This window comes from Chryseobacterium sp. MP_3.2 (assembly GCF_035984805.1).
In the GTDB taxonomy this organism is placed as follows: Bacteria; Bacteroidota; Bacteroidia; order Flavobacteriales; family Weeksellaceae; genus Kaistella.
The window spans coordinates 1-53,937 of sequence record NZ_JAXCHW010000014.1; the positions used below are offsets into that span (position 1 = coordinate 1).

At 35.6% G+C, this 53,937-nt stretch carries 39 protein-coding genes; 26 read left to right on the forward strand and 13 right to left on the reverse strand.

Annotated elements, in window-relative coordinates; genetic code table 11:
• Positions 1 to 143 precede the first annotated feature (143 nt).
• Together RCH13_RS13180 and RCH13_RS13185 are read right to left on the reverse strand one after the other, a co-directional pair.
• Positions 144 to 1,004: a DUF4349 domain-containing protein gene (locus tag RCH13_RS13180; protein ID WP_326987715.1), complete on the reverse strand. Its 861-nt coding sequence runs from the start codon at positions 1,002 to 1,004 to the stop codon at positions 144 to 146.
• A 17-nt stretch (positions 1,005 to 1,021) separates the two neighbouring features.
• Positions 1,022 to 1,495, reverse strand: coding sequence for an Mpo1 family 2-hydroxy fatty acid dioxygenase (locus RCH13_RS13185; protein ID WP_326987716.1), 474 nt, complete (start codon positions 1,493 to 1,495; stop codon positions 1,022 to 1,024).
• Positions 1,496 to 1,620: 125 nt separating this feature from the next.
• Here RCH13_RS13185 and RCH13_RS13190 point away from each other — a divergent pair, with 125 nt between their 5' ends.
• Positions 1,621 to 2,334, forward strand: coding sequence for a class I SAM-dependent methyltransferase (locus RCH13_RS13190; RefSeq protein ID WP_326987717.1), 714 nt, complete (start codon positions 1,621 to 1,623; stop codon positions 2,332 to 2,334).
• Between the two features lie 26 nt (positions 2,335 to 2,360).
• On the opposite strand, the gene metG is transcribed toward RCH13_RS13190, so the two are convergent.
• Complete coding sequence (metG, locus tag RCH13_RS13195) at positions 2,361 to 4,394, reverse strand: methionine--tRNA ligase (protein WP_326987718.1); 2,034 nt, start codon at positions 4,392 to 4,394, stop codon at positions 2,361 to 2,363.
• 366 nt (positions 4,395 to 4,760) lie between these two features.
• On the opposite strand from metG, the gene RCH13_RS13200 reads away from it, so the two are divergent.
• The 4 genes from RCH13_RS13200 to RCH13_RS13215 are packed head-to-tail and all read left to right on the forward strand — an operon-like array spanning position 4,761 to position 10,385.
• Positions 4,761 to 7,496: an ATP-binding protein gene (locus tag RCH13_RS13200; protein WP_326987719.1), complete on the forward strand. Its 2,736-nt coding sequence runs from the start codon at positions 4,761 to 4,763 to the stop codon at positions 7,494 to 7,496.
• Between the two features lie 14 nt (positions 7,497 to 7,510).
• Positions 7,511 to 7,891 (forward strand): response regulator, encoded by a 381-nt coding sequence (locus RCH13_RS13205; protein ID WP_326987720.1) that lies wholly within the window; start codon positions 7,511 to 7,513, stop codon positions 7,889 to 7,891.
• Positions 7,884 to 8,915 (forward strand): adenylate/guanylate cyclase domain-containing protein, encoded by a 1,032-nt coding sequence (locus RCH13_RS13210; RefSeq protein WP_326987721.1) that lies wholly within the window; start codon positions 7,884 to 7,886, stop codon positions 8,913 to 8,915. The genes RCH13_RS13205 and RCH13_RS13210 overlap by 8 nt, the downstream gene beginning before the upstream one ends.
• 18 nt (positions 8,916 to 8,933) lie before the next feature.
• Positions 8,934 to 10,385 carry a YitT family protein gene (locus RCH13_RS13215; protein ID WP_326987722.1) on the forward strand — a complete coding sequence of 484 codons (1,452 nt, stop codon included), beginning with the start codon at positions 8,934 to 8,936 and terminating at the stop codon, positions 10,383 to 10,385.
• A gap of 204 nt (positions 10,386 to 10,589) precedes the next feature.
• Here the strand turns inward: RCH13_RS13215 and RCH13_RS13220 are convergent, their stop codons facing one another.
• Complete coding sequence (locus RCH13_RS13220; RefSeq protein WP_326987723.1) at positions 10,590 to 10,988, reverse strand: DUF6799 domain-containing protein; 399 nt, start codon at positions 10,986 to 10,988, stop codon at positions 10,590 to 10,592.
• Between the two features lie 510 nt (positions 10,989 to 11,498).
• Between RCH13_RS13220 and RCH13_RS13225 the strand changes: the two genes are divergently transcribed.
• From RCH13_RS13225 to RCH13_RS13270, 10 genes are all read left to right on the forward strand, one after another.
• Complete coding sequence (locus tag RCH13_RS13225; RefSeq protein ID WP_326987724.1) at positions 11,499 to 14,360, forward strand: SusC/RagA family TonB-linked outer membrane protein; 2,862 nt, start codon at positions 11,499 to 11,501, stop codon at positions 14,358 to 14,360.
• A 12-nt stretch (positions 14,361 to 14,372) separates the two neighbouring features.
• Entirely contained in the window at positions 14,373 to 15,935 is a 1,563-nt protein-coding gene (locus RCH13_RS13230; protein ID WP_326987725.1) for a RagB/SusD family nutrient uptake outer membrane protein, read from the forward strand.
• 26 nt (positions 15,936 to 15,961) lie between these two features.
• A complete protein-coding gene (locus RCH13_RS13235; RefSeq protein WP_326987726.1) occupies positions 15,962 to 17,053 on the forward strand; it encodes a SusF/SusE family outer membrane protein in 1,092 nt (363 codons plus the stop codon).
• 35 nt (positions 17,054 to 17,088) lie between these two features.
• The gene (locus RCH13_RS13240) at positions 17,089 to 18,522 is read left to right on the forward strand and encodes a SusE domain-containing protein (protein ID WP_326987727.1); all 1,434 of its coding nucleotides are present in this window, start codon (positions 17,089 to 17,091) and stop codon (positions 18,520 to 18,522) included.
• A gap of 81 nt (positions 18,523 to 18,603) precedes the next feature.
• Positions 18,604 to 20,751, forward strand: a complete 2,148-nt coding sequence (locus tag RCH13_RS13245) for a glycoside hydrolase family 97 protein (protein WP_326987728.1) — start codon at positions 18,604 to 18,606, stop codon at positions 20,749 to 20,751.
• Positions 20,752 to 20,796: 45 nt separating this feature from the next.
• Positions 20,797 to 21,780 (forward strand): bile acid:sodium symporter, encoded by a 984-nt coding sequence (locus RCH13_RS13250; RefSeq protein WP_326987729.1) that lies wholly within the window; start codon positions 20,797 to 20,799, stop codon positions 21,778 to 21,780.
• Positions 21,781 to 22,012: 232 nt separating this feature from the next.
• Positions 22,013 to 23,872, forward strand: a complete 1,860-nt coding sequence (locus tag RCH13_RS13255) for a glycoside hydrolase family 13 protein (RefSeq protein ID WP_326987730.1) — start codon at positions 22,013 to 22,015, stop codon at positions 23,870 to 23,872.
• A gap of 67 nt (positions 23,873 to 23,939) precedes the next feature.
• A complete protein-coding gene (locus RCH13_RS13260) occupies positions 23,940 to 24,464 on the forward strand; it encodes a nuclear transport factor 2 family protein (RefSeq protein ID WP_326987731.1) in 525 nt (174 codons plus the stop codon).
• 53 nt (positions 24,465 to 24,517) lie between these two features.
• On the forward strand, positions 24,518 to 25,903 hold the full coding sequence (locus tag RCH13_RS13265) for an MFS transporter (protein ID WP_326987732.1): 1,386 nt from the start codon (positions 24,518 to 24,520) through the stop codon (positions 25,901 to 25,903).
• Between the two features lie 142 nt (positions 25,904 to 26,045).
• Positions 26,046 to 26,762 carry a pirin family protein gene (locus RCH13_RS13270; RefSeq protein WP_326987733.1) on the forward strand — a complete coding sequence of 239 codons (717 nt, stop codon included), beginning with the start codon at positions 26,046 to 26,048 and terminating at the stop codon, positions 26,760 to 26,762.
• A gap of 174 nt (positions 26,763 to 26,936) precedes the next feature.
• Here the strand turns inward: RCH13_RS13270 and RCH13_RS13275 are convergent, their stop codons facing one another.
• Positions 26,937 to 27,845: a DUF808 family protein gene (locus RCH13_RS13275; protein ID WP_326987734.1), complete on the reverse strand. Its 909-nt coding sequence runs from the start codon at positions 27,843 to 27,845 to the stop codon at positions 26,937 to 26,939.
• Between the two features lie 314 nt (positions 27,846 to 28,159).
• On the opposite strand from RCH13_RS13275, the gene purM reads away from it, so the two are divergent.
• The 5 genes from purM (at position 28,160) to guaA (ending at position 34,546) form a co-directional block, all read left to right on the forward strand.
• On the forward strand, positions 28,160 to 29,149 hold the full coding sequence (purM, locus tag RCH13_RS13280) for a phosphoribosylformylglycinamidine cyclo-ligase (RefSeq protein ID WP_326987735.1): 990 nt from the start codon (positions 28,160 to 28,162) through the stop codon (positions 29,147 to 29,149).
• 72 nt (positions 29,150 to 29,221) lie between these two features.
• Positions 29,222 to 29,788, forward strand: a complete 567-nt coding sequence (gene purN / locus RCH13_RS13285) for a phosphoribosylglycinamide formyltransferase (protein ID WP_326987736.1) — start codon at positions 29,222 to 29,224, stop codon at positions 29,786 to 29,788.
• Positions 29,789 to 29,911: 123 nt separating this feature from the next.
• Positions 29,912 to 31,429, forward strand: a complete 1,518-nt coding sequence (gene purH, locus RCH13_RS13290) for a bifunctional phosphoribosylaminoimidazolecarboxamide formyltransferase/IMP cyclohydrolase (protein WP_326987737.1) — start codon at positions 29,912 to 29,914, stop codon at positions 31,427 to 31,429.
• Positions 31,430 to 31,545: 116 nt separating this feature from the next.
• A complete protein-coding gene (purD, locus tag RCH13_RS13295) occupies positions 31,546 to 32,784 on the forward strand; it encodes a phosphoribosylamine--glycine ligase (RefSeq protein WP_326987738.1) in 1,239 nt (412 codons plus the stop codon).
• 232 nt (positions 32,785 to 33,016) lie between these two features.
• Entirely contained in the window at positions 33,017 to 34,546 is a 1,530-nt protein-coding gene (gene guaA, locus RCH13_RS13300; RefSeq protein WP_326987739.1) for a glutamine-hydrolyzing GMP synthase, read from the forward strand.
• A gap of 34 nt (positions 34,547 to 34,580) precedes the next feature.
• On the opposite strand, the gene RCH13_RS13305 is transcribed toward guaA, so the two are convergent.
• Positions 34,581 to 35,222, reverse strand: coding sequence for a hypothetical protein (locus RCH13_RS13305; RefSeq protein WP_326987740.1), 642 nt, complete (start codon positions 35,220 to 35,222; stop codon positions 34,581 to 34,583).
• Between the two features lie 51 nt (positions 35,223 to 35,273).
• Between RCH13_RS13305 and RCH13_RS13310 the strand changes: the two genes are divergently transcribed.
• Complete coding sequence (locus RCH13_RS13310) at positions 35,274 to 36,626, forward strand: DEAD/DEAH box helicase (RefSeq protein WP_326987741.1); 1,353 nt, start codon at positions 35,274 to 35,276, stop codon at positions 36,624 to 36,626.
• Between the two features lie 18 nt (positions 36,627 to 36,644).
• On the opposite strand, the gene RCH13_RS13315 is transcribed toward RCH13_RS13310, so the two are convergent.
• The gene (locus RCH13_RS13315) at positions 36,645 to 37,100 is read right to left on the reverse strand and encodes a hemerythrin domain-containing protein (RefSeq protein WP_326987742.1); all 456 of its coding nucleotides are present in this window, start codon (positions 37,098 to 37,100) and stop codon (positions 36,645 to 36,647) included.
• Between the two features lie 502 nt (positions 37,101 to 37,602).
• Here RCH13_RS13315 and RCH13_RS13320 point away from each other — a divergent pair.
• Positions 37,603 to 39,333 carry a tetratricopeptide repeat protein gene (locus tag RCH13_RS13320; RefSeq protein ID WP_326987743.1) on the forward strand — a complete coding sequence of 577 codons (1,731 nt, stop codon included), beginning with the start codon at positions 37,603 to 37,605 and terminating at the stop codon, positions 39,331 to 39,333.
• 57 nt (positions 39,334 to 39,390) lie between these two features.
• Here RCH13_RS13320 and ahcY read toward each other — a convergent pair whose 3' ends face one another.
• Together ahcY and RCH13_RS13330 are read right to left on the reverse strand one after the other, a co-directional pair.
• Positions 39,391 to 40,704: an adenosylhomocysteinase gene (gene ahcY, locus RCH13_RS13325; protein WP_326987744.1), complete on the reverse strand. Its 1,314-nt coding sequence runs from the start codon at positions 40,702 to 40,704 to the stop codon at positions 39,391 to 39,393.
• Positions 40,705 to 40,795: 91 nt separating this feature from the next.
• Positions 40,796 to 41,605, reverse strand: coding sequence for a hypothetical protein (locus RCH13_RS13330; RefSeq protein WP_326987745.1), 810 nt, complete (start codon positions 41,603 to 41,605; stop codon positions 40,796 to 40,798).
• A gap of 132 nt (positions 41,606 to 41,737) precedes the next feature.
• On the opposite strand from RCH13_RS13330, the gene RCH13_RS13335 reads away from it, so the two are divergent.
• Entirely contained in the window at positions 41,738 to 42,349 is a 612-nt protein-coding gene (locus tag RCH13_RS13335) for a 4'-phosphopantetheinyl transferase family protein (protein WP_326987746.1), read from the forward strand.
• Here the strand turns inward: RCH13_RS13335 and RCH13_RS13340 are convergent.
• The 3 genes from RCH13_RS13340 to porU form a co-directional block, all read right to left on the reverse strand.
• A complete protein-coding gene (locus RCH13_RS13340; RefSeq protein WP_326987747.1) occupies positions 42,346 to 44,586 on the reverse strand; it encodes an FUSC family protein in 2,241 nt (746 codons plus the stop codon). The genes RCH13_RS13335 and RCH13_RS13340 overlap by 4 nt on opposite strands.
• A 73-nt stretch (positions 44,587 to 44,659) precedes the next feature.
• A complete protein-coding gene (gene porV, locus RCH13_RS13345; RefSeq protein ID WP_326987748.1) occupies positions 44,660 to 45,784 on the reverse strand; it encodes a type IX secretion system outer membrane channel protein PorV in 1,125 nt (374 codons plus the stop codon).
• A gap of 26 nt (positions 45,785 to 45,810) precedes the next feature.
• Complete coding sequence (gene porU / locus RCH13_RS13350) at positions 45,811 to 49,716, reverse strand: type IX secretion system sortase PorU (protein WP_326987749.1); 3,906 nt, start codon at positions 49,714 to 49,716, stop codon at positions 45,811 to 45,813.
• A gap of 159 nt (positions 49,717 to 49,875) precedes the next feature.
• On the opposite strand from porU, the gene gldJ reads away from it, so the two are divergent.
• Positions 49,876 to 51,480 carry a gliding motility lipoprotein GldJ gene (gene gldJ / locus RCH13_RS13355; RefSeq protein WP_326987750.1) on the forward strand — a complete coding sequence of 535 codons (1,605 nt, stop codon included), beginning with the start codon at positions 49,876 to 49,878 and terminating at the stop codon, positions 51,478 to 51,480.
• A gap of 62 nt (positions 51,481 to 51,542) precedes the next feature.
• The gene (locus tag RCH13_RS13360) at positions 51,543 to 52,817 is read left to right on the forward strand and encodes a UDP-N-acetylmuramoyl-tripeptide--D-alanyl-D-alanine ligase (protein ID WP_326987751.1); all 1,275 of its coding nucleotides are present in this window, start codon (positions 51,543 to 51,545) and stop codon (positions 52,815 to 52,817) included.
• Here the strand turns inward: RCH13_RS13360 and RCH13_RS13365 are convergent.
• Positions 52,814 to 53,419, reverse strand: a complete 606-nt coding sequence (locus RCH13_RS13365) for an NUDIX hydrolase (RefSeq protein ID WP_326987752.1) — start codon at positions 53,417 to 53,419, stop codon at positions 52,814 to 52,816. The two genes, RCH13_RS13360 and RCH13_RS13365, sit on opposite strands and share 4 nt — an antisense overlap.
• Positions 53,420 to 53,452: 33 nt before the next feature.
• Between RCH13_RS13365 and RCH13_RS13370 the strand changes: the two genes are divergently transcribed.
• Positions 53,453 to 53,839, forward strand: a complete 387-nt coding sequence (locus RCH13_RS13370) for an SRPBCC family protein (protein WP_326987753.1) — start codon at positions 53,453 to 53,455, stop codon at positions 53,837 to 53,839.
• The last annotated feature ends 98 nt before the right edge of the window (positions 53,840 to 53,937 follow it).

The following is a 53,937-nucleotide window of genomic DNA, read 5'->3' on the forward strand; positions in this document are numbered from 1 at the left end:
TCGAATAATCCTTTTGAGTGCGCTTTACATAACGCGTAACTTCCTGTTCTTTCATAATGATACTTTTTGTGTATCGCTATTTCAGGACTAGACATTCCTTCTACAAAAAATCCTTTCAAAATTTGAAAGGATTTTTTTTTGTGTTATTTTCTGCGGTTTCGAAATTTTTTAAATAAGATGTAAATGAACGGTGCTAAAATTAAGAAGGGCCAAAATGAAACCAGTCCTAAGAGAAAACTCACAAAAGAATTCCAACCTCCCGCGATAGAATCTCCAAATCTACTGCCGAAACCAATTTTGGAAGTGGAGGAACTTCTGGCTTTTTCTTTGTACAAATCTAAAGTTAAGGTGCTGTAATTCACACGATCATCAATAAAGCGTAATCGTCCTTCAGCGACGTCAATTTCATCTTCCAATGCTCTAATATTCTCTTGAATATCTAACATGTCTTTCGTGGTGGTCGCCTTTTTCAGCATATCACGGTACTTTTCCAGATAAATTTTTTTATTTTCAAGCTTGATAGAAACATCGGTGTATTCTTCAGTCACATCTTCCGCACGTATCGTTTTGCCAATCACTTCACCAATTCCGGTAGCAAATGAATTAATCAAAGCTTCGAAATTTTGATTTGGAACACGGATGACAAGGCTTAAACTTTCGGAAGTATCAGTGTTCCGGTAATTTTCACTGAGGAGATAGGCTTTATTCTTTGTCAGCAGTCTATTGATCTCATTTTTGGCCTTTTCAATATCAGAAACTGAAATGCCCATTTCTCCGTTCTTGATTATTTTTTTAGGGACGAATTTACTTTTAGAAGGATTAGAACTCTGCTTTTCATTTTCCACTTTCGCTTCTTCATTTGGTGGCGGTGGAGTTTGCATTTTCCCGGGAGGTTCTGGAAGCACTTCCATTAATGCTGCATTAACTTCGACAGCATCTTGGCCGTTTTGTCCACAAGAGTATATTATAAATAGGAATAGAACAAAAATTGATCTTATTGTCATGATTGAGGTGTTTTTAATTAATATTTAAGTCCAAATTTCTTCAGAACGAAAGAAAGTAACCAAATTGGACCTACTAAAAGAAATTGTAAATCCTTCAGAAAACTAGATTTTTTACCTTCTATTTTATGACCGTAAAATTGACCAATCCAAGATAAGATAAAAACTGATAAAAATACAATCCAGGATTTCTGTTCGAAAGTGACATTGACAAAATAAATGAAGTGTTCCAAAAGAAGCATAATGAAAAACATGATGATCGCAATTCTCCAGGAAAGTCTGAAATAAAAGACGGATACTGCAATAATCGTCAAAATGGAAACCACGCTTATCGCACCAAAATAAAGGATAAAAATATGGGGTGCGGGAATGAGGGAAATAAATCCGAGAATGCTCCAGAAGATGAGAGGAACACAAATCCAGTGAATCAATTTGTTTGTTTGATTTTGATGGCTTTCTGCATATTCTGAAAACATTTTGTCGATTTTTCTCATTATTTAGAAAATTTTCTGTGACTAATTTAGTCAACTTTTCCTAATGAGGACGCACCTCTGCGCAAAAAATTTTTTGATTCACCCTTTCTTCACTTTTGCGTATTTTTGAAAAAATTTTTGGAGAAATGAAAGATTTAATGGGACAGGCAATTTTGGATTATTTTCACAATAAAAAAACAGAAGATTTATTAACCGAGACGTCTATTTCTGAAATTGACGAATTACCGGTTGATTATTTATTTCGGGATTTCGACAATATGAATTTAATTGAACAAAAAGCTTTGGAATTATCAAAGGGAAAGATTCTGGATATAGGTTCTGGAGCCGGTTCGCATAGTTTATATCTTCAAAACGAGAAAAAATTAGAGGTTTTGGCTTTGGATATTTCTCCAAAATCTATTGAAGTCTGCCAATTGCGCGGTGTTGAAAATGCTATTTGTACTGATATTTTAAATTTTGCAGGCGAAAAATATGATACGATTCTCATGTTGATGAACGGAACTGGGATTTTCCAAAGTTTAGAAAAAATTGATTTGTATTTGGAAAAATTATATTCTTTGCTGAACGAAAACGGACAAATTCTAATTGACAGCACGGATATTTTGTACATGTACGATCGAGATGAAGAAGGCGGAGTTTTAGTTCCAGCTGATCATTATTATGGCGAAGTAGATTATTTTGTACACTACAAACTGGACACTGAAAAACCCATAAAATGGCTTTATTTGGATTTTGAAACCTTAAAAAGGGCGGTAGAAAATAATGGATTTGACATTAAAAAAATTATGCAACAAGATGATTCTTATTTGGCGAAATTGACTAAAAAAGACCTGAATTAATTTTCAGGTCTTCTGTTTTAAAATATTTATCCAATTTCAACACCATTTTCAACCTGTACATCAGGCGTGACAAAAACTAATTTTCCCTCTGCATCATTAGTTAAAAGCAACATTCCCTCAGATTCGATGCCGCGGATTTTTCTTGGCGCAAGATTTAATAAGATCATGACTTGTTTTCCGACACATTCTTCTGGCGTGAAACTTTCTGCAACTCCCGAGACTACGGTTCTTACATCAACTCCAGTATCCACAGAGAATTTCAGTAATTTATCGGCTTTTTCTACTTTTTCTGCAGTTAGGATCGTGGCTGTTCTTAAATCTATTTTCGTAAAATCATCAAACTGGATTTCTTCTTTCATTGGGTTGGCTTTTGGATTGGTTTTTTTGTTGGATTCTTTCGTGTTCTCTAATTTTTGAATTTGAAATTCAATCGTCTCATCTTCAATTTTCGAGAATAATAATTCTGCCGGATTAATTTGATGTCCGGTTTTGATTAAAACTTTTTCATTTTTAATTTCTTCCCAACTCAACTGAGAAACATTGAACATTTTCTGCAACTTTTCTGCGCTGAAAGGTAAGAACGGTTCGCAAATTTGGGCTAAACCAACTGCAATTTGTGCGGCCACGAAAAGAGATTGTGCCGCTTTTTCCGGATTGTCTTTAATGGTTTTCCAAGGTTCTTCAATCTGAAGATATTGATTTCCGAAACGCGCCAAATTCATCATGGCCGTTAAAGCATTTCTGAATTCATAATGCTCTAAGAAATTTTCAACTTCGGTGGCAGCTTTGGTCACTTCCTGAAGTTCCTCGGCATTTTCATTTCCGGCTGGAACAATTCCGTCGTAATATTTATGAATCAAAACGGCAACTCTGTTGATAAAGTTCCCGAAAATCCCCACCAATTCTGAATTGTTTTTGGTTTGAAAATCTTTCCAGGTAAAGTTGTTGTCTTTCGTTTCCGGAGCAGAAGAAAGTAAGGAATAACGCAAAACATCTTGTTGACCGGGAAATTCTTCTACATATTCATGTGCCCAAACTGCCCAGTTTCTGGAAGTTGAGATTTTATCATTTTCTAAATTTAAAAATTCAAAAGCGGGAACATTTGTGGGCATAATGTAATCTCCATGCGCTTTCATCATCGCCGGGAAAATAATACAGTGGAAAACAATATTGTCTTTCCCGATGAAATGAACCAGATCCGTATTTTCGTTTTGCCAATACTCTTTCCAGTCTTTTCCATTTTTCGCCGCCCATTCCTGCGTGAAAGAAATATAGCCGATTGGTGCATCAAACCAGACATAAAGGACTTTTCCGTCTGCATCTGGAAGTGGAACCGGAACGCCCCAGTTTAAATCGCGCGTCATTGCTCTGGGTTTCAATCCATCGGTCAACCAGGATTTCACTTGGCCGTAAACATTGGGTTTCCAATCATCTTTATGACCTTCGATGATCCATTTATTCAGAAAATCTTCATACTCATTTAAAGGAAGATACCAGTTTTTAGTCTCCTTTAAGATCGGAACATTTCCACTCAACATGGATTTTGGATTAATCAATTCTGAAGGAGAAAGGGTAGAACCACATTTTTCGCACTGATCGCCGTAGGCGTTTTCGTTGCCACAATTCGGGCAAGTTCCTACAATGTAGCGATCAGCCAAAAATTCTCCAGCCTGTTCATCAAAATACTGTTCGGAAACATCTTCCGTAAATTTTCCTTTGTTATAAAGTGTTGTAAAAAAATCCTGACTGACTTGTTTGTGTTTCGGGGAGGTTGTACGTGAATATTCATCAAAAGAAATCCCTAAATCTGCAAAAGACTTTTTGATGATTTCGTGGTATTTGTCCACGATATCTTGTGGAGCAACGCCTTCTTTTTTAGCACGAATGGTAATGGGAATCCCGTGTTCATCGGAGCCACAAATAAAAGCCACGTCTTTTCCTAATCTTCTGTTGAATCTTGCATACACATCTGCTGGAATATAAACTCCGGCTAAATGACCAATATGAACTGGACCATTTGCATAAGGCAAAGCTGCCGTAATCATCTTTCTTTCTGACATATTCTTCGGTCTAAATTTTTGCAAAGATAAGGGTTAATGGAGAAAATTAAAAATCAATATTTGGGAAGTGAGGCGTTGAATTTTATTGGTCGTTCACCAATTAGAATTTAATAACTCTCCGTTCAAAATTTCATTTCTTCATTCATTATCTATTATTGCGATTTTTTCGAAATTGATTAATTGTTTCTATATTTTTTGTAATTTTATTTTAAATTAGTTAAAAATAATCAGGTAAGATTGTTAAATATGTGAATATAATTAAACAGTGATTTAATGATTAAAAAAGAATTTTCAGATGTGAAAGTGTCGATTTCAAAATTGGGAGTCGCAATTATTAAAAATGGATCACGTTAAATACATTTCGAAATGAAAAAATATCTACTCCTGCTTGTTCTTTTTGCCTTGGTAAACTGCGGATTTGCGCAGAGTAGTGAAATTGATGGACTCAAAAAAGAATTATCAAACCATCCGCAACAAGATACCTTTAAAGTCAATAGGCTAAATGAACTTGCTTTCAATCTGGCATTGTCACCAGAAAATAGAGCGGATTTGGCGCAGGAAGCAATATCAATTTCAAATAAAATCAATTATCCTGCGGGAAAAGGCAAAGCTTTAGTTTCGCTGGCTTTAGTTAAAGGTAGAGAGGGAAATGCTGTGGAGTTTTCAGAATTAATAAAGGAAGCTCACTCAATTGCAGCAACCTCAAAAAATTTAGAATTGAAAGCGCGTATTTCCATAGTAGAAGGAATGGTTGCTGATAATTTGCAACAAAAATTAAAATTTTATTTAAAGGCGGATTCCATTGCCGCAGAATCATCTGATTACATTTTACAATCCCGCGCAAAGTATCTTTTGGCGAATACCTATGTTACTGCATTTAGTGATTATGGAAAGGGTATTGACTATACCTTTAAAGCCTTGCATCTTGCAGAAAAAGCCAATGATACAAAAAGTCTCATCACCTGCTGGACTGGTCTGGGAAATATTTACGCCCAAATTGGAGATCAAAAAAATGCACTTTTTTATTTAAACAAAGCAGAAACAGCAAATAAAACCTTTAAAGATTTAGGAATTGAATATTTGCTGCAGAATGCCATAGGAGAACGGTACCGACTCACGGGAAAATATCCTGAAGCCATAAAAGCGTACAGGAAAGGATTAAAAGTTGGAAAAATTTTGGATATTAATCCTTCTCTTAATGAAAGCAATTTGGCAGATGTTTACACCAGAATGGATAATTTACCACTTGCGTTTCAATATGCATTTAGTGCTTTAAAAGGAGCCAAAGAAATAAATGATGTTGGAGGCGAAGAGTGGATTTATGGAATTCTGTCTCGTGCATATTTGAAAGAAAATAATGTAGATCGTGCCATTTATTACGGTAATTTAGGATATTCTTCGGCCGAAAATTCTGGTGGCACAGAAAATTTGCGAGATAATGCGCTGGCTCTTTCGGAAGCGTACGCAGCGAACAAAGATTACAAAAATGCCTACACCAATAGGCTCTTATTTACCAAATACCGAGAAAGCATTTTCAATGATGAAGTGCGCAATAGAACGGCCGTAGAACAATACACCTATAATATTGACAAAAAAGAAGCACAGATTAATGTGTTAAATGAGCAAAAAAAGGGGCAGCGAAATTTGTTATTTGGCGCTCTAGGTTTGTTGCTTCTCATTTTCACTGTTGCAGCTTTACTCTTTAGAAATAATAAACAAAAACAAAAAGCAAATAATCTCTTAGCAGCCCAAAAGCTGGAAATTGATGAAAAAGCCAAAGCACTCTCTGGTCAAAAAGATAATGTAGAATTGCTCAATAGTATCGGTCGAAAAATCACTTCTTCGCTTTCTATTGAAAAAGTGATCGGCACTGTTTACAAAAGTGTAAATACTTTAATGGATGCTAGTGTTTTTGGGATTGGGATTTATAATCCGTCAGAAAAAACCATTGATTTTCCGCACACCTATGAAAATGGAAAGCCTCTTCCGTTTTATTCAAATTCCATCGATGATGAAAATCGCTTGGGCGCGAAATGTTTTAAAGAAGGCAAAGAAATTATTCTCAATAATTTGAGTGAAAACTATAGAGATTATCTGCAGGAAATTAAAATGCCTGACCAAGGTTTACAGGCTGTTTCCGTTATTTTTCTTCCTTTAATTGCGAAGGAAAAAAAATTAGGGGTCATTACCGTGCAAAGTTTTAAAGAAAACTCCTATTCTGAATATCAATTATTCATGCTTAGAAATATTGCAATTTATGCAGCCATCGCTTTAGATAATGCAGAATCTTACCAGCAATTAGACAACACATTGTCTACCTTGAAGGAAACTCAAAACCAGCTAATTCAATCCGAAAAAATGGCAAGTTTGGGTGAGCTTACGGCTGGAATTGCACATGAAATTCAAAACCCGTTAAATTTTGTGAATAATTTTTCAGAAGTCAGCGCAGAACTCATTGATGAAATGAATGTTGAAATAAACAAGGGAGACTTTGCGGAAGCGCAAGTGATTGCGAATGATGTAAAACAAAATTTGGAAAAAATAAATCATCACGGAAAACGCGCTGATGCCATTGTGAAGGGCATGCTGCAACATTCCAGAAGTTCAAAAGGTGTGAAAGAATTAACAGATTTAAACGCGCTTTGCGATGAATATTTAAGATTGTCTTATCACGGATTGCGCGCCAAAGATAAATCCTTTAATGCCACCATCCGAACAGATTTTGATGATTCTATCGGGAAAGTAAATTTGATTCCGCAAGATTTTGGTCGTGTGATTTTGAATTTATTGACCAATGCTTTTTATGCAGTGGATGAAAAGGCGAAAGCTGGAAGTACGGACTACGAACCAACGGTTTCCATAACTACCAAAAAGGAAAAAGGAAATATCATAATCCTTGTTTCCGATAATGGAAATGGAATTCCGCAAGAAATTAAAGAAAAAATATTTCAACCTTTTTTTACCACTAAACCCACGGGAAAGGGAACTGGTTTAGGATTGTCTATGAGTTTTGATATTATTAATAATGGTCATCAAGGAGAATTGAGCGTGGATTCCGTAGCAGATGAAGGAACTGCATTTAGAATTAGATTACCTGTATAAAAATGAAGAACAGCATGAAAATATTAGTAGTAGATGATGAACAAGATGTGAAAAGTCTCTTTGAGCAGCGGTTTAGAAAAGAAATTAAAGACAAAGAGATTCATTTAGTATTTGCCTTTTCTGGTGAAGAAGCACTTTTATTTATGAATAAACATGAGCACGAAGCGGTTCTCATTCTTTCAGACATCAATATGCCCGGAATGAGCGGCTTGGATTTATTAAAAAATATCAAAAAAAACTATGATAAACCTTCACCCATTGTGATGATGATTACCGCCTATGGTGATGATGAAAATTACAATGAAGCCATGAGTTTGGGGGCAGATGATTTTCTGACAAAACCTGTGGATTTTAATCAGTTGAAAGAGAAACTAAAAAACAAATACCATGACTAGAATATTAGTGGCAGATGATGAACCCGATTTAGAAGCGCTCATCCGTCAGAAATTTCGACAAAAAATTAGAGACCAAGTCTATGAATTTGTCTTCGCTGAAAATGGCAAAGATGCCCTGGAGAAAATAAATGCAAATGCAGATATTGATATTGTTTTAAGTGATATTAACATGCCCGTAATGGACGGATTAGCCTTGCTTTCAAAAATTGGAGAATTGCATCCGTTAAAGAGGACCGTGATGGTTTCTGCGTATGGAGACATGGAAAATATTCGTTCCGCCATGAATTCTGGAGCATTTGATTTTATTACAAAACCTGTTAATTTCGGTGATTTAGAAACCACGATTGAAAAAACCATCAAACAGGTTTCGCAGATAAAAAGCACTTTGAAAGCCATTAAAGAAAATAATATCCTGAAAATGTATGTGGATAAAAATGTGCTTAGTTTCATGGAAACACGCGAGTACGAATCATCTCTTACAGCCAATGAAACCATAGAGGCCACCGTGGTATTTATTGATATATGTGGTTTTACTTCTATCAGTGAAAAAGAATCTCCCGATGCGGTAGTTAAACTTTTGAATAGTTATTTTGATGTAATGGTCAAAGAAATTATTGCCCAAAATGGAGTGGTTGATAAATTTATTGGCGATTGTGTGATGGCTGTTTTCAAAGGCGATTATCAGATCGATCGGGCGATAGAAGCAAGCCTTGCAATTAGAGATCAAATTCAAAACTTACCGTCTCAAAAAGATTTCTCGCCCCATGTTTCCATTGGTATTAATAGTGGAGAAATGATTTCGGGAAATATTGGATCTGCTACCTTAAAGCGCTTGGATTTCACGGTAATTGGAGATACGGTAAATACCGCTCAGCGTCTTCAAAGTGTTGCTGAAGTTGGACAAATTTTAATTCCTGAATCGGCTTTTGAGCAAGTGCAATCTTCTTTCGTGTGCAAAAAAATTGGCAGCATCAGTTTAAAGAACAAGGAACAGAAAACCACAATCTACGAGGTGATTAGTTAAAAAAATAAGTCCATTTTTATGCAATACCATCAATTATATTCCGTCGTTATTTCAATTTTAGAGAAAGAAATTGCTCCAAAATTCACCTACCATAATGCAGATCATACTCAGATTGTTTTAGATAATGCAATAGCGATTGGGGAGAAAGAAAATATCTCTGAGGGTGAAATGATCTTACTAAAAACCGCTGCTTTATTGCATGATGTTGGATTTGTAGAGAACCATCTTAATCACGAAATGTTGAGTTGCAAATTTGCCAAAAAACATCTCCCAGAATTTGGGTATTCCTCGAAAGAAATTTCACAGATCTGCGAAATGATTATGGCGACAAAATTGCCACAAACGCCCAAGAATCATTTGAGTAATATTCTCTGCGATGCAGATTTGTACTATCTCGGCGGAGACCAGTATCAATTTTATGCAGATCAGTTGTATCATGAATTCAAATCGAGCGGCATTTTAAAAACGAAAGAAGAGTGGCACCAAAGACAACTGGATTACCTTAAAGAACATCGGTATTTTACAAAGTGGGTGCAAGAGCAAAGAAATGAGAAAAAAATTGAAAACAAATTAACCTTAGAAAAACACGGCGCGAGATTTTCAAAAAAAGGAAGAGGTTTGGAGAATTTTCAAGATTTAATTTCTGCCATTGGTGGAATTATAATTGCCGCATTTGCGCTCAATTCTTTTCTTGTTCCGAACCATTTTTTTGATGGGGGCATTACAGGTATTTCCCTATTGGTCCATGAAGTATATCATTTTAATTTGGCCGCTGTTATTGTTATATTCAATATTCCATTGGTTATTCTGAGCTATTTTACGGTCGGTAGAAACTTTGCTCTGAAAACATTTTTAAGCGTAGTTTTTTTGGGAATTTGTTTGTGGCAATTACCGGCTGTAGATATTACGAATGATAAGACAATTGTTGCCATTTTTGGCGGTGCTTTTTTGGGTATTGGTGTTGGTTTGGTGATGCGTGCAGGTGCAGCTTTAGATGGAATTGAAGTTTTAGCACTGTATACTTTAAAGAGAACGTCTTTTACGATTACTGAAATCATTTTGGGCATCAACATCATTATTTTTGGTATTGCAGCAATTAAATTTGGAATAGAAACTTCCCTCTATTCTGTATTGACTTATTTTGTGGCGACAAGATGTATCGATTACGTGGTAGAAGGAATTCAGGCTTATACGGGAGTAACAATTATCTCCACGAAAAGCGAAGAAATAAAGTTCGAGTTGGTAAATAGGTTGGGTCGTGGAATTACAATTTATAAAGGAGAACGCGGTTTTCTACCCGGGAAATATGATGTGAGTGCAGATTGTGATATCATCTATACCGTAATTACGCGGTTAGAAATGCGAAAAGTAAAAAATTTGGTCCACATAATTGATCCTAACGCATTTATCTATGCCAACACAATAAGAGAAGCAGCTGGTGGAATTATAAAAAGTAGAGTAAAGCATTAGAAAAATGAAAATATTATCTTGTGTTAGAAAACAAGACAAATCCTTGTTTTGGAATATTTTTATCGAAAAATATTGAGATGTAAATTTTGTAAGGAGGAAGATATCCTTTTTCAATAATGATAATAAAAATGCTAAAGTTTGCCTGCAATCTATTCTTATACGATTGCAGACAAAATTTAGCTGTTAATGAATGTATTTTTTGAATTACCTACTTGTAGCAACTACATTTCCATCTTTATCCCTAATTGTTCCATCTTTGTCAATGGTCATTCCTTCTTGTAACTTTGTGACAGAGCCATCTTTCCGAATGACTTCTCCATTCATCATTATCTTATCTCCATTTTCTAGAATTATCTCTTTATTTAAAGGGACTAGTTGACCGTCTTGCATGGTTACTACTGTTCCATTTTTCATGAGTACGCCACGATCTGCACTCGTCAATCCTACAGTCATCGTTTCTAGAACGGTGCTAGAAATTTGTTGTGATGCAATTGTTTCAGTAGGGGGAACAGGTGGCGGCGGCGGCGGCGGTGGAGCTACGGATGTTGTTTTGCAGGAACTTAACACAAAAATTGCCGAAAGTACAAAAATTGAATTTTTCATGATTAGTGTTTTTTTTAATGGAATTGTAAAATTAATTAGAAAAATCTAATAATAATCGATAATCAGTAAAAGATTTCAATCAAATTTGCAGATTGTACTAAATATCGTTTTTCTGCGATGTAAGAATTCCCCTACTTGTTTTCTAGAAAGTTGTGGGACTTACATCAATCGTAAAGAGATGGAAACCCTCACTTTTTTTATTTTATTGTTAAAAAGTTTGAAAAAGGTAGAATTTGAGTAGAAAATAGATTGTTTAATTACATTTTTGCTAAACAAGTGTTTAGCTTTTTGTTAATTTTATAAAACCCCATCCAATGCATGAAATTATATAAAACATTGACCTCTATGTAGTTAATAAATTTTTACACTTATAATGTATGATAATTATCAGAAATAATTAACAATTTTAATAAAATTTTAGTAATATTTAGTTTTTTGCTTAAATTGCGTTGCTTCTTAATAGGAAGAAGTTCAAAAAAAAACTAATATTAATCCTTAAATTATATTTTTGTGAGAAACTATACAACAGTTTTAAAAATTGCACCGGCTTTTTTATTTTTCGCTGGCACAATGTTACAGGCACAAACAACGGATTCGCTTAAAACTGCGGACATAGAACAAGTTGTTTTAATTGGATACGGTAAACAGAAAAAATCTGATCTTACGGGATCTATTACTTCTGTTACCGAGAAAGACTTTAACCAAGGGGCAATTGTTTCCGCTGATCAGTTGATCAATGGTAAAGCACCTGGAGTTAGAATTACGAGTGATGGTGGTTCTCCAGATTCTAATCCTAATATTAGAATTAGAGGTGGAGCTTCATTAAACGCATCTAATAATCCTTTAATTGTTATTGATGGTATTCCATTGGACTCTAATAACGCGGCAGGTTCTGGAAATCCATTGAATCTGATCAATCCAAATGATATTGAATCATTCGCAATTTTAAAGGATGCAACTGCTACCGCAATTTATGGAAACAGAGCTTCTAATGGAGTTATTATCATTAAAACAAAACGTGGCGGTGGAAAATTGAAAGTTAATTTCAATACCAATGTTCAGGTAGGTGAGGTCACAGATTACATTGACGTGATGAATGCGGAGCAATTTACCAATTTCATTACCGCAAATTACCCACAATTCAAAAGTAGATTAGGAGTTGGTGGAAATTTAAACACACCAACCGTTACAGGTCGACTTTATGATACTGATTGGCAAAAACAAATCTACAGAACTACCGTATCAAGTGATAATAATTTGAGTATTTCTGGAAGATTGTTTAAAAGTTTGCCCACAAGATTATCTTTAGGATATAACAGAACGGAGGGAGTTGTAAAAACTTCTGATTATGAGCGTTATTCTACCGGTTTAAATTTATCCCCAACATTTTTTGACAAGCATCTAAAAGTTGACGTCAGCTTAAAAGGACTATATTCCAAATTGAATGCGGTAGATGCAGGTGGAGCGATTGGTGGAGCATTAAATATGGATCCTACAAAACCAGTTTATCTTAATCAGACCAATTTAAGTGGTGATCCTTTCAATAGATTTGCAGGATACTACCAAGATGTAGTTTTAAATGGTGGTCAGTATAAAATCAATGGATCAAGCAATCCTTTAGCAATTCTTCAACAAAGAACAAGCCCTCAAGAAATCTATAAGTTCTTAGGAAATGCGGAATTTGATTATAAGTTGCACTTTTTTCCAGATTTAAGAGCAGTTTTAAATTTAGGTTTAGAAGCTTCTAAATCTGATTTAACTACAGTGTACGGTAATAATGCGATTGCAACCTACAGAAATCCGCAGAATACGGTAGCACCAAATGATTTTGTTTTCAATCCAGGTGTAGACTACGCAGAGCACCAAACCATTGTGAATCAAACAATGGATGCTTATTTGGTTTATGAAAAAAAATTCAGTGGATTTTTATCTAATTTCTTGTTACAAGGTGGTTATTCTTACCAGAACTTTAAGAACGATGGTTTCAAAGACAACTACCGTTATAATGATGATGGAATTAGAGTTCCAAATCCCGGAACTGCTTTAAATCCAAATAACAGATATTACAATGTTCTAAATCTTCAGTCTTATTACGGTAGATCAAACATTGACTTCTTAAATAAATATTTATTCACGTTTACTTTAAGGGTAGATGGATCCTCTTTGTTTAATGAAGATAATAGATATGGATATTTTCCAGCAGTTGGATTCGCTTGGAAAGTGAATGAAGATTTGTTTAAAGAAAATGCACAAGTCCGAGAATTGAAATTAAGATTAGGTTGGGGTAAAACAGGTCAGGCAAACATTGTAGGTATTGCAGGATTTTATCCATCTAGACCGTTATTCCAGATTGGTGGTTCTAACTCCCAATATTTCCCAGGAATTGGAACGTACAGTGCGATTCCTTTTAACCCAAATTTAACTTGGGAAACTACAGAAACGCTTAATGCAGGTTTAGATTTCTCTTTCTTCGGTAGAGATAGATTGACGGGTAGTGTAGATGTTTACCAAAGAAAAACAACGGATCTATTAGCATTCGTTCCTATTCCTCCAGGTCAGGCATTAACCAATCAATTTGTAGATAACGTAGGTTCACTAGAAAATACCGGTGTTGAAGCAAATATTACTGTAATGCCAGTGAAGACAGAAGATTTCACGTGGAGTGTAGGTGCTAATTTTGGGTACAATGATGCCAAAATTACAGATTTGAAAAACGTACCAAGCATTGTAGATGATGGTAGCACGTTACCAATTGGTACTGGAGTAAAATTAGCTTACAATGCAGTTGGACAAGCTCCTTATTCAGCTTGGGTGTTCCAGCAAGTTTATGATGCAGACGGACGGGTAATGCCAGAAGTGTATGTAGATAGAAACGGAGATGGATCTATTAATAATGATGATCGCTATTACAGAGCTTTAAGACCAAACTGGACTTACGGTTTTAATACTACGGCGAATTACAAAAACTGGGATTTGAATGCAGCATTCAGAGGGCAGATTGGTGGTTTAGTGTATAACACAAGAAATTTAGCACAAGGCTACATTGAATATACAGCGCCACAAAATGGACAAAATTTAAATAACGTTTTAGCATCTACTGCTAATACGCCATTTGTAAATTTAACAGACAATACGTATTTCTCAGATTACTTTTTAGAGAACGCTTCATTCTTGAAATTAGACAACGTATCTTTAGGATACTTAATCAATAATTTTATTGGTGATACTAATGTTCGAATCTATGCTTCTGTAAATAACGTATATACATGGACGAAGTACTCCGGTCAAGATCCCGAAAACTTCTCAGGCATTGATAATAATTTTTATCCAAGACCTAGAGTTTATACCCTTGGCTTTAATTTTAATTTTTAATATTACAAACAAATGAAAAATCTAAAATTTAAAAGTTTAGCATTTTTATTCCTCTTTGCAGTAGTGGGTAACTCCTGTACAAGAGATTTGGATACGAATCCAAAAGTGGATTTGACTTTAGAAAATTTATTGGCAAATGATCCTAATGCAGTTGAAGGTCTTTTATCCAGACTATATGCAAGTTTTGCACTATCCAGTGTAAATGGACCAGGAAGTTCAGACATCAGTGGTGCAGATGCGGGAGAATCTCCATTTATCAGAGGAATTGTAAATCTACAGGATTTTACTGCAGATGACATGAAAAACAGATGGGGAGACAATGGATTAGACCAATTAACTACCACTACCAACTGGACTAGTAATAACAAATTCTTTAAGTATGCTTATGACAGATTGTATTATACAATTCCACAGGCTACTAATTTAATTGCTATTATGAAAAGAGATGATGTGGTGTATGCAGAGAAGGAGCAAGTAATTAGCGAACTTCGTTTTTTACGTGCGATGTCTTACTATTACATTATTGATTTATTTGGTAAAGGAGTTTTGGTGAATGATGATAATTTCAATACACCATTACCTTTAGCGCAATCCTCAAGAACAGAATTATTTGCTTTTGTAGAGTCAGAATTACTTGATGTAGAAGGTAAGATTTCTGCACAAGCTTCTTATGGTAAAGCGAATAAATCTGCGGTAAGAATGTTATTGGCTAAATTGTATCTAAACTCAGAAGTTTATACAGGAGTAGCTAAATATTCAGAAGCAGGAACCTATGCGGCAAAAGTTATTAATGAAGGCGGTTACATTTTAGAACCCAACATTAGAAAAAACTTTTCTGCAGACAACAACAACTCAAGAGAAATTATTTTTCCGTTGATCGCGGATGCAGTTTCCAGCCAAAGTTTTGGTAACACTACCTATTTAGTAAACGGAAGTTTATCTACAGATACTATGACTCCTGCAAATTATGGAGCAACAGAAGGTTGGGCTGGTCACAGAGCAACAAAAGCTTGGTACGGTCTTTTCGGAAATTCTGCGGCAGCTATTGCAGCGAATCCAGATCAAAGAGGTCAGATTTTCTGGACTACAGGACATAGCTTTGAAATGACGGATTATAAAACTTGGACAGATGGTTTCCCCGCAAACAAGTTTTGGAATAAAAATTCTGATGGAACTGGTGCGGTAACTTCTTTCTCTTCTACAGATTTCCCCTTATTTAGATTGAGTGATGCACATTTGATGTATGCCGAAGCAGCTCTTAGAGGAGCTTCTACCGCTACAGTTGGTCAAGGTTTAACGTATGTGAATCTTGTTCGTGCAAGAGCAGGAGCAACTTCTTTTGCCACCATTAATCTTCAGAATATTTTGGATGAAAGAGCTAGAGAATTAAACTTCGAAGGTGTAAGAAGACAGGATTTAGTAAGATTCGGTAAATTTACTGGGAGCTCTTACATTTGGCCTTGGAAAGGTGGCGTGAAAGACGGAACTTCGATTCCTGCTCATTACAATGTTTTCCCAATTCCAAGCACTGCACTGCAATCTAATCCTAATTTAACTCAAAATACGGGTTACTAATTCAATCATTAAATATCTTTAATACAATGAAAAACAATCATATTTTTAAAGCAGTTTTTGCAGTTATGATCTTAGTGGGTTTAACATCTTGCGATGACCGAGAGATCATAAAAATAGAAAGCGGTGCTGCACCAATCGTGATGGACTTATCTGCAGAGAAACTTTTTTTAGATAAAAATTTTCCAGATACTCCAGCACTTAATGTAAACTGGAGCCAGGCAACCTTTAGTGTTCCTGTAGAAGTGGCTTACCAAATCGAAGCTTCGGCAACAACTGACTTCGCAAATAAAGTAGTATTAGGTACAGTAGAACAATCTACTAGAACTGCAACTTTTACCGTAAAGCAAATTAATGACGCTACTAAAATTTTGGGACTGCCGAAAGACGTAGAAAATCCGATGTACCTTAGAGTAATTTCTTCTATCGGTGTCAATCAAATGGCTGCAACTTCTAACGTAACAAATGTAAAGGTTACTCCGTATGCTACAAGTCCTACTTATGCATATCAAGATTTATTCTTGATCGGAGCTGCAACAGCAGGAGGTTGGGATAATTTGGCAACCAATTCTAATCTAATGCCATTGCTGAAAACCAATGACCCTACGAAATATAGTTTTACTGGTTATTTCAAGGCAGATGGTTTTAAAATAATCAAAGTAAAAGGATCTTGGGATGAACAATTTGGCTTAGGTGCAGGTCCTGGAACGCTTAGCACAGATGGTGGTTCTGGAAATCTTTCCGCTCCGGCAGATGGATATTATAAATTGACAGTAGATATTTTAGCGCTTACTTATACGTTTGAGCCTGCTACTGTTCCTGCTACTACATACAGTAACCTTTCTATCATTGGAACGGTAAACGGAAACTTTGATAATGACACTCAAATGACGAAATCTACTTTTGATCCACATGTTTGGAAAATCTTGGGAGTAAGTTTATCAGACGGGGAATTTAAGTTTAGAGCAAACAATGCATGGGATACCAATTGGGGAAGCAGCACCGAATATTTCGGAACTGCAACTCAAGGCGGGGCAAATATTCCATTGGCAGCAGCTTGGACTTATGATATTTATTTCAATGATGCTACGGGTAGTTATACCATAATTCCTGTACAATAGGCATTGCAGAAACTTTAATTACTAATTGAAATTACATGAAAAATATATTTAAAATTCTAATGGTAATGATTTTACCATTGTTCTTACTCAACTCTTGTAGAGATGAGACAGATAAAGATTGGACGACGCCAGAAGCGGGAATTAAATTGTATAACAGCACGCTTAGCAGTAATGTATTATATCCTTCAATGGCAGATAATGCGTTCCGTTTAACGTGGGATCCACTTGCAGGTGTAAGCGGAGAATATACGGTGCAAATATCTAAAACCGCAGATTTTGCTACTCCAGTAGTATTAGGAACAACAACTAAGACAGACTATACCACTAAAATCAGCACCTTGAACATGGCGCTTTTGCAAGCTGGTTTTTCACCTTACAGTTCAAATCCTGTATTTATAAGAGTGATGTCAGGAACGTACATGTCTAATATTATTTCTGTTGCAGTTACACCTTACCCAGTTGATAAACCAGTAATTACAGCTCCTACAGCAGGGCAGTCAATTGTTTTAAATGCTACCGCTCCTACCGCAGTTGCCACAACTGTAAAATGGAGTGATTATGTTTACGGAACAAATGTAAGTTACAATGTAGAAATTGCACCAGGTGGTTCTACTGCTTTTGCTTCTGCGGGAACTACAGAAAATGTAAAAGAATTATCATGGACCAACTTCCAGTTAAATGATGCCGTTTTAAAATTAGGGGGTGTAGTTGGAGTTGCAAAGGATATTCAAATTAAAGTAACTGCTACTACAGCTTCAGCCGGAGGTACAATTAACAAAACTTCAGATATTGTGACGTTCAAAGTTACGCCTTACCAACCGGCATTTGTAGATTTCTACTTAGTTGGTGGTGGTACTGCAGTGGGTTGGAATGCAACTTCTTCTCAGATATTGTACAGAAACAATGACGTAGCAGAAATCTACACCTACCTTCAAAATGAGGGTGAATTTAGATTTTTAGGTCAGCAAGATTGGAATCCAATCAACTATAGTTTGAATGATGCTGCTATTAAAGATAATTTTAAATTCTTTAATACTTGGTCTACAAGTTTACAGCCTGCAGGTGATGAAAATATCAAATTTACAGGGAATTCTGGAATGTATAAAATTACAATTGATCAAAATTCTCGTGGAATTACAGTAACTCCATCAGCAATTCCTACTTTACCAACCAACGTATATTTGGTAGGTTCTCTTACTGGTTGGAATGCTTCTACAGCTGTGGAAATGAACCAAGTTGGTGACGGAGTTTATGAACTTGAAATCGCGGTACCTGCGAATTCTGAATTTAAATTTATTGGCCAGCAAGCTTGGGGAGATCTAGAATGGGCAAACATTCATACTGATGGAAATTCAGGTTTCTTAGGTCCAAAAGGAGATAACAATAATATCAAATATAATGGAACGGGTGGAACTTATAAAATCACCGCGAACATTAAGTTAGGAACGTATTCAGTTTCTCCACTTTAATAAGAACTGATATCTTATATCTTAAAACTGTTGCTTTATAGCAACAGTTTTTTTATTTTTAAGGAATATATTTTTTAGACTATGAAAATACTTACAATAGCTGCATTAAGTTTCTTAGTGGGCAACCTTACTCTAAACGCACAATCACTGAAATCTCCCAATGGAAAATTCGAAATGAATTTCCAGTTAAAAGCCGGAGTGCCATATTATGACCTTAAATATCAAGGTAAAACGGTAGTTGATGATTCTAAATTAGGATTAAGATTGCTGAAAGATGGTGATATTAAATTTGCTTCAGAAATAGAAACTTTAGCGGGCAAAGGGAAAGATTTAGATAACGGCTTCACCAAAACAGCCGAAAAATACGATTCCAAAAATGAAACTTGGGATCCGATTATGGGTGAGAAGAAATCGTATTTGAATCACTACAATGAATTGGCAGTTACTTTAAATCAAGCAGCAAACGACCGACATATTATTGTCAAATTTCGTTTGTTCGATGATGGTTTAGGTTTCAGATACGAATTCCCTATGCAGAAAAATCTGAATTATTTCATCATTAAAGAAGAAGATACCGAAATTGATTTGCCTAGCGATATGAAAGCTTGGTGGCTTGCTGGCGATTACGATTCTCAGGAATATCAAACCCAAACTTCAAAATTATCAGAAGTTCCAGCAAAATGGCCAACTTCTTATGATGGTAACGCCTCTCAAACTTTAATAAAAAATGCGGTTCAAACGCCATTAATGCTAAAGAAAGAAGGAAAAGATCAATTGTACGTGAATATCGCTGAAGCAGCGGTGATTAATTATCCAGCTTCAAATTTAGAACTTGACGCCATTAATTTCAAATTTAAAACGCATTTAACTCCAGATGCACAAGGTGCGAAAGGATATATACAAACGCCCGCTGTTTCTCCGTGGCGAACCATTATCGCCTCTCCAAAAGCGGAAGAAGTAATGGCTTCCAAAATGCTTTTTAATCTAAATGAGCCGACTCAATATAAAGATACTTCTTACATCAAACCTACGAAATACATGGGTGTATGGTGGGAAATGATTATCGGAAAATCGCAGTGGGCTTATTCTACGGCGAACAATGTGCATATCGGAAAAACAGATTTTACCAAGTTAACGCCGAACGGAAAACATGCCGCAAACAATACCAAAGTCAAAGAATACATCGACTTTGCATCAGCAAATGGTTTCGACGCTTTACTCATCGAAGGTTGGAACACTGGTTGGGAAGATTGGTTCGGTCACAGCAAAGAATTCGTTTTCGATTTCATCACGCCATATCCTGATTTCGACATTAAAATGTTGAACGATTATGCGCATTCAAAAAACATGAAATTAATGATGCATCATGAAACTTCAGGATCCGCAACGAACTACGAAAGATGGGCAGATGAAGCTTTTAAGCTGATGAATAAATACAATTATCCCTCTGTGAAAACAGGTTATGTTGGAAATATTATTCCACGTGGGGAACATCATTATTCGCAATGGACCGTGAACCATTATTTAAGAATTGCAGAGAAAGCCAATGATTACAAAATCATGGTGAACTCTCACGAATCCGTTCGTCCCTCTGGGTTATCTCGAACATATCCAAACTGGGTTGCCGCAGAAGCAGCACGTGGAACCGAGTTCGAAGCTTTTGGAGGAAATAATCCAGATCACCAAACCATTTTGCCGTTTACCCGTTTTATGGGTGGACCAATGGATTACACGCCAGGAATTTTCCAAACGAAGCTCGATTATTATTTTCCAGGAGACACCAGATTTGTGAAAACCACTTTGGTCAAGCAAATGGCGTTGTATGTGGTGATGTATTCTCCGCTTCAAATGGCCGCAGATTTACCAGAAAATTATGCCAAACACATGGATGCTTTTCAGTTCATCAAAGATGTGGCAGTAGATTGGGATGATACCAAAATTTTATCTGCAGAGCCAGGAGATTATATTCATACTGCTAGAAAAGCAAAAGGAAAAGACGAATGGTACGTTGGTGGAATCACCGATGAAAACGCCCGAAACTTTACCGTTGATTTTTCTTTCCTTCCAAAAGGTAAAAAATACGAAGCGACCGTTTATGCAGATGGTGACGATGCCGATTACATCAACAATCCACAATCTTATAAAATTTACAAGAAAACGGTGACCAACAAATCTAAACTTCCAATGAAGATGGCAAGAAGTGGTGGTTACGCGATTTCTATCAAATAGTGCAGTTTGTGAACGAAAATGTAGAAGAGCGTATAAAAGACTTGAATGTATAATCAATTAAAGATCTTTAACCAGCAGAATATTTTTTTATTGCTGCTGGTTTTGATGGTTGTTTTGGGTAAAATAATTCCCTATCAAGAATCATATCAAAAGGTCTTTGATTTAAACGCCTTTATCAATTGGGGAATTGCAGGGATTTTTCTTTTGTATGGCTTAAAGCTGAATATTAAGGAAGTAAAAAAGGACATCACCAATTGGCGGTTGCATTTATTAGTACAAGCCGCAACTTTTATACTTTTTCCTCTTTTAGTTTTTCTTTTTTATGGAATTTCGAAGGATACAACGTATTACAGTCTCTGGCTTTCTATTTATTTTCTGGCGAGTTTACCTTCTACCGTTTCCTCTTCGGTGGTCATGGTGTCTATTGCGAAAGGAAATGTGACCTCCGCGATTTTTAATGCTTCAGTTTCAGGATTGATCGGTATTGCAATGACTCCTTTGCTCATGGGATTATTCCTTAATGCAAATGGAGCCGCAGAAGGGCAGTTGGGTGAAATTTTTTACCAACTACTGCTGAAAGTTTTGTTGCCTATTATTTTGGGTTTATTGCTTAATCCACTTTTAAAGCATTTTGTAGAAAAGTACCGAAATGCCATTGCGCAGTTTGATAAATTAATAATCCTGCTTATTGTTTATGAAAGTTTTTCCGAAGCTTTTTTGGAAAGAGTTTTCTCTTCCGTGGCAACTGAAGTATTTTTAATATTGATCATCAGTGTTTTGGTTTTGTTTTTTGTCATTTTTAATATCTTAGACTTCATTACCTCAAAGTTGAATTTTTCCAGAGAAGATAAAATTACAGCCCAGTTTTGTGGGTCGAAAAAATCGTTGGTTCATGGGAGTTTATTCGTCATGATTTTGGGAATTCCAGAAGAGCAGAAAGTCTTTTTTTTATTACCAGTGATGATTTATCATAGCTTTCAACTTTTTTACGTGAGTTGGTTAGCGAACAGATTGGCAAAGACCGCTTGAATAAATAATGATTAAAAATGAATTTTTTTTTGGAGCTTAATCCCGCTTTCCGCTGTATTTTTTGCTCTTCGTTCCTCATCACAAAAAGATGCCGCTGCAATCGGGGCTAAATGATTGAGATAAAGATTTGAAGGAGGTAAATGAAAGTTTCAATTTGTAAGTGTTTAAACAATAGTAAAAAAAAACAAGGAAATAACGCTCGCTTCGCTCGCGCCTTTTGAAAAATTTAATTATGAAAAATATAACCCTCATTTTCGTCCTGATTTCTGCCTTTTCTTTCGCGCAAATTCAAAAAGTAGAACCCGCTTTTTGGTGGAAAGGAATGAAAAATCCTAACCTTCAAATCTTGGTTTATGGAAAAGATATTTCAAAATACCAAGTTGAACTTTCCGACAATATCAAAATAAAGGATTTGACCAAAACTGAGAATCCCAATTACGTTTTCATTACCTTAAATACCGATGAGGTTGAGAAATCTTCCTTTAAAATCAATTTAAAAAACGGAAAGAAAACACTTGATTCTTACACTTACGACCTCAAAAATAGAAATCCAGGTTCTGCAGACAGAAATTCTTTTTCTTCGAAAGATGTGATGTATTTAATAATGCCGGATCGTTTTGCAAATGGCAATGTATCCAATGATTCTCAATCCAATCTTATTGAAAAATCAAACCGCAATTTACCCAGTGGAAGACATGGTGGCGATTTGCGCGGCATCATTAACAATTTAGATTATTTACAGGATTTAGGAGTTACTGCGCTTTGGTTAACGCCAGCAAATGAAGACAATGAACAGAAAACTTCTTACCATGGTTATGCCCAAACCGATTTATACAAAATCGATGGTCGTTACGGAACCAATGAAGAATATTTAGAACTTTCCCGCGATCTACAAAAACGGGGAATGATGCTGATTCAAGATTATGTGACCAATCACTGGGGAATTTCTCATTGGATGATTCAGGATTTACCGACCCAAGATTGGATTCATCAATTTAAAGAAGGTGATGGAAAATACGGCTTTAAAAGATCAAACTACAGAATTACTTCTCAATTTGATACCAATGTATCTGACATCGATAAAAAAGAAGCTTTAAATGGTTGGTTTGATACGACGATGCCCGATCTTAATCAAAGTAATCCTTTGGTTTTAAAATATTTGACGCAGAACGCAATTTGGTGGATCGAATATGCGGAACTCGGTGGGTTGCGCGTTGATACTTATCCGTACAATGATAAAGTTGCCATGGCAAAATGGGTAAGATCAATTACTGATGAATATCCAAAATTCAATATTGTGGGTGAAGCTTGGATTTATAATCCAGCACATGTTTCTTATTGGCAAAAAAATTCGAAGGTTGCAGAGATCGATAATTACAACTCTAATCTTCCGTCTGTCATGGATTTCACCTTGTTCACAGATTTACCCAATGCTTTGAAAGAGGAAGACAGTTGGGATCAGGGAATGATCAAGATTTACAATGCTTTTGGCAATGATTTTTTATATCCTGATATCAATAAAATTCTGGTTTTCTTTGAAAATCATGATACGCAAAGGTTCAACGAAATTTTTAATGGTGATATTCGCTATTACAAAATGGCAATGACTTTAATTGCAACCGTTCGTGGGATTCCGCAAATTTATTACGGTTCCGAAATCGGTATGAAAGGGAATAAAGATAAAAGCGGTGATGCCGATATTCGACGAGATTTTCCCGGCGGCTGGAAAGGTGATGCTCAAAATGCTTTCAATCCTAAAACACAAACTTTAGAACAAAAGGAATTTCATGATTATACTCAGAAACTATTGAATTGGAGAAAAGGAAAAGGGGTGATTCATACTGGAAAAACCAAACATTACATGCCGAAAGAAAAAGTTTATGTTTACTTTAGATTTAATGAAAAGGAGAATGTAATGGTCATCATCAACAACAATGAAAAAGACCAGGCTTTTGATTTGAATCGTTTCGCGGAATCTTTAAATGGTGTTACCACAGGAAAAGATATTATTTCTGGTAAAGAAATTTCTGTTTCATCGCAAAATAAAATGACTGTTTCAGGAAAATCTTCACTAATTTTAGAACTTCATTAATAATAGAGCAATTGTTTCTAGGTATGTCATGCTGAGCTTGTCGAAGCATTTTATTAAATTTAATAGTATGAAAATAAATATTGCATTTTCAGTAATCGCATTTCTCCTAATTTTTTCCAATTCTCTTTTCTCCCAGAAAAAAGGATTTTATGAGAATGCTCAGAAAAAAAATGTAAGCAAAGTTTTAAATGATTTAAACGCTTATGCCGCAGCTGCTGATTTTAAGAATTACTTTGATCTTTATGCGGCAGAATCGACCTTTATTGGAACTGATGCCAATGAAGTCTGGGATAAAAAAGAATTTATGGATTATTCTAAGCCGCACTTCGATAAGGGAAAAGCCTGGAGTTTCACTTCTCTGAAAAGAAATATTTCTTTCAGCACCAATGGAAAGTACGCCTGGTTTGATGAATTACTCGATACTCAAATGAAATTATGCCGCGGAAGTGGCGTTCTGGAAAAAATCGGAAATCAATGGAAAATTAAACAATACGTTCTTTCCATGACCATTCCAAACGACGTAAGTAACGAAGTTATTAAAATTAAAAGCCCTATTGAAGATTCGCAACTTTCTGAACTAAAAAGTAAATAAAATTTTATATTTAACATCCATCTTCCAACATCTAACAACCACCACTCAAAAATATGGCACAAAAAATAAAACCAAACCTTTCCATCGCTCAAATTATCAATATGAGTATGGGTTTCCTCGGAATTCAAATGGCCTTTGGACTACAGAATGGAAACGCAAGTAGAATCTTACAAAATTTAGGTGCAGATGTCCACGAATTATCTTGGTTTTGGTTGGTTGCCCCTATCACGGGATTAATTGTGCAGCCGATTATCGGACATATGGGCGATAATACCTGGAGTCCGCTTGGTCGTAGAAAACCGTACTTTTTAATTGGAGCAGTTCTTTGTGCAATTGGATTAGTTTTATTACCAAACGCGGCTTCCATCACGCACTTAATTGCTGCGAACGTTTTATTATTGGCCGTAATTTTCTTAGCGATGATGGATGCTTCCATCAATGTTGCCATGGAACCTTTCCGAGCTTTGGTCGGTGATATGTTGCCGAAAAAACAAGCCACAATTGGATTTTCTGTTCAAACGATTTTGATTGGTATTGGAGCAGTTATAGGCTCAAACATGCCGAGTTGGCTGACCAAATTAGGAGTGTCTAATGTTGCGCCAGAAGGTTATGTTGCAGACAATGTAATTTATGCTTTTTATGTTGGTGCCGCAGTTTTGGTGCTATCCATTGTTTATACCATTGTGACGACCAGAGAATATTCTCCAAAAGAATTTGCAGAGTTCGAAGTCGCTACAGATGTGGTACCAGAGCCTTCCAAGTTATCGGATATGTTCAAGGATTTTGCAAAGATTCCAGCACTGATGAAGAAACTAGGAATCGTGCAGTTTTTCTCCTGGTTTTCATTATTCACCATGTGGGTTTTTACAACAAGTGCTTTAGCAACGCATCATTTCGGACTTTCTCCGGAGGATACGAAATCTTTAAAATTTAATGAAGCTGGAGATTTAACAGGATATTTATTTGGACTGTATAATTTATTTGCTATTCCTTTTGCGTTTGCCTTAACTCCAATTGCGAAGGCGATTGGTAAAAAGCAGACTCACGCTTTGGCTTTATTTTCCGGAGGTTTAGGATTAATTTCTATGTTTTTTATTAAAGATATTGACATGCTTTGGATATCGATGGTCGGTTTAGGATTTGCCTGGGCAAGTATTTTGGCGATGCCTTATGCGATGCTCATCGACGCGATACCGCAAAGAAAAATGGGCGTTTACATGGGAATTTTCAATTTCTTTATTGTAATGCCACAAATTGTAAATGGTATTTTTGGTGGTCCAATTGTGAAAAACCTCTTCGGCAATATGGCCATTGATTATGTTGTCGTGGGCGGAATTTGCATGCTAATCGCTTCAGCGATTACGATGTTTTTAATAAAGAATGATAAAGGTGATTCTTCTGCGGAATTAGAGGCAGATATTAAACAAATACATTTCTAATAATTTTTTTTAGAAAATGGAATCCGTCTTTTTGGCGGATTTTTTATTATTGATTGATAAACCCATTTGAAATCTTATCTTAAGTCAATGTTCTTCCATGTTTTAGATGGTATTTTTGTTTATAAAAATAAATAAAAAAGATATGAAAACAGTTTATCACAAATCAGATTCCCGCGGTTTTGCAGACCACGGTTGGTTGAAATCTCATCACACATTCAGTTTCGCAAATTATCACAATTCTGAAAGAATGAATTTCGGGGTTTTAAGAGTTTTAAATGACGATCAGGTAGCTTCCGGAATGGGTTTTGGCAAACATCCACACCGCGATATGGAGATTATTTCTATTCCACTGGAAGGAGATTTGGAGCACAAAGACTCTTTGGGAACCACTGCAGTAATCAGAAAAGGGGAAATCCAAGTAATGAGTGCTGGAACAGGTGTTCAGCACAGCGAATACAATAGAAATAAAGACGAAGTTGTAAAATTTTTGCAGATTTGGGTCATTCCCAATAAGTTGAATGTTACACCGCGATACGATCAGATTAGCCTCAATGAGAATGAGAAATTTAATGATTTCCAGCAGATTTTATCTCCAAATAAAGATGACGATGGCGTTTGGATTCATCAAGATGCGTGGTTCAATTTGGCAAAATTTGAAAAAGGAAATGCAAAAGAATATCAATTCCACCAAAATGGAAACGGTGTTTACGTCTTTATATTAAAAGGTTCCGCTCAGATTGGAGATCAAGTTTTAAACACCAGAGATGGTTTTGGAATTTGGGAAACAAATTCATTTACCCTTGAAGCATTAGAAGATGCCGAAATTTTACTCCTTGAAGTTCCAATGGAACATCCGTAAAGCTCTTTATTTAAATCCAAGATGTGAAACTTCTAGTATTTTAGGAAGCACTCAAAATAATACTATTAGCGTTTTAAAATTGAGTCTAAATTCTGGAAATTATTCCTTTTCCGAAAATTTATTTTCACATATTTACCAAAAAAAGCGAGTGGATTCAATAATCTACTCGCTTTTTTATTTTTTGACAAGTGAAAATGCCTTAGTTCCCAACATAAAGACAGGAATGGCAATCAAACCTCCAATAATACCCGCTAAGGCTTCTCTTAAGGTTGAATTAAGGTTCGGAAGAAAATGATGATGAATCCATTCAATATTATGCACAAATATTCCACCAGCAACTAAAATTAAAGCGATAGTTCCTACTACTGCTAAACCTTTAATTACCCAAGGTAAGGCATTCACCAAGAAATTACCAACCGACACCAAAAAACCGCTTTCTGACTTTGATCTTTTTATCAGTTTATAACCTGCATCATCCATTCTCACAATTAAAGCAACAATTCCGTACACTCCAACGGTCGCAATAATTGCAACAATAGAAACAGTCACAATTTCCACAAGTAAAGGATCAAATTGTGATTTTAAAGCTTCGTAACCTGCTTTCGCAGAAGCTAACGCAATAATTACAATTTCTAGGGATAAGATAAAATCTGTAGTGACGGCCGACTTAATTTTTGATTTTTCAAGGTCTGCACCTTCCTCTGCTGTTTTAATTGATTCTTCTATAACTTCATACCCTTTTTTACGTCGGTGAAATAAAAATTCGATTATTTTTTCAACACCTTCGTAAGCCAGATAAAATCCTCCGAATATCAAAATGATATTAATTGCAGGCTCATAAAGCCACTGCAGTAGAAACACAACAGGTACGATGATGAGTTTATTGATGAAAGAGCCTTTCATGATCTTCATCAAAACAGGAATCTCCCGTGATTCCAGAAAACCGGTAGCCTTTTCCGCATTTACTGCGAGGTCATCTCCTAATATCCCCGCAGTTTTTTGAGTAGCTAATTTTGCAGTAACTGCTACATCATCCATCAAAGCTGCGATATCATCTAAAATTGCAAAAAATCCTGAGGCCATATTATTCAATTAAGTGGCAAAAATAAAGAATTATCGCAAATCATTTCTCATTTATTTTCAAAGAAAAAGATTGTGGAAGTTTTTTTCTAAATAAAAAATACGGCTGTAAGATTTCCAGATCAAATTAAAATTGCTATTTTCGCAGAACAAAATTTTTACAATTGAAGCTTCATCAATTACATTCACCATCCAAAGAATTCCAAGAATTGGGAAATGTAAACGACGCTAATAAATAAAGAAAAAAGCCGACGGTCAAAATGATTGTCGGCTTTTTGTTTTTTAAATAAAGTCCTAAGATCTGTTAAAAACTAAAAATGAGCAATACCTATAAATCCGCCGGTGTAGATAAAGAAGAAGGTTACAGAACTGTAGATAAAATTAAAACCGCTGTCGCAGAAACGCACAATAAAAACGTCTTGAATAATTTAGGAAGTTTCGGCGCCTTCTATGAAATCGCCGGTTATAAAAATCCCGTTCTGGTTAGTGGAACAGATGGAGTAGGAACCAAGCTGAAAGTAGCTTTGGATTCTAAAAGATACGATTCCATCGGAATTGATTGTTTCGCCATGTGTGCCAATGATATTTTATGTCACGGCGCGAAACCTTTATTTTTTCTAGACTATTTAGCATGTGGAAAACTGGATGCAGACATTGCCGCAGAAATTGTGATGGGAATGGTAAAAGCTTGCAAAGAAAATCAATGTGCTTTGATTGGGGGTGAGACGGCAGAAATGCCCGGAATGTACAAACCAGGAGATTATGATGTGGCGGGATTTTGCGTCGGGATTGTAGAAAAAGACGAAATTATAGATGGATCTAAAATAAAGAAAGGCTGTAAAATAATCGCCTTGCCAAGTTCTGGATTTCATTCCAATGGATTTTCTTTGGTGAGAAAGATTTTTCCAGATTTCAATGAAGAATTTGAAGGAAAACCTTTGTTTGAAACTTTACTCGTCCCTACTAAATTATATTACACGCCCATTCATAAAATTTTAGAAGAAGTGAAAGTTTGTGGAATTGCACATATTACAGGTGGCGGAATTATTGAAAATATTCCCCGCATCATTCCTGAAAATCTATGTGCAACCATTGATACGTCAAAAATTAAAATTCCATCAATCATGTTAGAATTAGAAAAACGTGGAAATATAGACCGTTTAGAAATGTATGGAACGTTTAATATGGGAGTAGGAATGGTAGTGATTGCAGATGATAAACATGCAGAAAAAGTCTTGGATCTTTTGGATGATGCCTATATCATTGGAGAAATCACAGAGGGATCTGAAAAAATTATTTTGAATTAGAAAAAATATTTTAGGTTTAGAAACATGATTTCAAATTGCTGAAATCATGAATCTTAAATTTTGAAACTCAAAATGAAAAATATTATTGTTTTAGTTTCCGGAGGCGGAACGAACTTGCAGAGAATTATAGATTGTATTGAAAATGGCGAAATTTCAAATGCTCAAGTTTCTCTGGTCGTGGCAGATCGGCAATGTTTTGGATTGGACCGCGCGAAAAACCATAATATTGAAAATCACTTAATTCCAAGAGGAAAAACTTTTTCTACAGCGTTAAAGCAACTTCTTCCAGAGAAGACAGATTTGATCGTACTAGCTGGATTTCTCTCGATATTATCTAAAGAATTCTGCGAAACTTTCAAAGGGAAAATCATCAATATTCATCCCGCATTATTGCCAAAATTTGGCGGAAAAGGAATGTGGGGACATCATGTTCATGAAGCAGTTTTAGCAGCTGAGGAAAAAGAAAGTGGCGCCACTGTTCATTATGTAACGCCTGGAATTGATGAAGGTGAAATTTTCCTTCAAAAATCTTTTTCAATTTCTGAAAATGAAACTGTAGAATCTTTAGCCCAAAAAATTCACGAAATTGAATTTGAAATTTTGCCAAAAGCAATTAACTTGATTTTAAAAAAAATCTAGCAATCAAGCCATGAAATGGCGATATCAGCAGCAAAGGGTGTAACCCTTTGAATGAAGAGTGAAACCCTTTGAATGAAGGGAATAAAACAGCAAAGGGTAAAACCTTTTGAAAAAATAAAAAATATGTCAAAGAAAAGAGCACTTATCTCGGTTTCGGACAAAACCGGACTCATCGATTTTGCAAAGTTTTTAGAAGAAAAAAATTATGACCTGATTTCAACCGGTGGAACATTCAAACATTTAAAAGAGGCAGGTTTAAATCCAATTCAAATTGATGATGTGACCAATTTCCCCGAAATGTTAGATGGTCGGGTAAAAACTTTGCACCCGAAAGTTCATGGCGGTTTGCTTGCAGTTCGCTCCAATGAAGCACATATGACCACGGTAAAAGAACATAAAATTGAACTCATTGACATGGTTATTGTCAATTTGTATCCTTTCTTTGAGCATGCCAATTCCGATAAAAGTTTAGAAGATAAAGTAGAGTTTATCGATATTGGAGGGCCATCGATGTTGAGGTCTGGTGCCAAAAATTATCAGTCAGTAGCAGTCATCACAAACGTTGAAGACTATCAAATGGTTCAAAACGAAATTTTGGAAATAGGGGATACGACTTTAGAAACGCGTAAGGAACTCGCAGGAAAAGTATTCAATCTCACTTCAGCTTATGACGCCGCTATTTCAAAAATGCTTTTAGACGAAGATTACCCACAGTATTTAAACGCTTCTTATAAAAAGTTTTCAGATTTACGGTATGGTGAAAATCCACATCAGACTGCAGCGTATTATGTTTCTACCACAGAAAACGGTGCGATGAAAGATTTTGAGATTTTAGGGGGAAAAGAATTATCCTTCAATAATCTGCGAGATATGGATTTATGTTGGAAGGTGGTGAATGAATTTAAAGAAGAAATGGCATGTTGTGCCGTAAAACATTCTACGCCTTGTGGAGTTGCAGTAGGAAATTCAGCTTTAGAAACGTACAAAAAAACCTTCGAATGTGATCCGGTTTCAATCTTCGGCGGAATTATCGGCATGAATTTCACAGTCGATGCACCTACCGCAGAAGAGCTGAATAATACTTTTCTGGAAATCGTGATGGCTCCAGATTTTTCGGAAGAAGCTTTGGAAATCCTAAGAAAAAAGAAAAATTTACGAATTATAAAAATTAATAATCCAGTTTCGGATCAGCAAACCTGGGTGAAAACTGATGGCGGAATTTTAGTTCAGGATAATGATACCAAATTTTCAGATGCTATAGAAACAGTAACTGTTTTTAAACCAACTGAGGAGCAAGAAAAAGCGCTTTTATTTGCACAAAGAGTCGTAAAGTATGTGAAATCAAACGCCATCGTAGTTTCAAATGGTTTTCAAGCCGTGGGAATTGGCGGCGGACAGGTCAACAGGATTTGGGCAACACAGCACGCTGTAGAAAGAGCCAAGGAAAAATTCCAAGGTGATTTGGTTTTGGCTTCAGATGCCTTTTTCCCATTCCGTGATGTAGTCGATTTTTGTGCAAAAGAAGGGATCAAAGCCATCATTCAACCTGGCGGAAGTATGCGGGACGAAGAAAGTATTGAAGCTGCAAACGATCATGGAATTCCTATGATGTTTACGGGCATCAGACATTTTCTACATTGATAAAACGCCTTTAATAATAGGCACAAGAATTTTGAACAAGAAAAATTTCTACTTCTAAATTTGAAATCCACTTTCAAATGAGTATTTTTGTAGAATTGAAAATAAATAAATAGCAAATGAAAATATTAATCGTCGGAAATGGCGCCCGCGAATCTGCAATCGCTGCAAAATTTAAAAATGACAGCAGAATTACCAAAATGTATTTCGCAAAAGGTAATGCAACTACTTATGAATTAGGTCAAAACGTTTTTGAAGAAAGCGTAAGCGGCTTAAGAGATTTCGCCATCAAAGAAAGGATAGATTTAACCATCGTAGGTCCCGAAGCACCTTTGGTAGAAGGAATTGTAGACGAATTTAAAGCGCATAACCTTAAGATTTTTGGGCCAAGAAAAAGAACTGCCGAATTAGAAGGCAGCAAAGCTTTTTCTAAAAAATTCATGCAGACGCACAATATTAAAACGGCACGAGCATTAGTTTTTGATGCCTATCAAGAAGCCATCGATTATGTACGCCAGCAAAAATTTCCCCTTGTTATTAAAGCTAGTGGACTTGCGGGTGGAAAAGGAGTAGTGATTGCAGACAGTCTGACGGAAGCAGAATCTACGATTCATAAATTCATGATTGAGAGAATTTACGGTGATGCGGGAATTCAGATCGTGGTAGAAGAATATTTAAGAGGATTTGAAGCTTCAATTATCGCTTTTTCTAATGGTGAAAAATTATTTCCATGTATTCCTGTAAAAGATTATAAAAAAGCCGGGAGTGGAGACAAAGGTCCAAATACTGGTGGAATGGGAGCGGTTGCACCAAGTCCAGAGTTCACCGCAGAACATATGGTGGATTTTGAAAACAATATTTTAGCACCGACTTTAGCAGGACTTCACTCTCAAAATATTAAGTTCAAAGGGTTTATTTTCTTTGGTTTAATGGTTACTGCAAACGGAACTTACCTTTTGGAATACAATATGCGACTTGGTGATCCAGAAACGCAGGTGATTTTGCCTTTAATGGAAAATCATTTGTATGATGTCATCATGGATTGTTTAGAAGGACGTGAGGTCAATCTTCAATTCAAAGATGAAAAAGCAGTGTGCTTAGTTCTGTGTTCTGGTGGATATCCAAGAAACTTTGAAACAGGTTTTGAAATCAAGAATCTTGAAAAAGTGAAACACAGTCAGGTTTTATTTGCCGGAGCAAGAAGATCTGGAGATAAAATTTTAACATCTGGCGGCAGAGTTTTAAGTGTGGTTGCCACCGGAAAATCAATGGAGGAAGCGCGTAAAAAAGTCTATGAAGATGCACTTTCAATTAAATACGACTATCAATATTACAGAGACGACATTGGTAAATTTTAAAAATAATTGGGCGTGAATTTTCACGTCCTTTTTTTATATTTTATTTGGAGCCGGGAACCTGCTCTTCTTTACAATTCCTCAATCGGCGCTCGCTTTGCTCGCGCCTCTTTCCGGGATTTCCACTGCGATCAGGGCTAAAAGTAAGTGCCAAATTTAAAAACTGTTCTATTTAATCATCCATCATCCATCATCCATCATCCATCACCCAACATTTAACATCCAACACCAACATATGCAAAACGGAATCATCATCCTCGACTTTGGATCACAATACAATCAGCTTATTGGAAGAAGAATCCGGGAACTCGGAGTCTACTCCGAAGTTTTACCATTTAATACGCCATTGGAAGTAATTTTGGAGCGGCAACCGTCCGGAATAATCCTTTCCGGCGGACCAAGTTCTGTGAATGCAGAAAATGCACATTTAGTTGATAAAAAATTATTTGAACAAAAAATTCCGGTTCTCGGAATTTGTTATGGAATGCAACTTACGACGCATCTTTTAGGTGGAAAAGTAAAGAAGGGAGAAAAAGGCGAGTATGGAAAAGCAAAACTTCAGATTCAGAAATCAAACGCGTTACTATCTGGAGTTAGCCGTTTTTCTACCGTTTGGATGAGCCATTTCGATGAGGTGGAGACCGTTCCGGAAGGTTTTTCTGTCAATGGAACCACGGATGTAATTTCTGCGATTTCCAATGAGACAAAAAAAATATATTGCGTGCAGTTTCATCCAGAAGTTTCTCATACAGAAGAAGGCGCTAGAATGATTGAGAATTTTGTTTTCAATGTATGTAAATCTCCGAAGAATTGGAAATTGACTAATTATATTGAAACCACAGTTGCGGAAATAAAAGAAAGAGTTGGGAAACAAAAGGTGATTTTAGGACTCTCGGGCGGCGTAGATTCCTCTGTAGCGGCAGTCTTAATTCACAAAGCAATTGGAGATCAGCTGCAATGTATTTTTGTGGATACGGGACTTTTGAGAAAGAATGAAGGTAAAAAAGTGATGGAGAACTATGGCGAACATTTCAACTTAAAAATTGATATGGTTGATGCCTCCGACAGATTTTTATCAAAATTAGCGGGTGTTTCTGATCCCGAACAGAAAAGAAAAGTAATCGGAAATGAATTTGTAGCGGTCTTCGATGAAGAATCACACAAATTCGAAGATGTAAAATTTCTAGCACAAGGAACCATCTATCCTGATGTCATAGAAAGTCAGTCTGTAAAAGGACCGTCCTCTGTGATAAAATCTCATCACAATGTGGGTGGACTTCCAGAAGAAATGAATTTAGAACTATTAGAGCCTTTGCGAGAACTTTTTAAAGATGAAGTCCGAAAAGTAGGAGAGGAGTTGGGAATTCCACACCATTTGGTGCACCGTCATCCTTTTCCAGGACCTGGTTTAGGAATTAGAATTTTAGGTGCAGTTGATGAAGAGAAAGTGAGAATTCTACAAGAGGCAGATGATATTTTCATCGAAGAATTGTATAAAAATAAGTTGTACGATACTGTTTCTCAAGCCTTCGTGGTTTTATTACCCGTGAAATCTGTTGGCGTAATGGGTGATGAACGAACGTATGAATATACTGCTGTAGTTCGATCCGCAAATACAACTGATTTTATGACGGCCACCTGGAGCCGACTTCCGTATGAATTTTTGGACACTATTTCTAATCGTATTATCAATGAAGTTCGTGGAATTAATAGAGTAGCTTATGATATTTCTAGTAAACCACCGGCAACGATTGAATGGGAATAGAAGGTTGTCAATATTTTTGAAAAAAATAAAGGGATTAATTTAAATTAATCCCTTTATTTTTTAATCTCACCTCAGAATAGGGAATTGTAAACTGTAAGGTATCAGAATATTTAAAGTATTTGAAAGTATTTTCAGGAAAATTGTACTCAAAAATAAATGGAACTTTTTCATAAGAATTTCCGAGTAAAACAGCAATTGAATCGCCTTTCCAGTAAGCATCTTCAATGGTGTAAGACGGTCCAAAGTAAGCAATTTGCTGCGCTTCTTTTTTAAAATAATCGACCAAAACGATTTGCTGATCCGCTTCAAATGAGGCGTTACCATCTGAATTGGGGAACCAATGATAACTGTCTAGGTCAATATATTTGCTTTTGCTTTCGTTGAAAATGAGGAACGGTTTGTAAATCTCCTTAAAACCTTTTTCATTTAAGACCACTACTGAAGTTTCCTGATATTGAATTGGAGCGGTTTCTTCCAAGCTAAATTTTTCCCTTTTAAAATCTGGATTTCCCTCCTGATAATGTTTGAACCAAGAAGATGAACTGAAAAGATTTTTAGAAACATTTGGCTTTATTTGTACAGAAGTATCATTCTTGTCTTTCAATAGCGAATCAGATTTTGTTTTTTTCTCGCAGGAAATAACAATAATTAAAAGAATAAAAACAGATATTTTCATTCCTCCAAATTACAAAATAATCTTATCACCCAAAAAAACTATATTTGCAAAATGGAAAAGACCACCTTCGCAGATTTCGATTTATCAGTTAAAATTCTTGATGTTTTAGCGGATCAAAACTTATTTGAACCTACACCGATTCAGGAAAAAACTTTAGGACCTATTCTTTCTGGTCGAGATGTGATGGGAATTGCACAGACGGGTACCGGTAAAACACTTGCCTATTTACTCCCAGTTTTAAAAATGTGGAAGTACAACAAAAATAATAATCCCACGGTTTTAGTTTTAGTCCCCACAAGAGAATTAGTGGTGCAGGTTGCAGAAATCTTAAAAAATTTAACGCAAAATCTTACAGCCAGAGTAATCGGGATTTATGGAGGTGTTAACATCAATACCCAAAAACTTTTGTTTAAAGACGGCTGCGATATTTTAGTGGGAACTCCAGGTCGTGTTATGGATTTGTCGATTGATAACGCCATTTCTTTAAAAGAAGTGCAGCGTTTGATTATTGATGAGTTTGATGAAATGCTAAATTTAGGGTTTAAAGCTCAGTTAACACACATCTTTGAAATGATGCGGGAGAAAAGACAGAACATCCTTTTTTCTGCAACCATGACAGAAGCTGTAGATTCTTTATTGGAACAATATTTCGCCGGACCCATAGAAATTTCCTTAGCGAAATCTGGTACGCCTTTAGAAAAAATTGAGCAGATTGCGTATAAAGTTGAAAACTTCAACACGAAAATAAATCTACTGGAACATTTGCTGAAAACTGATACTGATTTTTCTAAAGTTTTAATATTCTGTAATAATAAGAAGCACGCAGATTTATTATTCACTAAAATTGACGAACTTTTTCCAGACGAGTTTGATGTAATTCACTCCAATAAATCTCAAAATTACCGACTCAATGCAATGAGAACTTTTGAGAAAAAAGAAGTTCGCGGATTGATTACCACAGATATTATGGCAAGAGGTCTGGATATCTCTGATATTACGCACGTTATTAATTTTGAAATTCCGGAGGTACAGGAACAGTATATCCACAGAATAGGTAGAACGGGTAGAGCCGACAAAAATGGAATCGCGGTTTCATTTGTTGCTAAAACGGAGGACGCTAATCTGCTAGATATTGAACTTTTAATGAACAAAGCAATTACGTACCAAGATTTCCCAGAAGAAGTCAAAATTAATCCAGTTAAAATTGCCTCAGAAAAAGATGAGGTGGTGATGAAAAATGCGCACACCGTGAAACTAGAAGAAGGTGGTGGAGCTTTTCATGAGAAAAAGGATAAAAACAAGAAGGAAAACTGGGGTGGTCCACACGCGAGAAAACTTCCGAAAAAAATTGGTGCAAATAGAGCTCAGCAAAAAGCCATTTCTAAGTCTAAAAGAAAGAAGTAATTTTTTAAAAATCGGGTACTACTCAGCATTTTTCCAAAATTGATCTTCATAATCTGGCTCTTTCAGAGTTGGATGATCCATTTGCAAAAGATTTTCTAATTCTTCTATAGTTGCATGTTCTTCTATCGCAGGAAAAATTTGGCGTTCTTCTTTCCTGATATGAGTTTCCAGTAAATTTCGGAATTCCTCAATTTGTTCTTTATTCTGAAATCCTTCATCGATCATTTTTTCAAAGGTTCGATGTTCAGAAATTGCTTCTGCGATCAAAGGATGTTTATGTCCTAAAAGGGGAAACAGGGATTCCTCTTCTTCCGCGAAATGGGGTTTCAAATTCTGCAGGTAAAATAACCCAATATATTTTGACATCCTCTCTGGCGCGATGTCCTTTTTTAGTCCTTCTTTTAATTTCCAACAGAGTAATAAACCAAAGTGATGGTCGCGACTTAATTGAACTAAAGCTTCATGTCTTTTCATTTTAACTAATTTCTTTTAAATTTAGTCAAAAATATAGGAATATCCGGGTTGGTAAGCTACATATTTTTTTGAAGTAGCATTAAAATTTGGTCCAATAAAAACTCCTTTAGTTTTAAGCTAAAGGAGATAATTCCATCATTTGTGTTTAGAAATTTAAAACGTTTGTCTCTCCAGACTTACTTTTGAGTTTCTAGGGTTACTAGTTTAATACTTCTTCAAATGTAGCAGGTATCAGACTTCGGAACAAAAATAAAGGGTGGACAAATAAGGGACAATTACATTTTAAGCAAGTAAAAATCAGCTCAGGATGTGTAATCGCCTATGAAGAGGTACAATCAGTAATTCGAAAAATGAAGAATATTTTTTTATTTTAAGAATATTTTTTTTGAAATTTTCCATCTTAAATGCGAATTTGATTTAAAAATCGGTATTTTTAAAATCGCTAAATAAGATAAAGAGTTTTTGTAACGCTTTAAAATTTATTTTAGACCGCGAATTATTTATGAAAATAACCTCTACTTTTTGCTCTTTTTTACTCCTTTTCTCTATTTTTCTGCACGCGCAGAAAAATAAAAAAGTGGTTGAAGTAAGTGATTCCTCAGGTTTGGAAAAAGTAGTTAATACTTATCGAAATACAATCAAGGATTCCCTTGTTCTTCAAAAACATTTAAAACCATTATTTCTCACTCAAAATTCTGAAAACACTATTATTCGGCAAGTTTATCTTGCAAAGGGATATGCGTTAATTTTGGATAAAGAAAATAGGAAAAGCGAGGAGTATTTTAAGAATTCTCTTGCGTTGGCAAAAAAAATAGAACATGCAGGATTAGAAATCTGGGCAAGCTTAGAATATGGAGAATATTTATATAATTTTCGACAGATTACTGCTGCACTCCCTATTTTTTTATCAGCCATAGAAAAAATTCAGGCAATTGATCCAAGCAAAATTATTTTCCCAAGTGAATCTTATAAAACAATTGGTTTTTATTTAGGCACTATTGGTGATCACCAAGATGCTATTTTTAATTTGAGAAAGGCCTTGCTCTTTACTGATCAAAATACTTCGGAATATGCTGCAATTTTAGACAATATTGGGATGTATTATTTAACCATTGGCGAAGTTGAGAACGCGGAAAAATATTGCAGCGAAGCATCTGACCTTGCCAAATCAATAGGTGATGAACTTAGATATGCGAAAACACTTGGAAGCTTGGCAAAAATAGAAGAGAAGAAAGGTAATTATAATGTTGCTATTAAGCTGCTGAATGTAGATATAGAAATTTCTGAGAATTTGGGGGCTAGGCAAAACACAATGTATGCAAATACGGTTTTAGCCAAGATTTATTTACGGATGAATCTGATTCCGGAGGCAGAAGAAGCGCTTTCTAAAGCGAATGAAATCGCGAAAACAAAATCTTATTTTAAAATAAATGAATTAGATATTCTAAAACTCAAACTCACGATTTTACAAAAGAAAAATCTACCAAACGAGGAGTTGAAAGCAAGACGCCGAATTGAAGCGCTGGAAGATTCTCTTAATAAAACGGAGGGCGTTTTACCTTTGAGCCAAGCCAATTGGATGCTGCAGAAGAGAAAGTACCAGTCTAATATTACCACTACTAAAAAACAGCTAAAAAAAGAGTTATTGGTTAAAAATACAAGTATGATAACCGCAGCTTTTTTACTGACATTTTTAATCATCATCATCATTAGTTTTAAAAAGAGCGAGAAGAAGAAAAAGAAAATAATAGAAGAACAGATTGCGGCTTATGAAAGCAAGCAAGCACAAAGCAAAAAAAAGTTACTGGAGGTTGATCAGAACTTACAGACCCAAATTACGTACCTCAAAGATAAGAACACCCAGATCCAAAATTTGCAACAGGAAATTGCAGACATCAAAGATTCCAAATCATTCACGCAAGCGGAAGAAGAACGGAAATTAGATCTTTTACTACAATCTCATTTAATGACCGATGAAAACTGGAGAAACTTCCGCATCGAGTTCGAAAAGGAGTATGCTCTCTTTTATAAAAGTTTGCATGATAATTTCCCAGAAATCACGGATTCTAACTTGCGGGTAATTTTACTTGAAAAATTGCAGTTTACCAATGCGGAAATTGCTGGTTTGCTTGGGATTACCGTAGAAGCGGTAAAGAAATCGCGACAAAGACTTAAACGCAAATTAGGGGGGAAATACGATTTACTCAACGCCATGATTATTTCTGCCAACTAAAAAACTCCTTAGAAAATCTAAGGAGTTTGGTTTTTATAAAGCTTTAAATACTTTATTTTAGTATCTGTAATATTCTGGTTTAAATGGTCCTTCAACCTCTACACCGATATATTTAGCTTGCTCATCCGTTAAAACTTCTAATTCTACGCCTAATTTCTTCAAGTGTAAAAATGCTACTTTTTCATCTAAATGTTTTGGCAACATGTAAACTTCATTTCCGTAAGCTTCTGCATTAGTCCATAATTCAATTTGAGCTAAAGTCTGGTTTGCAAATGAGTTACTCATTACAAAACTTGGGTGACCTGTTGCGCAACCTAAATTCACCAAACGACCTTCTGCCAAAATGATAATTTCTTTTCCGTCGATATTGTAAACATCAACCTGAGGTTTCACTTCATATTTAGTATTGCCGTAGTTTCCGTTTAACCAAGCCATATCTAATTCATTGTCAAAGTGACCGATGTTACAAACTACAGTTTTATCCTTCATTTTTTTGAAGTGTTCTCCTTTAACAATGTTAAAGTTCCCTGTGGTTGTAATTACGATGTCTGCGTTTTCTACCACTGAATCCAGTTTTTTAACTTCAAAACCGTCCATTGCAGCTTGCAAAGCACAGATTGGGTCGATTTCTGTAACGGTAACAATTGATCCAGCTCCTTTAAAAGAGGCCGCAGTTCCTTTACCAACATCGCCGTATCCACAAACAACCACTCTTTTGCCAGCCAACATTAAATCTGTTGCTCTTCTTACTGCATCAACTGCAGATTCTCTACAGCCGTATTTATTATCGAATTTTGATTTTGTTACCGAATCATTTACGTTGATTGCAGGCATTACCAAAGTTCCGTTCTGCATTCTTTCATACAATCTGTGAACACCAGTCGTTGTTTCTTCAGATAATCCTTTAATTCCTGCAGTTAATTCTGGATATTTATCAAATACCAAGTTGGTTAAATCTCCACCATCATCTAAAATAAGATTCAAGGGTTTTCTATCTTCCCCGAAAAATACCGTTTGTTCGATACACCATTCGAATTCTTCCTCGTTCATTCCTTTCCAAGCATAAACAGGGATTCCTGCGGCGGCAATTGCAGCTGCAGCGTGATCTTGCGTAGAAAAAATATTACAAGATGACCAAGTAACATCTGCTCCAAGCGCCACTAAAGTTTCGATTAAAACTGCAGTTTGGATTGTCATGTGTAGACAACCTGCAATTCTAGCACCTTTTAATGGTTGAGAAGGTCCGTATTCTTCACGGATCGCCATCAAACCTGGCATTTCTGCTTCTGCTAAATTAATTTCTTTTCTCCCATATTCCGCTAATGAGATGTCCTTAACTTTGTAAGGAACGTATTGTGTTGCTGTTTCCATCTAAGTAAATAAATTTGGTGCAAATATACTAAATCTGTTTCTTGTTACCGATACTGCGTGATAGTCAATTTCAATTTTTGTGATGGTTTTCTTAGAGATAAATGTTTTTCATTTCAGACACATAATCAGCATAATAATTAATTGCTTCTTCATTTTTTCCCGCTTCTAAAAACGTGACAGAGGGAAGAACCAAATTGGTGTAAATGTGCTCCAATATTTCCTCTTTATTTGCGGATTTGTTAATATTCAGTAGCATTTTCGGAGCTACCACATCATATTCTTCGATTAGAGCTTTGTATTTTTCATTTGGCATCATCACATATTCTCTCAATTTTCGCAAGGTGTTTAATTCATAGCAGTTATCCGGCAGATTTTTATGAGCAACACAAGCTGTGGTTAAAAAACAATCAAGTTCGCCATCTTCTGTGGGATCTTTATATTTGAAATTAATTTCAAGATTCTTCTTTTTGTTAACAAGGACCGCATGACATTTATCGTGAATTTCTACCATTATTTCTTTTCCTAGCATATTTTCCGCAGTTTCGGAAGCTTCGGAATTCATTTTATTTTCCATCATTTTTAAAGTAATAAAATGGAGGTTTTTCGATCCAATGATTTTTTCCTCTACATCTTGCGCCTTGTAGATCATTGTAATGAGTTTGGTATCATACGCATCGATTTCTATTTCTCTATTTTCAGCTCTTGTTTCTTTAAATTGAGAAAGCATTTCTGGGTTAAGAATAATGTTAAGCAACCATTCTTTTCCATCCTTCTTAAATAAGTCCACCACTTGATATTTATGTGCTTCTATTATTTTTTTATTATCAAAGGATAAAAGCGGAAGAAACGCGGCGGCGGCAAATCCAGAGGATGTTTTCTTTAAAAATTTTCTACGGTTCATAATTTTCACATTTTGTTTATATCAAATATAGAAAAAAATCAATTTTATTTAAACCTTTTAAAGCGTTTCAGCGTAAATTAATACATGTACTAGTTCTTTAATATTGTTTATTTTTACCACACAATTTTAGCGATGCCATTATACAGAGATTTCTCAGATGACCAAGCCACCATACTTCTTTGGAAATATGATGAAAAGGAGGATTTGAATCCCGAAAATCTCATCGAAGCTGAAAATTTTGAAAAAGTAAAAGAGTATCATCCCACCAAATTAAAGGAACTTCTATTGGTTAGAAAAATCCTGAAATCAGTTTTACCCAATCATAAAATTCTTTATGAAGGCAGAACACCCTATTTATTTCCGAATGATTTTGAAATTTCTGTAACGCATTCATTTCCTTTCGCCGCGCTTGCTATTTCTAAAAATAAAGTGGGGATTGATATTGAACCTTTCAATAATAAAATTACTCGCATCAAACACAAATTTCTGTGGGAAGAAGAGAGTGGCTTTATTGAAAAAGAGAAAGAAACTGCATATTTAACGGTGATTTGGTCCTTAAAAGAAAGCTTGTATAAAATTCATCATTCCAATTACTGGTCCCTAAAAAAACATTATGAAGTGAAGCCATTTGAACTTGACTTTCCTTTCAATATTCAATGCAGGGTTCATGATGAAACTGTTTCTGACCTCTACAAAGCGCGTGTCGAATTTTTTGACCAGTATTGCTTCACCATCGTAGATTAAATCTGCGGCTGTAGATTTTCTGCTCCTTTTCTTTGTTCGCGTGCTACATCATAAAGCAAATCCAAAATTTCTTGCAAATTGGTGAGTTCCGTTAAATGGGTAATTTTAGAGGCATCTCGTCGGTTAGAAATTTCCGTTTCCCGCATTTCAAGTTTTCGCTGGGTTAATAATTGTTCCACGGTATCATCTGGCTCAATTTTACTTTCTGCGATGAGGGTTGGATCGATAGGTTTTTTATCTAAAAGCAAGGAGCTCCTTAGCAGTTCTGAGGAAATCTTTTTATTCCATATTTCAAAATCAATCTCCGGATAATCTTTAGAGGAATTTGTGTATTGGGAAAATGAAGCAATATAAGCCGTAATCAAATGTGCTGTATTAACGAACTGGTGAATATTTTCCATTTTCTTCTGCTGATTTTTTGGGTCAGAAATCATGCGCTGAAAATTGTCCGATAGGTTAGCTAGATCAATAATAGCATCTTTCCGACGAAGTTTATATTCTTGAGCGCCTAAACTTTTATCTTTAAAATAATCTAAAGCTGCCTGAAAATACTTTTCATTGCTTAAAGCAGATTTTTTCATTAAGTCCAAATTCTGAGTATGTTCCCAAACTGGAAAAACAAAATAGGAAACCAAAAACGCCAGAACGCCAGCAATGGCAGTATCTAAAATACGGTCTTTGAAGATGAGATCTATGTTTCCCGGTTTTAAAAAGTTGAAACTTAAGAATACATAAATCGTCATAAAGAGGACCGCCCAAAAATAATTGGCTTTTAAAAAGCTAAAGCACAAAATCATACTCAATAGTAATGTCGCAAAAAGTATGGCGCCATCATCAATAAATTGCAAAAGCACATACGCAAAAATTGCTCCTAACAAAGTTCCGAAAAGCCGCAGTAAATTTCTGCTTTTTGTGGTGGAATAGGCAGGACGCATGATCGCAATGATGGTAATTAAAATCCAATACGCATGTCCGATTCCCAAAAATTTTAATTGAGAAATGGAGTAACCAAGAAGTAGCGCTAGTACAACCCGGAGGGAATGACGGAAATAAGAAGACTTTAAAGAAAAATTATTCCGAAGTACCTTAAAATTTAAACTTGGTTGTGAGCTTACAAACTTGTTAAAATCTAAACCTGTTGATAAACTTTTTGCAGATTTTTGATCTTGTGTGAAGATCTTATAGATGGTTGTAATTTCTCCACTAATTTCCTTCAGTCTCATTAAAATAACGCGCATGATCATGAAATTTTCCAGCGTATCTGAAGTCAGATTTTTATTTCTGATGTCAAAATATTCTTCGAAAATTGCATCTAATTCTTTTTGAATTTCACGGATGGGTTTAGCTTTGGAACCGCTTTGCAATGCAATTCCAATGTTTGTTAATTCACCCGCGAGTAGATTGAGAAAGTTTCCGACAGAAATTAATAAACCCGTTTCGCCAAAACTTTTTTGCACTTTTCGGTAGTCGTTTTCAGAAGTCATTAATTTTTCATGCAGATCAATAGAATTCAGAAACATAAGCATGAGCAAACGGCTCGTCGTAGTAGATTCATTGACGATCTTTCGTGTTTTTAAAACAGTTTCCCGCGTTTCTTCCTGAAGATTTTTAATTTTAATTTGCTGCGCGATAACTTGGGATTGCAGTTGGTTGTAATCTGGATTGGCGAGATAAAATTTAGATTTAATGGCCAGATAATCTGCTAATTCCATATAATTTTCGCCAATCATTTGACCAGCTAATTTATAGGGTTGAATTCTAGAGACCACGATAAATATCAAAAAATAGCAAACGGAACCTGCAAGAAATATAAGGGTGCTTTTTACAATATTATCTCCCGTCAGATGCCCATCAATAAAAATTGCCATCACTACTAAAGAAAGGGCTCCAACTGCTGCTAATCTTTGTCCATAAACTCCTATCATGGTGAAAAAGAGGCCGAAAATAATTATTTCGGCATAAACGAGGAGGGGGAAATCCTTGAGTAAACTCGCAACTACTCCCACAAGAGTAAAAGATACAATTGCTAATAAAAGTGCATTTCTGCGGCGGATAAATGGACCTGGTTGATCAGTAAGCCCCACAAAACTGGTTGCAAGTGGGAACAGAAAATATTCTTTCAGCAAGCCAAAGTGCGCCAAAATAATACTGGGAATTACGATTGCCAAAGTAATTCGCACTGCCGAGAAGATGTATTGGCTGGTTGCAAATTTTTTAAATTCTGTGGCATAATTCATAGGCCAAATTTAAGGGTTTATTCCATAAAAAAAGTCCCAAATAATTGGGACTTTATTATTTTCTAAAGATTGTTTAGTAATCTTGTGCATTTCCGGATTCTTCCCCAATATTCCAGGTTAATCCAAATCTTAGCGTATTATCTAGAGCAGAATTAACTTTGGACGTGTTTATTAAGTAAGACAAATCCAAACCAAAAGACTGGTATTTTAAACCTACCCCAACGGTTGCGTATTGTCTTGCTCCTTGTTCTTCACTTTCATGAAAATAACCACCTCTCAGCGCGAAGGCATTATCATATTCATATTCTACAGCACCACTTAACATGGTGCTTTTTTCATTGCTGAATGATTTACCAATTCCTTCAATTACACCCACATTTGGAACGTTTCCAGAACCATCTGGACCAGGAACAAGTATTTTGGAGGCTTCGAAATTTAATCCAACTCTGTTTAAATCATCAATAAATAAATCGTATCCAGCTCCAATTCTTGCCATTGTTGGTAAATAAGATCTGGATTCATCATCTCCCGTGTAATCTAATCTTGGTCCGATATTTTGAATGGCGAAACCACCTCTTGCACGACCTTCAAAATCATTAATACTCGTATGTTTCGGCGACATAAAATAACCCGAAACATCCACAGCGAAAGAGTTTGCAGGCTTCAAAGTGTTATCAGAGTTAAATCCTCCTGACAAATCTGAACGAATGAATCGTCCTGTAACTGCCATGGAATAAGTATCTGTTAACTTTAAACCGTACGCAACATCGATGGAAAATTCATTTGGTTTAGCTGTTCCTTCCTGCACCACTTCAGTTCCAACTAGTTTGGTAAGATCAACTGATCCCATATTGAAATAATATAAACTGGCAGAAATTGTAGATCGCTCTTCATCACCCAAAAACATATGATACGCTCCGTACAGTAAAAAAACATCATTTGTTAATTTACTCATGTAAGGTGTGTAATTTAAACCTACTGCAGAAGTTGTTTTGCTAAATGGGTATTTTGCCGCATTCCAAAATTGGGAAAATGCGTCTGTGGTTGTTGCAACCCCTTGATCTCCCATTCCACCTGCTCTGGCGTCTGGAGAAATTCTAAGGAAGGGTGCTCCTGTTAAAACAGGCTGGATCTGCGCAAAACTCGCAACACCCATACCTAAACCCAAACCTAAAAATAGTTTTTTAGTCAATGTCATAAAGTCAATTTTTATCATTATTTATATTATTTTAATAGAACCATTTTCTCAACTGCAGTTGCACTTCCCTTGCATTTTTCTTGATTTTGGCTTCTGGCGAAAATTTTAAAAATATAAGTTCCTTTTCCTACCGCATCGCCAAAGTCATCTTTTCCGTCCCATTCAATCGCAGTTCTTGGTGTTCTAAAACCTTGGAAAAAAGGTTCCGCAGTAACCGTGCTAGTAATCGTTTTAACCAGTTTACCTGTGATGGTATAAATCTGAACATTCACATCTAACATGTCATCACAGTTGTGCTCAAATTGTACGTATGTCTTATTGGTAAAAGGATTTGGCCAGTTTAACAGTTTGTTAACAATTAAATTTTGGTCTGATTCATCCTTAACTATAAAGTTTAACGTCTCTGTGGTAGAATTATTGTTGATGTCCCAAACTTTGAAGGATATTTGATGCGCTCCTGGCTCAAGATTTCGAAATGGATATGTCACATTTCCTTTTTGATAATCTGAGAGGGTAGTACTTAAACACCCATTACCGTCGCCAGAGAAATAGAAATCATTCAAAACTGTAGTATTGATAATTTTTCCGTCAAGAACTACGGTGATATCATGTCCGATACCAGATCCTGTAGAATTAATTCCTTTATCATCTGTAACGCAAGCAAGAAATAGTGGGTTTTGATCTGTAATTCCACCATCTGCAAAGTTGATATTGTTCATATAAATCTTTGCTTTGGGTGCGTTATTATCATTAATTCCATCTGGGTTTATTCCACCAATTTTTTGAACTTGATTATTAAAAACATCTGTAATTTTATTATCGGCATACGCTAAAATTCTTCCATCGGCAATTTCATAATTGATGTCTTTCGGCACGTAAAATTCTACCGTAAAAATTCCATTTACAGCTTGACCGGATGATTTAACGATAGGTCCATTTTCTTCGGTATAATTAAGAACCGGATTCATCTTAGGTACTCCGTCATTATTTAGAGTTTTTTTGTTTAGCCTTTTATCAAAAATATTAATGGCAACTCTTCCGCTGAAATTTTCATCAATGGTTCCATCTTGTTTATTGATGTGTCCTTTTACTTTCACGAAATCTAATGCTCGCAATTGACCGGGAACAGGCGATTCTATCTCATCAATGTTTAGCAATCTTTTTGGACGGCTTAGTTTGGTTGCTGGATCGCCCAATAAATTTACTTTCAGGTGATCTGGATGTGCCCCTTTCTCTAATTTTGCTTGCAAAAATGCATCTCCAAGACTTATAAAATCGTCATTTACAATTTCAAATAAATGTTTGGTAAAGATTGTAGTAAATTCTTCCCCATATACTACGCCAATTGCTCGGCTAGAAGTAAGCATCATTGCAGCGCCCCCATCTTTCGATTTTATAACTTGCTCTCCCGCAGAGAAAGTATTGGGATCATCCCATAAGGTGAATTCACAAGTAATGGTAGAAATTAAAGGAAAACGACTGTAAACATTATTGTAATTATTAAAATTCTGAATTTCGTCAATCGTCAAAACCCGCTCCTGTGACCATCCATTGATTCCGCCATGTCCGAAATAGAATAAGTATAAACTATTTCCTACATCATTCGAAATGGCTTGATTGACTTGCGGATATCTTTGGCCACCTGCGGAACTTTGCGCTGTGTAAGCATCTAAATATAATTTTCTAACGTTATATTCTTTTCTTAAAGTTCCAGTTTCAAATACATTGACTAAAGACCTGTTCATTGTATTGTGAAAGGGAAGATTATTATCTGCATCATCATCCACTACAAAATCCAGTTTCATTCTCCATTCTCCAAAAGGCGTAGACTGTCCGGGCAATGCATTATTGTAAGCCAAGGCTTTATCTATTAGTAGTTTTGCTTCAGAGACGTTTGCGGCCGGCAATCTACCAATGGGCACATTTGGCAAGGTAGTAGAGAGCGCTATAAAATTAGTGTTCTGCGGAGCTGTCATTACAAAATAATCATCTGTAACAAATGAATCTGCATAATTTCCACTTTCTTCGGATTGAAAAGAAGGAATAATATCTGAACCTGGGTTAGAAATTCCCTTGTAATCAAAGGAAGTGTCGCCCAAGATAAAGGCGAACTTTAATTTTCCAGATGGTGTATTTAATTTAGTAATGAAATCTCTAATTCCCGTAATATCTTTTCTACCACTGCTGAATTCATTGTAGATTTTATTCACATCTACCACTGCAACATTGTACTTGCTTTGATAATAGGTCGCCATTCTTTGGGCATGACCCATCATTTCTGGTGTCGTGATCATTACATAATCAATTCCTTGAAGTCCAGATAAATCTTGATTAGCAATTTTCCCCACGAATTCTGGCGCGTAGGCTTCACTACTTTTAAATGCGACAAATTCATTTGCGAAATTAGCACTGTTTGCATTATAACCGAGTGAAAAAGTTGCAGTACTGCCCGATTTATTTACTTTTTTAGTAACGTTTGCTAAATCTGAAACTTCCCAAACTTGTTCTGCAGTACTTGCATCTGCCAGAGAGAAGGTGTAGGAATTTCCGCTGCCTTCTGCAATGTCATAGCTCCGAAAATTAAGCTGCTTATTGTTAAATTTCAAATCCTCTTTGTATTGAACTTCTGCATAATCAAAGTAAAATTTACCGTTTGGATTAGAAGAAGTAGTAGGAGTGTAGTTAAAAGTAATTTGATTTCCTTGTAAATTTATTGCGCTCCCGCTATAAATTATAGGGATGTATTCTCTCTTCTCCGCTGCAGGAATAGTAAAATCTCCATTTGATCCGCCATTAAGATTGGTTGTCACTTTGTTACCTGAAGATTGAAAAGCCACAAATTTACTTCTGTAGCGAATCACGTCACTGGATTGAATAGGAGATTTAGTAGTAAAAGTGACTGCCTTAGGAGCAGTAAATGCATCGCCTGTCCAAATTCTTCCGATTTTCATCAGATTGAATTTTTCTTCATTTAAGAATTGAAATTCATCGTAACGTGTAATTGTTTCGGAACCTAATGCTGCATCTACCGTTTGAATTCTTTTGCCGGGTCCTAAGTCAAAGTTGATAAAATAGTAAGAAAAGTTATCATAGATATTGATAAGATTACCAGAGCGGTCAGCTCGAGTTTCGTATCTTCTCGTATTATTTCCTGCAGAAGTTGCATCACTTCGATAAACATTAAAGCCAGTGGGTCCTTGCGCATAAAAAAGTGCAAAATCTTCTTCATTCCACGTGCCATCACTTTCGCCGATAACTTGTATTGCATTTTGTTGTAGCGCAGAATATCTTAAGTCAGTATTATTTTCTGGAAGCATCAAACCACCATTTCCATAAATACGGAAATTTTGAGGATTAATATTGGCTGGATTCATTCCATTATCGCGAAGAAATTTACTCGTGATTTTAAAAACACCACTCTTATCAACTTTTATTTTAAAGAAATTGCCAGAACTTAAGGGATTTTGGGTGTCTCCAATTTTAGCGGCGCGAAGCATTGAGGAATTCGAATTATCGGCAGATGTGACCAAAGTAAAAGAGGTTAATCTATACAATACATTCTTTTGTGATTTTAAAGCGGAAATCCGAATATTGGTTCTTTTTTCTTGCGTGTAGGAATTGATATTAATATTAGTTCCAGCTATTTCTTCCGTTGGAACGCTATAAAAACTGACATCCAATAAATCTTTTTGATTTATTTTTTCCCAAATTAAATTGGTGACTTTCAGCTCTTTCCCAGAGTAATTTTGAGAGTAGTGGAGGTAAATGGAACCTTCTTCATAAGTAAACCCTTCATTTTTAAAAAATGGAACGGTAATTTTCTTCGTTCCATAATCAATTACTTTGGTGCCTTCCCACTGTATAGCGGTGTTTTGCGAGTAAAAAAGAGATAGGAAAAAGTTTAGTAAAACAAAAGTTAAAGTGCGTTTCATTGATTCAAAATTTCACGATTACAAATTAAACGAAAAATAATATAAAATGATATGATACAATAAAATTAATTTGTAAACGTTTTGCAAAAAATCAATGTATAATTTGATTTATAAAATAATTTCATTTTTCTTTGTATCCTGAAAATATCAATATCGACTATGAATAAACTTAAGTTGTTTTCAATATTACTGTTAAGTTCTACCCTTATTTTACTTAGTTGCGGCGGAGGCAACACTAAAAAAGGTGGTGGTACTAAGCGGTTTACAAGCAAGACTGGTTGGAAACCCAACGATCAAAAAGGTTGGTTTTTTACCGGAAAACAACAAAAACAAAAAGGATGGCCAGGAATGGTCTATGTGGAGGGCGGAACTTTTACCATGGGATTGGTGAAAGATGACGTTATGCATGATTGGAATAACACACCGAAAAGAATGCAGGTGAGCTCTTATTTCATTGGGGAAACAGAAATTACCAACTATGAATATCGAGAATATGTTACTTGGTTGAAATTTGTATTTCCTCCATCTGACCCAAGTTTCAAAGAAATTTATAAAGGTGCACTTCCAGATACTTTAGTTTGGAATAATAAACTATCCAGAAATGATTTTGCAGAAACCTATTTCCGTAGACCAGAATATGACTATTACCCTGTAGTAGGAGTTTCTTGGTTGCAAGCTTCCCGTTATTGCGATTGGTTAACTGATCGTGCGAATGAAAAAGCATTAATGGAGCAAGGAATTATTTCTAAAGATTTTTATACCAATGATGCCAATAATCAAGGTGCAAACTCCTTTAATTTAGATAAATTTAAAGGGAACGATCCAGAAATGGAAGCGTATATCAATAAAGAAAGACTGAAACAAAAATCTGGAATCAAAACCAGCAATGAAAGAATTTTATCTGCAAACAGAAATGCAACAGCAGGGGTAGTAGAAAAATTCAGATTGCCTACCGAAGTAGAGTGGGAATTTGCAGCATTGGGAATGCAGAAGGAAAGAGAATATAATCTGTATACCAATAAACAACCTCAAATTCAGCAGCTGAAAGGAACAAAAGGTAAAAACCGTGGCATGTACATGGAAAACTTTAAGCAAGGTCGGGGTGATTACTCTGGAGTTGCAGGTTGGAAAAATGACGGTTCACCTACCACGGCAGATGTAAAACAGTATCCTTCAAATAATTTGGGAATATTCGGTATGTTTGGGAACGTTGCAGAATGGACTGCAGATGTTTATCGTCCGATTATTGATGAAGAAGCAAGTGATTTTAATTATTACAGAGGAAACATGCCACAAGAAGTAGTTAAAAACGCAGACGGTACTTTCAAAAAAATAGAAGCTGCTAAATATGATACTCTTACAGATGGTCGTTTGGTATACAAAGGTTTACCTGGACAGTATGAAAGAGAAACAGTAGCAGATAACAGAAACTTTAGAGATGGTGATTTCCAATCATCTTTGGATGCCGGTTATGGTAGAGAAGAGGATAGTACAACTGCAGGTTACAATATGTACAATTCTAAACAAAAGAAATTCTTTGTTGATGGCAAGGGTCGGGTAATTCTTGAAAAAGATACCAACTCCAGAACAACTAGAATTTCCAATGAGGTACGGGTAATTAAAGGCGGGTCCTGGCTTGATGGAGCATATTGGCTTGATCCGGGTCAAAGAAGATTCCGAGATGAAGCGAAAGCTTATGGCTGGGTTGGATTCCGCGTAGCACAAGATGCTAAATCCACTGGAAAAGGAAGAACGAAAAGATAATTAATCTTAATATTTTTACTAATCCTTCTGTGTTTGCAGAAGGATTTTTTTATTTTTGAAGCATGAATACAGCCACCTTTTATCCCATATTTTTACACGCTACAAAAGTGACTATTGATAGTAGGAAAGTAGAAAAAAATGACATTTTCTTTGCCTTTTCTGGGGATAATTATAATGCAGCTACCTTTGCAGAAGAAGCAATTCAACTTGGAGCATTGGCGGTAATTGTAGAGCAGCAAGAATTTGTGAATGTAGATAACAATATATTTTATGTTCCTTCTACATTAATATTTTTACAGGATTTAGCAAAGTTGCATAGAAGCATGCTAACAATTCCCATCATTGCACTTACGGGAAGCAATGGTAAAACTACAACCAAAGAAATCATTCATGCAGTGCTTTCCCAGAAATACAAAGTTCAATATACCTTCGGAAATCTAAACAATCATATCGGAGTTCCCCTCACTTTACTTTCCATTAAAACGGAGCATGAAATGGCCGTAGTAGAAATGGGTGCGAATCATCAGCGTGAAATTGAAATGCTCTGTGATTTAGCGAAACCTAATTTTGGCTACATCACTAATTTTGGCAAGGCTCATTTAGAGGGTTTCGGTGGCGTAGAAGGTGTTATTAAAGGTAAGTCGGAAATGTATCTCAACTTATTTGAAAACAAGCAAACGGTTTTAGTGAATGCTGCTGATCCCCTACAACACGAAAAAACAAATTCTTATGATTCAAAAATCACTTTTGGAACAAAAGGTTCGGATTACTATTTTGAGAAGTTTTCTCGGAATAATTTTGTGGGTTTAGAGTATGAGGGAATTTCTGCGCAAAGTCAATTAACGGGAAATTATAATTTTACAAATCTTTGTGCTGCGGCAACTTTAGGATTGCATTTCGGAATCGATTTTTCGCTGATAATATCAGCCATAGAAAATTATATTCCAACGAACATGCGATCTCAAATCGTGGAAAAAAATGGTAAAATTTTAGTTTTAGATACCTACAATGCCAATCCAAGTTCCATGGCCGAATCGTTGAAAAATTTCAGTTCCTTTGAAGGTAATAAAACAATAATCATCGGAGATATGTTAGAATTAGGGGATGTTTCTACGGAAGAACACCAAGCAATTGTAAATTTGGCAAACTCCCTAGATTTTCAAGAGATTTTTACCATTGGAAAATGTTTTGCAGAAGTGAATAAAGGATCCAAATCATTTTTAAATACACAGGAATTTTCAGAATATTTAAAAAATAATAAAATTGCGTCTAAAAATATTTTATTAAAAGGTTCCCGCGGAATAGCCTTAGAAAAAGTCTTAGAATTTATTGATTAGTGTAAATTCCAGCAGTCGTTTAATATAAGTTTGATGTTTTCAAAGGTCATGGGAAAAACCTCACTCGTAATTTGTGCGCGGTTTTTCCAAACAACTTCAGAAATTCCTTCTTCCGTTTGGGGTTTTAGTTCTTCCTTCCCAAAATATTTCATCCTAAACCAGTAAGTGATTTTTAAGATTTTTTCTCCATTTCTTTCGGTAAAAATATGGAAAGTATTATTCAGAAATTCATCTAAAATTACTTCTTCTAAACCTGTTTCTTCGCCAACCTCTCGTACAGAGGCTTGTTCCATTGCTTCGCCTTTTTCTATTTTTCCTTTCGGCAAGTCCCATTTTCCGAGTCTGCGAATAAACAGAATTTCGTCCTTATCATTACAAACCACACCTCCAGCAGCTTCTACCACTTTAAACATATGGGTAAAATCTTCCCAAATTTCTTCGATGTTATCGCCATAAACATTAATTTCTGAGCAAGAGGTATTTTCTAAAAGATCAACAGCAATTTCCAACGTTGCAAAACCCTCGAAACGTAATTTTTTCGTGAGATTTTCAGGATATTTACTGAGCGTTAATTTTTTTTCATTCACAAAAACTTTATACATTTGCAATGTTTTAATTAATACAAAAATATAAAAATGAATCTAGAAGGACGTAAAATAATTGTAAATAAATCGGCAACCCAGTTAGTGGATATGTTGAAGTCTCCAGAAGATTACCGCAGTTTAATGCCGGAATCTCTTCAGAGTTTTGAAGTTCGGGACAACGGCTTTAAATTCAGCTTAAAAGGAATGCCAGAAATTGCATTAATTATTGACGAAGTTTCCGAAGATAAAGTTGTATTAAAGTCCGCAAGTGCAAGTTTAGATTTCGCATTAATTGGAGATATCACTTCAGTTGATGACACTAAATCCGAAGTGCAATTATTATTTGAAGGTAAATTTAATCCGTTTATCAAAATGATGGTTGAAAAGCCACTCCAAAATTTTATCAATAGTCTCACCGATAATTTAGAAAAGCTTTAATTCTTGTCCCGTCCTAAAAAAGCGATACAGATTATTAAACAAAATTAAATAATTAAACACTAGCGATAACGTTATCGCTAGTGTTTTTTCTTTTGTAG

Coding starts and splice junctions, on each gene's coding strand:
- guaA (WP_326987739.1), top strand. CDS start 33,017: ATGCAAAACGGAATCATCATCCTCGACTTTGGATCACAATACAATCAG.
- RCH13_RS13340 (WP_326987747.1), bottom strand. CDS start 44,586: ATGAATTATGCCACAGAATTTAAAAAATTTGCAACCAGCCAATACATC.
- RCH13_RS13200 (WP_326987719.1), top strand. CDS start 4,761: ATGAAAAAATATCTACTCCTGCTTGTTCTTTTTGCCTTGGTAAACTGC.
- RCH13_RS13310 (WP_326987741.1), top strand. CDS start 35,274: ATGGAAAAGACCACCTTCGCAGATTTCGATTTATCAGTTAAAATTCTT.
- RCH13_RS13275 (WP_326987734.1), bottom strand. CDS start 27,845: ATGGCCTCAGGATTTTTTGCAATTTTAGATGATATCGCAGCTTTGATG.
- RCH13_RS13335 (WP_326987746.1), top strand. CDS start 41,738: ATGCCATTATACAGAGATTTCTCAGATGACCAAGCCACCATACTTCTT.
- RCH13_RS13220 (WP_326987723.1), bottom strand. CDS start 10,988: ATGAAAAATTCAATTTTTGTACTTTCGGCAATTTTTGTGTTAAGTTCC.
- RCH13_RS13315 (WP_326987742.1), bottom strand. CDS start 37,100: ATGAAAAGACATGAAGCTTTAGTTCAATTAAGTCGCGACCATCACTTT.
- purD (WP_326987738.1), top strand. CDS start 31,546: ATGAAAATATTAATCGTCGGAAATGGCGCCCGCGAATCTGCAATCGCT.
- RCH13_RS13370 (WP_326987753.1), top strand. CDS start 53,453: ATGAATCTAGAAGGACGTAAAATAATTGTAAATAAATCGGCAACCCAG.
- gldJ (WP_326987750.1), top strand. CDS start 49,876: ATGAATAAACTTAAGTTGTTTTCAATATTACTGTTAAGTTCTACCCTT.
- RCH13_RS13245 (WP_326987728.1), top strand. CDS start 18,604: ATGAAAATACTTACAATAGCTGCATTAAGTTTCTTAGTGGGCAACCTT.
- RCH13_RS13305 (WP_326987740.1), bottom strand. CDS start 35,222: ATGAAAATATCTGTTTTTATTCTTTTAATTATTGTTATTTCCTGCGAG.
- RCH13_RS13255 (WP_326987730.1), top strand. CDS start 22,013: ATGAAAAATATAACCCTCATTTTCGTCCTGATTTCTGCCTTTTCTTTC.
- RCH13_RS13260 (WP_326987731.1), top strand. CDS start 23,940: ATGAAAATAAATATTGCATTTTCAGTAATCGCATTTCTCCTAATTTTT.
- RCH13_RS13270 (WP_326987733.1), top strand. CDS start 26,046: ATGAAAACAGTTTATCACAAATCAGATTCCCGCGGTTTTGCAGACCAC.
- RCH13_RS13180 (WP_326987715.1), bottom strand. CDS start 1,004: ATGACAATAAGATCAATTTTTGTTCTATTCCTATTTATAATATACTCT.
- RCH13_RS13330 (WP_326987745.1), bottom strand. CDS start 41,605: ATGAACCGTAGAAAATTTTTAAAGAAAACATCCTCTGGATTTGCCGCC.
- RCH13_RS13250 (WP_326987729.1), top strand. CDS start 20,797: ATGTATAATCAATTAAAGATCTTTAACCAGCAGAATATTTTTTTATTG.
- RCH13_RS13185 (WP_326987716.1), bottom strand. CDS start 1,495: ATGAGAAAAATCGACAAAATGTTTTCAGAATATGCAGAAAGCCATCAA.
- purM (WP_326987735.1), top strand. CDS start 28,160: ATGAGCAATACCTATAAATCCGCCGGTGTAGATAAAGAAGAAGGTTAC.
- RCH13_RS13235 (WP_326987726.1), top strand. CDS start 15,962: ATGAAAAACAATCATATTTTTAAAGCAGTTTTTGCAGTTATGATCTTA.
- RCH13_RS13240 (WP_326987727.1), top strand. CDS start 17,089: ATGAAAAATATATTTAAAATTCTAATGGTAATGATTTTACCATTGTTC.
- RCH13_RS13265 (WP_326987732.1), top strand. CDS start 24,518: ATGGCACAAAAAATAAAACCAAACCTTTCCATCGCTCAAATTATCAAT.
- metG (WP_326987718.1), bottom strand. CDS start 4,394: ATGTCAGAAAGAAAGATGATTACGGCAGCTTTGCCTTATGCAAATGGT.
- RCH13_RS13320 (WP_326987743.1), top strand. CDS start 37,603: ATGAAAATAACCTCTACTTTTTGCTCTTTTTTACTCCTTTTCTCTATT.
- RCH13_RS13215 (WP_326987722.1), top strand. CDS start 8,934: ATGCAATACCATCAATTATATTCCGTCGTTATTTCAATTTTAGAGAAA.
- RCH13_RS13210 (WP_326987721.1), top strand. CDS start 7,884: ATGACTAGAATATTAGTGGCAGATGATGAACCCGATTTAGAAGCGCTC.
- purH (WP_326987737.1), top strand. CDS start 29,912: ATGTCAAAGAAAAGAGCACTTATCTCGGTTTCGGACAAAACCGGACTC.
- porV (WP_326987748.1), bottom strand. CDS start 45,784: ATGACATTGACTAAAAAACTATTTTTAGGTTTGGGTTTAGGTATGGGT.
- RCH13_RS13205 (WP_326987720.1), top strand. CDS start 7,511: ATGAAAATATTAGTAGTAGATGATGAACAAGATGTGAAAAGTCTCTTT.
- RCH13_RS13365 (WP_326987752.1), bottom strand. CDS start 53,419: ATGTATAAAGTTTTTGTGAATGAAAAAAAATTAACGCTCAGTAAATAT.
- ahcY (WP_326987744.1), bottom strand. CDS start 40,704: ATGGAAACAGCAACACAATACGTTCCTTACAAAGTTAAGGACATCTCA.
- RCH13_RS13190 (WP_326987717.1), top strand. CDS start 1,621: ATGAAAGATTTAATGGGACAGGCAATTTTGGATTATTTTCACAATAAA.
- RCH13_RS13230 (WP_326987725.1), top strand. CDS start 14,373: ATGAAAAATCTAAAATTTAAAAGTTTAGCATTTTTATTCCTCTTTGCA.
- porU (WP_326987749.1), bottom strand. CDS start 49,716: ATGAAACGCACTTTAACTTTTGTTTTACTAAACTTTTTCCTATCTCTT.
- RCH13_RS13360 (WP_326987751.1), top strand. CDS start 51,543: ATGAATACAGCCACCTTTTATCCCATATTTTTACACGCTACAAAAGTG.
- purN (WP_326987736.1), top strand. CDS start 29,222: ATGAAAAATATTATTGTTTTAGTTTCCGGAGGCGGAACGAACTTGCAG.